This is a genomic window from Streptomyces herbicida (assembly GCF_032656585.1).
GTDB lineage: Bacteria > Actinomycetota > Actinomycetes > Streptomycetales > Streptomycetaceae > Streptomyces > Streptomyces herbicida.
On the sequence record NZ_JAUYWJ010000012.1, the window covers coordinates 115,344 to 172,428 of the forward strand.

49 protein-coding genes, 1 tRNA gene and 3 pseudogenes (2 of these 53 only partly in view) are annotated in these 57,085 nt (G+C 70.3%); 33 read left to right on the plus strand and 20 right to left on the minus strand.

Features of this window, described 5'->3' with window-relative positions; genetic code table 11:
- The 3 genes from Q8A52_RS25070 to Q8A52_RS25080 form a co-directional block, all read left to right on the plus strand.
- Positions 1-563, plus strand: the final stretch of a protein-coding gene (locus Q8A52_RS25070; RefSeq protein WP_316755419.1) for a DUF4357 domain-containing protein. The gene continues 1,255 nt to the left of window position 1, outside the view; the window shows 563 of its 1,818 coding nt (coding positions 1,256-1,818); its start codon lies beyond the left edge, outside the window; the stop codon is at positions 561-563.
- Complete coding sequence (locus tag Q8A52_RS25075) at positions 560-1,762, plus strand: McrC family protein (protein ID WP_316755420.1); 1,203 nt, start codon at positions 560-562, stop codon at positions 1,760-1,762. The genes Q8A52_RS25070 and Q8A52_RS25075 overlap by 4 nt, the downstream gene beginning before the upstream one ends.
- 64 nt (positions 1,763-1,826) lie before the next feature.
- On the plus strand, positions 1,827-3,962 hold the full coding sequence (locus Q8A52_RS25080; protein WP_316755421.1) for a UvrD-helicase domain-containing protein: 2,136 nt from the start codon (positions 1,827-1,829) through the stop codon (positions 3,960-3,962).
- 27 nt (positions 3,963-3,989) lie between these two features.
- Here the strand turns inward: Q8A52_RS25080 and Q8A52_RS25085 are convergent, their stop codons facing one another.
- The 5 genes from Q8A52_RS25085 to Q8A52_RS25105 form a co-directional block, all read right to left on the minus strand.
- Positions 3,990-5,651 carry an HsdM family class I SAM-dependent methyltransferase gene (locus Q8A52_RS25085; protein WP_316755422.1) on the minus strand — a complete coding sequence of 554 codons (1,662 nt, stop codon included), beginning with the start codon at positions 5,649-5,651 and terminating at the stop codon, positions 3,990-3,992.
- A 207-nt stretch (positions 5,652-5,858) separates the two neighbouring features.
- A complete protein-coding gene (locus Q8A52_RS25090) occupies positions 5,859-7,223 on the minus strand; it encodes a GH1 family beta-glucosidase (RefSeq protein WP_316755423.1) in 1,365 nt (454 codons plus the stop codon).
- Between the two features lie 26 nt (positions 7,224-7,249).
- Complete coding sequence (locus Q8A52_RS25095; protein WP_316755750.1) at positions 7,250-8,089, minus strand: carbohydrate ABC transporter permease; 840 nt, start codon at positions 8,087-8,089, stop codon at positions 7,250-7,252.
- A 34-nt stretch (positions 8,090-8,123) separates the two neighbouring features.
- Positions 8,124-9,110 (minus strand): carbohydrate ABC transporter permease, encoded by a 987-nt coding sequence (locus Q8A52_RS25100; protein ID WP_316755425.1) that lies wholly within the window; start codon positions 9,108-9,110, stop codon positions 8,124-8,126.
- An 11-nt stretch (positions 9,111-9,121) separates the two neighbouring features.
- Entirely contained in the window at positions 9,122-10,438 is a 1,317-nt protein-coding gene (locus Q8A52_RS25105; protein ID WP_316755427.1) for an ABC transporter substrate-binding protein, read from the minus strand.
- Positions 10,439-10,651: 213 nt separating this feature from the next.
- Here Q8A52_RS25105 and Q8A52_RS25110 point away from each other — a divergent pair, with 213 nt between their 5' ends.
- Positions 10,652-12,493 carry a coagulation factor 5/8 type domain-containing protein gene (locus Q8A52_RS25110; protein WP_316755429.1) on the plus strand — a complete coding sequence of 614 codons (1,842 nt, stop codon included), beginning with the start codon at positions 10,652-10,654 and terminating at the stop codon, positions 12,491-12,493.
- Between the two features lie 41 nt (positions 12,494-12,534).
- Here the strand turns inward: Q8A52_RS25110 and fusA are convergent, their stop codons facing one another.
- A complete protein-coding gene (gene fusA / locus Q8A52_RS25115; RefSeq protein WP_316755431.1) occupies positions 12,535-14,571 on the minus strand; it encodes an elongation factor G in 2,037 nt (678 codons plus the stop codon).
- Positions 14,572-15,092: 521 nt separating this feature from the next.
- On the opposite strand from fusA, the gene Q8A52_RS25120 reads away from it, so the two are divergent.
- From Q8A52_RS25120 to Q8A52_RS25145, 6 genes are all read left to right on the plus strand, one after another.
- The gene (locus tag Q8A52_RS25120; RefSeq protein WP_316755433.1) at positions 15,093-16,163 is read left to right on the plus strand and encodes a hypothetical protein; all 1,071 of its coding nucleotides are present in this window, start codon (positions 15,093-15,095) and stop codon (positions 16,161-16,163) included.
- A complete protein-coding gene (locus Q8A52_RS25125) occupies positions 16,160-16,486 on the plus strand; it encodes a hypothetical protein (RefSeq protein WP_316755435.1) in 327 nt (108 codons plus the stop codon). Before Q8A52_RS25120 ends, Q8A52_RS25125 begins: the two co-directional genes overlap by 4 nt.
- A 3-nt stretch (positions 16,487-16,489) precedes the next feature.
- Entirely contained in the window at positions 16,490-16,627 is a 138-nt protein-coding gene (locus Q8A52_RS25130) for a hypothetical protein (protein ID WP_316755437.1), read from the plus strand.
- A gap of 259 nt (positions 16,628-16,886) precedes the next feature.
- Positions 16,887-17,975: a hypothetical protein gene (locus Q8A52_RS25135; protein ID WP_316755440.1), complete on the plus strand. Its 1,089-nt coding sequence runs from the start codon at positions 16,887-16,889 to the stop codon at positions 17,973-17,975.
- Between the two features lie 47 nt (positions 17,976-18,022).
- A complete protein-coding gene (locus Q8A52_RS25140; RefSeq protein WP_316755443.1) occupies positions 18,023-18,742 on the plus strand; it encodes a hypothetical protein in 720 nt (239 codons plus the stop codon).
- A 56-nt stretch (positions 18,743-18,798) separates the two neighbouring features.
- On the plus strand, positions 18,799-20,034 hold the full coding sequence (locus Q8A52_RS25145) for an MFS transporter (RefSeq protein WP_316755444.1): 1,236 nt from the start codon (positions 18,799-18,801) through the stop codon (positions 20,032-20,034).
- Positions 20,035-20,217: 183 nt separating this feature from the next.
- Here Q8A52_RS25145 and Q8A52_RS25150 read toward each other — a convergent pair whose 3' ends face one another.
- Positions 20,218-21,138, minus strand: a complete 921-nt coding sequence (locus tag Q8A52_RS25150) for a TauD/TfdA dioxygenase family protein (protein WP_316755446.1) — start codon at positions 21,136-21,138, stop codon at positions 20,218-20,220.
- A gap of 118 nt (positions 21,139-21,256) precedes the next feature.
- On the minus strand, positions 21,257-21,850 hold the full coding sequence (locus Q8A52_RS25155; RefSeq protein WP_316755751.1) for a TetR/AcrR family transcriptional regulator: 594 nt from the start codon (positions 21,848-21,850) through the stop codon (positions 21,257-21,259).
- Positions 21,851-22,124: 274 nt separating this feature from the next.
- Between Q8A52_RS25155 and Q8A52_RS25160 the strand changes: the two genes are divergently transcribed.
- The 3 genes from Q8A52_RS25160 (at position 22,125) to Q8A52_RS25170 (ending at position 25,968) form a co-directional block, all read left to right on the plus strand.
- Entirely contained in the window at positions 22,125-24,269 is a 2,145-nt protein-coding gene (locus Q8A52_RS25160; RefSeq protein WP_316755448.1) for a SpoIIE family protein phosphatase, read from the plus strand.
- A 109-nt stretch (positions 24,270-24,378) separates the two neighbouring features.
- On the plus strand, positions 24,379-24,648 hold the full coding sequence (locus tag Q8A52_RS25165) for a hypothetical protein (protein WP_316755450.1): 270 nt from the start codon (positions 24,379-24,381) through the stop codon (positions 24,646-24,648).
- Between the two features lie 111 nt (positions 24,649-24,759).
- Positions 24,760-25,968 carry a L,D-transpeptidase gene (locus Q8A52_RS25170; protein WP_316755753.1) on the plus strand — a complete coding sequence of 403 codons (1,209 nt, stop codon included), beginning with the start codon at positions 24,760-24,762 and terminating at the stop codon, positions 25,966-25,968.
- A gap of 367 nt (positions 25,969-26,335) precedes the next feature.
- On the opposite strand, the gene Q8A52_RS25180 is transcribed toward Q8A52_RS25170, so the two are convergent.
- The 4 genes from Q8A52_RS25180 to rfbB all read right to left on the minus strand — a co-directional run bounded on the left by Q8A52_RS25180 (position 26,336) and on the right by rfbB (position 31,682).
- Complete coding sequence (locus Q8A52_RS25180) at positions 26,336-27,997, minus strand: 3-deoxy-7-phosphoheptulonate synthase (RefSeq protein WP_316755451.1); 1,662 nt, start codon at positions 27,995-27,997, stop codon at positions 26,336-26,338.
- Positions 27,998-28,157: 160 nt separating this feature from the next.
- Positions 28,158-29,423: a glycosyltransferase family protein gene (locus tag Q8A52_RS25185; protein WP_316755453.1), complete on the minus strand. Its 1,266-nt coding sequence runs from the start codon at positions 29,421-29,423 to the stop codon at positions 28,158-28,160.
- A gap of 357 nt (positions 29,424-29,780) precedes the next feature.
- Positions 29,781-30,650, minus strand: coding sequence for a glucose-1-phosphate thymidylyltransferase RfbA (rfbA, locus tag Q8A52_RS25190; protein WP_316755455.1), 870 nt, complete (start codon positions 30,648-30,650; stop codon positions 29,781-29,783).
- A gap of 54 nt (positions 30,651-30,704) precedes the next feature.
- The gene (gene rfbB, locus Q8A52_RS25195; protein WP_316755457.1) at positions 30,705-31,682 is read right to left on the minus strand and encodes a dTDP-glucose 4,6-dehydratase; all 978 of its coding nucleotides are present in this window, start codon (positions 31,680-31,682) and stop codon (positions 30,705-30,707) included.
- Positions 31,683-32,168: 486 nt separating this feature from the next.
- On the opposite strand from rfbB, the gene Q8A52_RS25200 reads away from it, so the two are divergent.
- The 14 genes and pseudogenes from Q8A52_RS25200 to Q8A52_RS25260 all read left to right on the plus strand — a co-directional run bounded on the left by Q8A52_RS25200 (position 32,169) and on the right by Q8A52_RS25260 (position 44,307).
- Complete coding sequence (locus Q8A52_RS25200; RefSeq protein WP_316755459.1) at positions 32,169-33,047, plus strand: DapH/DapD/GlmU-related protein; 879 nt, start codon at positions 32,169-32,171, stop codon at positions 33,045-33,047.
- A gap of 316 nt (positions 33,048-33,363) precedes the next feature.
- The gene (locus Q8A52_RS25205) at positions 33,364-34,374 is read left to right on the plus strand and encodes a hypothetical protein (protein ID WP_316755460.1); all 1,011 of its coding nucleotides are present in this window, start codon (positions 33,364-33,366) and stop codon (positions 34,372-34,374) included.
- Positions 34,375-34,440: 66 nt separating this feature from the next.
- Positions 34,441-36,642, plus strand: a complete 2,202-nt coding sequence (locus tag Q8A52_RS25210) for a prenyltransferase/squalene oxidase repeat-containing protein (protein ID WP_316755461.1) — start codon at positions 34,441-34,443, stop codon at positions 36,640-36,642.
- Positions 36,639-37,874: an MFS transporter gene (locus tag Q8A52_RS25215; RefSeq protein ID WP_316755463.1), complete on the plus strand. Its 1,236-nt coding sequence runs from the start codon at positions 36,639-36,641 to the stop codon at positions 37,872-37,874. The genes Q8A52_RS25210 and Q8A52_RS25215 overlap by 4 nt, the downstream gene beginning before the upstream one ends.
- A complete protein-coding gene (locus tag Q8A52_RS25220) occupies positions 37,871-38,794 on the plus strand; it encodes an NADP-dependent oxidoreductase (protein WP_316755465.1) in 924 nt (307 codons plus the stop codon). Before Q8A52_RS25215 ends, Q8A52_RS25220 begins: the two co-directional genes overlap by 4 nt.
- 216 nt (positions 38,795-39,010) lie before the next feature.
- Positions 39,011-39,121: pseudogene (locus Q8A52_RS49095) on the plus strand (alpha/beta hydrolase fold domain-containing protein); the annotation flags it as partial.
- A gap of 289 nt (positions 39,122-39,410) precedes the next feature.
- A pseudogene (locus Q8A52_RS25225) lies at positions 39,411-39,551 on the plus strand (alpha/beta hydrolase fold domain-containing protein); the annotation flags it as partial.
- A gap of 255 nt (positions 39,552-39,806) precedes the next feature.
- Positions 39,807-40,154: an ArsR/SmtB family transcription factor gene (locus Q8A52_RS25230; RefSeq protein ID WP_316755467.1), complete on the plus strand. Its 348-nt coding sequence runs from the start codon at positions 39,807-39,809 to the stop codon at positions 40,152-40,154.
- A gap of 210 nt (positions 40,155-40,364) precedes the next feature.
- A complete protein-coding gene (locus Q8A52_RS25235) occupies positions 40,365-41,210 on the plus strand; it encodes an aldo/keto reductase (protein WP_316755469.1) in 846 nt (281 codons plus the stop codon).
- Positions 41,211-41,299: 89 nt separating this feature from the next.
- On the plus strand, positions 41,300-41,758 hold the full coding sequence (locus Q8A52_RS25240) for a hypothetical protein (RefSeq protein WP_316755471.1): 459 nt from the start codon (positions 41,300-41,302) through the stop codon (positions 41,756-41,758).
- A gap of 158 nt (positions 41,759-41,916) precedes the next feature.
- On the plus strand, positions 41,917-42,246 hold the full coding sequence (locus Q8A52_RS25245) for an ImmA/IrrE family metallo-endopeptidase (RefSeq protein WP_316755473.1): 330 nt from the start codon (positions 41,917-41,919) through the stop codon (positions 42,244-42,246).
- A 7-nt stretch (positions 42,247-42,253) separates the two neighbouring features.
- A complete protein-coding gene (locus Q8A52_RS25250) occupies positions 42,254-43,285 on the plus strand; it encodes an MAB_1171c family putative transporter (protein WP_316755475.1) in 1,032 nt (343 codons plus the stop codon).
- Between the two features lie 19 nt (positions 43,286-43,304).
- Positions 43,305-43,715: a MerR family transcriptional regulator gene (locus tag Q8A52_RS25255; protein ID WP_316755477.1), complete on the plus strand. Its 411-nt coding sequence runs from the start codon at positions 43,305-43,307 to the stop codon at positions 43,713-43,715.
- A 199-nt stretch (positions 43,716-43,914) separates the two neighbouring features.
- Entirely contained in the window at positions 43,915-44,307 is a 393-nt protein-coding gene (locus Q8A52_RS25260; RefSeq protein WP_316755479.1) for an integrase core domain-containing protein, read from the plus strand.
- A 527-nt stretch (positions 44,308-44,834) separates the two neighbouring features.
- Here the strand turns inward: Q8A52_RS25260 and Q8A52_RS25265 are convergent.
- Both Q8A52_RS25265 and Q8A52_RS25270 read right to left on the minus strand, forming a co-directional pair.
- A tRNA-Leu gene (locus tag Q8A52_RS25265) sits at positions 44,835-44,919 on the minus strand.
- A 123-nt stretch (positions 44,920-45,042) separates the two neighbouring features.
- Positions 45,043-45,480, minus strand: a complete 438-nt coding sequence (locus tag Q8A52_RS25270) for a MarR family winged helix-turn-helix transcriptional regulator (protein ID WP_316755480.1) — start codon at positions 45,478-45,480, stop codon at positions 45,043-45,045.
- Positions 45,481-45,576: 96 nt separating this feature from the next.
- Between Q8A52_RS25270 and Q8A52_RS25275 the strand changes: the two genes are divergently transcribed.
- Entirely contained in the window at positions 45,577-46,479 is a 903-nt protein-coding gene (locus Q8A52_RS25275; protein ID WP_316755755.1) for an LLM class flavin-dependent oxidoreductase, read from the plus strand.
- Here the strand turns inward: Q8A52_RS25275 and Q8A52_RS25280 are convergent.
- From Q8A52_RS25280 to Q8A52_RS25290, 3 genes are all read right to left on the minus strand, one after another.
- A complete protein-coding gene (locus tag Q8A52_RS25280; RefSeq protein WP_316755482.1) occupies positions 46,469-48,031 on the minus strand; it encodes an aldehyde dehydrogenase family protein in 1,563 nt (520 codons plus the stop codon). The genes Q8A52_RS25275 and Q8A52_RS25280 overlap by 11 nt on opposite strands.
- 358 nt (positions 48,032-48,389) lie before the next feature.
- Positions 48,390-49,094: a GntR family transcriptional regulator gene (locus Q8A52_RS25285; protein WP_316755484.1), complete on the minus strand. Its 705-nt coding sequence runs from the start codon at positions 49,092-49,094 to the stop codon at positions 48,390-48,392.
- A 155-nt stretch (positions 49,095-49,249) separates the two neighbouring features.
- Positions 49,250-50,197, minus strand: a complete 948-nt coding sequence (locus tag Q8A52_RS25290) for a beta-ketoacyl-ACP synthase III (protein WP_316755487.1) — start codon at positions 50,195-50,197, stop codon at positions 49,250-49,252.
- Between the two features lie 185 nt (positions 50,198-50,382).
- Between Q8A52_RS25290 and Q8A52_RS25295 the strand changes: the two are divergent.
- Positions 50,383-50,670: pseudogene (locus tag Q8A52_RS25295) on the plus strand (2Fe-2S iron-sulfur cluster-binding protein); the annotation flags it as partial.
- Between the two features lie 7 nt (positions 50,671-50,677).
- Complete coding sequence (fdhD, locus tag Q8A52_RS25300) at positions 50,678-51,526, plus strand: formate dehydrogenase accessory sulfurtransferase FdhD (RefSeq protein WP_316755489.1); 849 nt, start codon at positions 50,678-50,680, stop codon at positions 51,524-51,526.
- Between the two features lie 110 nt (positions 51,527-51,636).
- Here the strand turns inward: fdhD and Q8A52_RS25305 are convergent, their stop codons facing one another.
- On the minus strand, positions 51,637-52,167 hold the full coding sequence (locus tag Q8A52_RS25305; protein WP_316755491.1) for an isochorismatase family protein: 531 nt from the start codon (positions 52,165-52,167) through the stop codon (positions 51,637-51,639).
- Between the two features lie 19 nt (positions 52,168-52,186).
- Positions 52,187-52,624, minus strand: coding sequence for a MarR family winged helix-turn-helix transcriptional regulator (locus Q8A52_RS25310; protein ID WP_316755493.1), 438 nt, complete (start codon positions 52,622-52,624; stop codon positions 52,187-52,189).
- Between the two features lie 82 nt (positions 52,625-52,706).
- On the opposite strand from Q8A52_RS25310, the gene Q8A52_RS25315 reads away from it, so the two are divergent.
- The 3 genes from Q8A52_RS25315 to Q8A52_RS25325 all read left to right on the plus strand — a co-directional run bounded on the left by Q8A52_RS25315 (position 52,707) and on the right by Q8A52_RS25325 (position 56,909).
- Positions 52,707-53,624 carry a quinone oxidoreductase family protein gene (locus tag Q8A52_RS25315; protein ID WP_316755495.1) on the plus strand — a complete coding sequence of 306 codons (918 nt, stop codon included), beginning with the start codon at positions 52,707-52,709 and terminating at the stop codon, positions 53,622-53,624.
- Between the two features lie 149 nt (positions 53,625-53,773).
- Positions 53,774-55,645: a sialidase family protein gene (locus Q8A52_RS25320; protein ID WP_316755497.1), complete on the plus strand. Its 1,872-nt coding sequence runs from the start codon at positions 53,774-53,776 to the stop codon at positions 55,643-55,645.
- A gap of 10 nt (positions 55,646-55,655) precedes the next feature.
- The gene (locus tag Q8A52_RS25325) at positions 55,656-56,909 is read left to right on the plus strand and encodes a DUF4185 domain-containing protein (RefSeq protein ID WP_316755499.1); all 1,254 of its coding nucleotides are present in this window, start codon (positions 55,656-55,658) and stop codon (positions 56,907-56,909) included.
- Here the strand turns inward: Q8A52_RS25325 and Q8A52_RS25330 are convergent.
- On the minus strand, positions 56,842-57,085 hold the 3' portion of the coding sequence (locus Q8A52_RS25330) for a bile acid:sodium symporter family protein (protein WP_316755757.1). 767 nt of this gene lie beyond the right edge of the window; the window shows 244 of its 1,011 coding nt (coding positions 768-1,011); the start codon falls outside the window, past its right edge — the gene reads right to left on this strand; it ends in the stop codon at positions 56,842-56,844. The genes Q8A52_RS25325 and Q8A52_RS25330 overlap by 68 nt on opposite strands.

A 57,085-nucleotide genomic window follows, 5' to 3' on the forward strand; every position in this document is an offset into this window, starting at 1 on the left:
TGCGCGAACTCGCCGACCTGGCCTCCCGTGAGGGCAACCGCCACATCCCGCACTTCCTGATCATCGACGAGATCAACCGCGCCAACCTGGCGAAGGTGTTCGGCGAGTTGTACTTCCTCCTGGAGTACCGGAACAAGTCGGTCCGGCTCACCTACTCCGGCGACGACTTCGCGCTGCCGCCGAATCTGTTCGTGATCGGCACGATGAACACCGCGGACCGGTCCATCGCCCTCGTGGACGCGGCCATGCGGCGGCGGTTCGCGTTCGTGGAGTTGTCTCCGCGTATCGAGCCAACGAGCGGGCTGCTGCGCCGCTGGCTGGCCAAGGAGGGCAGAGCCGCCGAGCCCGCCGATCTTCTCGACGCGCTCAACTCCCGTATCGACGATGCCGACTTCCGCATCGGGCCCTCGTATCTGATGAAGAAGGGTGTCTATCGGGACGGCGGCCTGGAGCGGACGTGGCGGACCAAGATCCTGCCGCTGCTGGAGGAACACCATTACGGCGAGGGCGTGGACGTCGAGAAGCGGTACGGGCTGGCCGCGCTGCGGGAGTCGCTGGGGTGACTCCGGTCGTCGAGCTCGTCGAGCATGCGCCGGCCGTCAGTGTTGCCCTGCCCGACGCGGTCGGGCGTGCGCTGGCCGCCGGGGACGTCCTGGACGCGGCCCCGGACCCGTACACTCCGGGCCGTTGGTCGTTGCGGGCGGGCAGCAAGGTCGGCGCGGTGGCCGTCGCGGTGCCCGGCGCGGACGAGACGTTGACCGTGCGCGTCACCCCCAAGACGCCCATCGCCCGGCTCTTCTTCCTGCTCGGTTACAGCCTCGACCCGAAGGGCGGCTGGCGGGACGGCGAGGTCGAGGTGGCCGAGGAGCAGGATCTGCTGCCCGCGCTCGCCCACGCCGTGGAGCGGCAGATGGATCGGGCTCTGCGGCAGGGGCTGTTGCAGGGATACCGGGCTGCCGAGGAAACCGCCCTGGTCGTGCGTGGCCGGATCCGGGAGGCCGAGCAGATGCGCCGCCGGTTCGGCGCGGCACTGCCCGTGGAGGTGGCATACGACGAGTTCACCACCGACATCGCCGAGAACCGCATCCTGCGGACGGCCGTCGAACGTCTCCTGCGACTGCCCGGTGTACCGCGCGAGGTGCGTCGCAGGCTGCTTCACCAGCGTGCCCGGCTGATCGACGTCACCGCCGTGGTGCGCGGCCGGCCGCTCCCCGACTGGCGGCCGACGCGTCTCAACGCCCGGTACCACCATGCCCTGCACCTCGCCCGCGCCGTTCTGGAGGACGCGTCGGCGGAGCATGCCCCGGGCGGGCTCCACATCGACGGGTTCCTCTTCGACATGAACAAGCTCTTCGAGGACTTCGTGACCGTCTCCCTGCGCGAGGCCTTCCACGACTCGGCTCACACCTCCCGGTTCCAGGATCCGCACCACCTCGACGAGGCGTCGACGATCCGCATGAAGCCGGACTTCGTGCTGTACGGCCCGGACCGCCGGCCGTGCGCCGTCGTGGACGCGAAGTACAAGGCGGAGAAGCGGGGCGGCTATCCGGACAGCGACCTGTACCAGATGCTGGCGTACTGCACTGCCCTGGGGCTGGCTGAGGGGCACCTGGTGTACGCGAAGGGCAACGCCCCGCACGCGGCCCACCGAGTGCGGCACGCGGGCATCGTGATCCATCAGCACGCCCTGGACCTGGACCAGGAACCGTCCGGCCTGCTCGGGGACATCGCCGCGATCGCCGGACGTATGACAAGCCCATGAACTTCATACACGCCGCGCGTATGATCGACTGCGGGGAGTCCGTTCAGGGTGGGGAGTGCACGTCGTGCCGCAGCTCGCGTTCGCCAACAGCTTCTGGGAGAGCTACGACGTCCTGGAGAAGCCCGTCAGGGCCGGCGTGCGCAAGGCGATGCAGAAGTTCCAGCAGCTCACCGTTCCGGAGCTGCAGATGGACAAGGGCCTGCACCTGGAGTCTGTCGAGAACGCGCGCGACCCGCGCATGCGGACCATCCGGATCAACGACTTCTGGCGCGGCGTCGTCCTCGCCCCGGACGACGGCAGTGACGTCTTCCTGCTCGTCAACGTCGTCCCGCACGACGACGCCTACACCTGGGCGGCCAAGCGGCTATACACGACGAACTCCGCCACACGGGCCCTCGAGGTCCGCAACGTGGTGGCGATCGAGCAGCTGACTCCGGCCCTGGAGAAGGCGGCCGCCTCGGCCGACTCCCTGCTGTTCGCCAAGTACTCGGACACCGTGCTGCGCGAACTCGGCATCGACGAACAGGTGTTGCGGGCGGTTCGGACCATCGTCGACAAGGTGCAGCTGCAGGCCTTCGAGACGCTCCTGCCCGAGGACCAGTGCGAGGTCCTCCAGTACCTCGCCGAGGGCTTCGGCCCGGAAGAGGTCTACCGCGACGTGGTGACCGCCCGCCGTCCCATCGACGCGGGCCCCGACCCGGACGAGAGCCTCGCCATCGCCATCGCCAACACCACGAGCCGCATCACCCTGGTCACCGGCCCGGAGGAGCTCGCCGACATCCTGGAGAAACCGTTCGCGGCCTGGCGGGTGTTCCTCCATCCCTCGCAGCGCCGGGTCGCCTACCGGGTGTCGTACGGCGGTCCGGTCCAGGTGACCGGCGGGCCGGGCACGGGCAAGACGGTCGCCGCGCTGCACCGCGTCAAGCATCTCCTCACTCGCTCGCCGGACACCCGAGTCCTGCTCACCACCTACACCAATGCCCTTGCCGCCGCTCTGCGCGAGAACCTGTCGCTTCTCCTGGACGGTGACGTGGCGTTGCTCGACCGAGTCGACGTGACGACGGTCAACGCCTATGCGCACGGCATCGTGACCCGCCATGACGGCAAGGCCCCCTCCCCCGTGGGCGACCGCGAGGAACGGCAGCTGTGGCAGCGGGTCGTCAAGAAGCTCGGGCTGGCATGGACGGAGCAGTTCCTGGCGCAGGAGTACCGGCATGTCGTCCTCGCCCAGGACCTGCGCACCCTCGACGCCTACCGGGCCGCCTCACGGCGCGGCCGTGGCAGCGCGCTGTCACCGGCGCGGCGGGATCAGTTGTGGCCCGCCGTCGAGCTGTTCGAGTCCCTGCTGCGCGACCAGAAGGCCACCACCCACCTCAAGGTGTGCGCGCGGGCGGCCGACCTGCTGGCAGCCTCGTCGCCGACGCACGATCACGTCGTGGTCGACGAGGCCCAGGACCTGCACCCCGCCCAGTGGCGCGTCCTGCGCGGCGCGGTGGCATCCGGCAGCGACGACCTGTTCATCACCGGCGACCCGCACCAGCGGATCTACGACTCGAAGGTCTCGCTGGGTTCCCTGGGCATCTCGGTGGCCGGACGCACGCATCGTCTGCGCATCAACTACCGCAGCACCGAGGAGATCCTCGCCTGGTCGACGGGCATCCTCAGCCCGGTTTCGGTCGACGACCTGGGCGGCGAGGGCAGCGACACCCTGGCGGGCTACCGCTCGCTGCTGCACGGCCGCAGACCCCGAGTGGAGGGGTACGGCTCCGAGCAGGCCGAGGTCGCGGCGCTCGTCGAGCACGTCCAGGGCTGGATCGCCCAGGGCATCCGCCCGTCGGAGATCGGTGTCTGCGCACGGTTCAACGTGCTGCTCGACAAGGCTCACGACAAGCTGGTCGCGGCGCAGGTCCCGGTGGTCAGGGTCAAGGACAACCCCGGACCGGACGCGGACGGAGTCCGGCTCGCCACCATGCATGCCATGAAGGGACTGGAGTTCCGCTGTGTGGTCGTCCTCGGCGTGACGGCGAGCGCGGTGCCCTTCGCCCGGGAGGTCACGCCTGCCTCGGTGGACGCGCTCCAGCACGACTCGGATCTGCTGCGCGAACGGTGTCTGCTGTTCGTGGCGTGCACCCGGGCGCGGGAGGCGCTGTCGGTGTCCTGGAGCGGTGTGGCAAGTTCGTTCGTGCCGCAGGGGAACTAGACACCGGGAAGTCGTCGAGCGCGCTTGTCAGTCCCCGGGTGCCAGTGCCCCGTTGCCCAGTCCGTCCCGCGCCAGTGCGGATACCTGTGCGCTCAACTCGGCTACGCGCCGGGTCAGTTCCTCGAACTCCTGAAGTGCCCGGAACGCGCCGCCGTACCGCCGCTGGTCCGCGATGTCCATCTGCGGGATGCGCGCGCCCTTGCCGTCCAGCCGGAAGGTGCCGCTGGCACTCGTGGACCGCCGGGTGTTCGCCGAGCTGCGCAGGAACCCCTGGAGGAAGTCGGTGTCGAGCTGGTCGCTGACGGAGACGGGTTCCGGATCGCCGTACTCGACCAGTCCGGCGCGGGCGAGGTCGGCGACACTGACGGACGGCCCCTCCGGCACGCCGGCGCCCGCTCCCGCTGTCAGTACGGGCAGCAACTCGGCCAGCAGCCGCACCTGTCCCGCCAGCTCACTACGCAGGGCCTGGTATTCCGCCGCGTAGTCGCGATGGGACTCGACCACGTGACGCCCCGGGGTGAGGTCCACGGCATCGTCGAGCAGTTCGATCAGAGAGACGTCCGCCACTTGGTCGGCTCGCGGCTGCAGGGAGCCGTCCGGGTCGTTCGCCGCCAGGTCGACCATGCGCACGCTGGTCGCGGCGTCGCCGAGCGACCGCGGGCGGCGCAGCTGCCAGAGATGCACGGGCAACGCGTGGGACGCCGCCACGCCGGCGGGCAGGGCGGTCAACTGGGTCAGGGCGCCGCGCCGTACGAGCTCGGCGCGGATCCGGCGGCCCGCCTTGCGGTAGGCGACGGAGGCGGGCATGACCATGAGGACCCGGCCGCCGGGCGCGGTGTGCGCGTAGGCGTGCTGCAGCCAAGCGAGTTCGCCCTCGGCGCGCGAAGGTGTGCCGAACTCCCAGCGGGAGTCGAGGAGCAGCTCTTCGCGCCCCCAGTCCGTGTCACCGATGGGCGGGTCGCAGACGACGAGATCGGCCCTCAGCTCGGCCCACCGGTCGTCACGCAGCGAGTCTCCCGTGACGACGTCAACTCCGGTTCCTCCGACGAGGTCGGCCCGCAGCTGGGCGAAGCGGGCGCTGCGGGCGTCCGACTCCTGGCCGCAGCGCCGGGGCCCCCGCTCGGGGCCGATGGTGAGGAGCAGGGTCCCGATGCCGCAGGCCGGATCGAAGAGCGTCGCGTCGTCGGCCACCTCACCGGCGAAATGCCGCACGGCACGCACGATGCGCGGTGAGGTGACCTGGTCGGACCCGGCTCGGCGTACGGAGTCGGTGAATCGTTCGGCGAGGGCGGTCACCACATCACCTGCGGAACTGCTCTCGGCCAGGCCACGCACCAGTGCGACGATCTCCGGGGACAGTGCGTCAGGTGCCCCCGGGCCGGGTGCGGCGAGGAGCCCCGCCACGTCGCCGAGACCACCGAGCACATCGTCACCGTAGGCCCCACGCAGCGCCTGCCACAGCTGCACCTCGTCCGAGACGCCGTGCCCCTTGCGCTGCTTGTCCAGCCACACCTGAACCTGGGCCAGGTCGAAGAGCGGACTGTTCACACCCCCGCCGGCGGGTGCGGGGAAGTCGTCGTAGCGCCGTCTCCAGTTCGACACCGCGGCGCGGGTGACCCCTGCAAGCCTGGCGATCTCGGAGCCATTGACGAGTGCCCCGGTGGCCGGCGGGGCGGCATGGTCCGTCATGCGGCAACCGTACACAGCACCCGCTCAAGCTGCAACGAGGGATATCGTTGACAATGTTAACGAACTTTGCCCGTTCTTGGTGAACCAGAAGGCGAGGAGCCCCTCGGGGGTACCACGCCGCCCGTCACCCATTTCACTCACCACGAGCCCTGTCGGTCCCTCGCGGTGGGCGCGCGCTCCCGACTCGCGCCCACCGCGGGACCCGCCTCAGGCGGCCCTGCGTGCGCGGCCGCGATGGCTGCGCACGATCTCCGCGTACCGGTGTCCGGTTCCCTTGATCGTGCGGACCTGCGTGCGGTAGTCGACGTGGACGAGGCCGAAGCGCTTGTCGTAGCCGTACGCCCACTCGAAGTTGTCCAGCAGCGACCAGGCGAAGTAGCCGGCCAGCGGGGCGCCCTTGCGGGCCGCCGAGGCGCAGGCCGCGAGATGGCCCACCAGGTACTCCTGGCGCTCGGGGTCGTCGACGGTGCCGTCGGGGCGCACCAGGTCCGGGTAGGCGGAGCCGTTCTCCGTGACGTAGATCTTCCGGGCTCCGTACTCGTCGGTGAGGCGGAGCAGCAGGGTCTCGATGCCGCTCGCGTCGATCTCCCAGTCCATGCCGGTACGGGGGACGCCCGGGCGGCGCACGGAGCGTACGCGGGGCGCGGGGCCGGTGGGGTCGTCGGCCACGTACGCCGGGAAGTAGTAGTTGAGGCCGAGCCAGTCCAGCGGGGCGGCGACCGCCGCCAAGTCGCCTTCCTGCTCGGGGAGTTCGACGCCGTACACCTCGCGCATGTCGGCCGGGAAGCCGCGGCCGTGGACCGGGTCCAGCCACCAGCGGTTGACGTGGCCGTCGTGGCGGCGGGCTGCGGCCTCGTCCTCGGGGCTGTCGGTGGCGGGAAACACCGTGGAGAGGTTGTTGACGATGCCGATCCCGGCGCCCGGGGCGGCCGCGCGGATCGCCTGAGTGGCGAGGCCGTGGCCGAGGAGGAGGTGGTAGGAGGCGCGGACGGCAGCCGTGAGGTCGGTCAGGCCCGGGGCCATCTTGCCTTCCAGGTGGCCGATCCAGGCCGAGCAGGAGGGCTCGTTGAGGGTCGCCCAGAGCCGCACGCGGTCGCCGAGTCGTTCGGCGACGGTCGAGGCGTACTCGGCGAACGCGAGGGCGGTCGCCCGTTCCGGCCAGCCGCCGCGGTCCTGGAGGGCCTGCGGGAGGTCCCAGTGGTAGAGGGTGACGGAGGGGGTGATGCCGGCCGCCAGCAGACCGTCCACCAACTCGTCGTAGAAGGCGAGGCCCTTGCGATTCACCGGGCCGTCGCCGTCCGGCATCACCCTCGGCCAGGCGATCGACAACCGGTAGGCGTTCGTACCGAGTCGGCGCATGAGGCCGATGTCCTCGCGCCAGCGGTGGTAGTGGTCGCAGGCGACGTCGCCGTGATCGTCGTTGTCGATCTTTCCGGGGGTGTGCGAGAAGGTGTCCCAGATCGAGGGGGAGCGGCCGTCCTCGGCGACGGCTCCCTCGATCTGGTACGCCGCTGTCGCCGTGCCCCACAGGAAGTCGTGCGGGAGTGCGGCGAGGTCGATGCGTTCGGACACGTAAGTCCCTTCGGAACGGGGCGGGTTCACTTGACGGCGCCCGCCGTCAGGCCCGCGACGAGATAGCGCTGCAGCAGCAGGAAGCCCGCGACCACGGGCACGCTCACGACCAGCGACGCGGCCATGATCTGGTTCCAGTAGACGTCGTTGAGCGTGGAGTAGCCCTGGAGGCCGACGGCCAGGGTGCGGGTGGTGTCGTTGGTCATGACGGAGGCGAAGAGGACCTCGCCCCAGGCGGTCATGAAGGCGTAGACGGCGACCGCGACGATGCCGGGGATCGCGGCCGGCACGACGATCCGGAAGAGCGCGCCGAGCGGCCCGCAGCCGTCCACCAGCGCGGCCTCGTCCAGGTCCTTCGGCACCGAGTCGAAGTACCCGATCAGCATCCAGATCGAGAACGGGAGGGAGAAGGTGAGGTATGTCAGGATCAGACCGCCGCGCGAGCCGAACAGGGCGATTCCGGTGGTGTTGCCGATGTTGACGTACAGCAGGAACAGCGGGAGCAGGAAGAGGATGCCCGGGAACATCTGCGTCGACAGCACGGTGACCGTGAAGACGCGCTTGCCGCGGAAGCTGTAGCGGCTGACGGCGTACGCGGCGAACACCGCGATCACCACCGAGCAGACGGTGGCCGCACCCGCCACGATCAGCGAGTTCACGAAGTACTTCGCGAGCGGGACGGTCGACCAGATGTCGATGTACGGGCGGATCGTCAGACCGCTCGGCAGCCAGCGGAACTTGCCCGTGACGTCCGCGAGCGGCTTCAGGGAGCTGGAGATCATCACGTACACCGGCACCAGCACGAAGCCGGTGAGCAGCGTGAGGAAGATCCGGCGGGTCCACAGGAAGGAGCGCGGCGGGGCCATCGGGGATGCCGACGGGACCCGGGAGCCGGCGGGGCTAGACATCGGCCGCCCTCCGTCCGCGTGAGGTGAGCAGCAGATAGCCGCCCGTGACGACGAGCAGGAACAGGAGCAGCAGGACGGACATCGCGGAGCCGGTGCCGAAGTTCCAGGTGACGAAGGATGCCTGGTAGATGTGGACGGAGATGAGGTCCGCGGCCTCGGGGGCGGCCTTGCCGAACAGGACGTACGGCGTGTTGAAGTCGTTGAACGTCCACAGGAACAGGACCAGGATCAGCACCTGGTTGACGGGGCGCAGGGACGGCAGGGTGATGCGGCGGATCTGCTGCCACATTCCGGCGCCGTCCAGCGCGGCCGCTTCGTACAGCTCGCGGGGGATGTTCTGCAGCCCGGCCATCACGATGAGGAAGGCGAACGGCCAGCCCTTCCACACGGACACGGTCAGCAGGGCGTAGAAACTGTTGTCGCCGATCAGCCAGAAGGACGGCTTGCCGGTGAGGTGCAGCTGTTCGTGCAGCACGTGGTTCACCAGGCCGTTGTCGTGCTGGAACATGAACACCCAGGTGATGACGGCCGCGTAGACGGGCAGCGCGTACGGCACCAGGAAGAGCGCCCGGAGCAGGCCGCGGCCGCGGAAGGTGTCCTGCATGCAGAGCGCGGCGGCCGTGCCGATCAGCCAGCACAGGCCGACCGACAGCAGGGTGAAGCCGACGGTGACGAGGAAGGAGTGCAGCAGCGCCTCGCCGACGGGAGCGCTGAAGTCCACCGACATCGAATAGTTGTCGAGGCCGGACCAGGGCGCGCTGCCCCAGTCGCGGATGTAGAACTGCGTGAGCTCCTTGAAGCTCATCACGATGCCGATCACCATCGGCACCAGATGGACCAGGAGTTCGAGCAGCAGGGCGGGCAGGAGAAGCAGGTACGGCAGGGAGACGCGGCGGATCCGCCCGGTGCGGCGCGGGTCGCGCGCCGCACCGGGGGAGCTCGTCCGCACCGACTTCCTGACCTCGGTGGCGGTCGTCATGGTGCCGGTGCTCACTTCGCGGGCATCTGCTGCTGGGCCTTGTTCAGCGCCGCCTTCACCGAGTCGGTGGTCACCGGGCGTCCGGCGGCGGCGTCCGCGAACAGGTCCTTGACGGCCGTACCGACCGTGGTCTCGAACTGCGACTCGGAGGCGACCTGTGGCAGCGCGGCGGCGCTGGTGGCGAGGGTGTCCTTCAGGACGGCGTTGGCCGGGGCGGTGAACGCGGCGTCCGACTGGGCGGCCATGACCGGCGGGATGGAGCTGTAGGCGGTGTTGAGGATCTTCTGTTCCGCGTCGCTGGTCATGAACTTCACGAACTTCGTGGCGCCGTCGAGGTTGTGACTGTTCTTGAAGACGGAGATGTTGATGCCCGCGACCATCGAGTTGACCTGGGTGCCGGTGCCGGGGGTGCCGGACTGCACGGGGACGGGAGCGATGCCGTAGGCGTCCTCGCTCATGCCCTGCGACTTGAGGTTGGCGGACGCCGACTGCCACAGCAGCATCGCCTGCTTGCCCTTGGCGAAGTCGCTGACGGACTGGTTCTGCGCGTACTCGGCGTCGCCGGTCGGGATGACCTTGTCCTTGGCCATCAGGTCGACGTACTGCTTGACCGCGGCGACCACGTTGTCGTTGGTGAAGTCGGGCTTGCCGTCGGCGGCGAAGAACTCGGCGCCGTGCTGCTTGGCGAAGACGAAGACGTGGTGGATGTTCTCCGAGACGTTCGAACCCTCGGCGCCGAGGACCGACTTGCCCTTCGCGGATATCTTCTTGCCGTCGGCGACCAGTTCGGCCCAGGTGGCCGGGGGCTTGGAGATGCCCGCGTCGGCGAAGATCTGCTTGTTGTAGTAGAGCGCGTACGCCATCGAGTACAGCGGTACGGCCGCCGGGTCCTTGCCCTCCGCGCCCGTCGAGCCCAGCGCGGAGTCGACGAAGCGGTCCTTGCCGCCGATCTTGGCGAAGTTCTTCGCGTCCCACGGCAGCAGGGCTCCGGTGGCCTGGAGCGAGGCGCTCCAGGTGTTCCCGATGTTCAGCACGTCGGGGCCCTGGCCGGAGGTGGTCGCGGTCAGGATCCGGTTGAGCAGGTCCGACCAGGGCACGACCTCCAGCTTCACCTTGATGCCCGTCTGCTTCTCGAACTTGTCGAGCTCGGGCTGGAGGACCTTCTTGTCGATCGCGATGCCGGCGCCCTGGTTGGAGGCCCAGTAAGTGAGCGTCTTCGGCGAGTCGTTGGACCCGCCACCGCTCGAGGAACCGCCTCCGCAGGCCGTGGCCGCAAGGGCGAGAGACATGGTGACGGCGCCTACGGCCGCGGCTCGGATGCTGCGCATGGCTCCTGGTGTCCCCTTCCGGGATTGCCATCATGGCTTAATTTAGGACGTGAGTTAAACCTCGGAAGCCTGCTCCGTCAAGGGTTTGGACAGAGCGCGACGAACTCCGGTCACACCCCTTGACGGTCGTGTTCACGCCATGAAGCATTCCCCGGCGAGAGAGCGCTCCCTGAACTCCCCACCGTTCGCTTCCCGAACAAGGAGAGCCGCCCCATGCCTTCCCACTCCCCGGACGCCCCTACTCCGCAGAGCCACTCCGTAGGCCGCAGAACCGTCCTCGGCGCCGCCACCGCAGCGGCCTCCGCCGTGGCGGGCCTGGCCGCACCGGCAACGGCCGCCCCGGCAACGGTCATGCCGACAACGGCCGCCCCCCAGCGGGCCGTCCCCGCCCGGCCCCGCCCGCACGCCCTGCCCGGCGGCGGTGACCTCGGCCCCAACGTCCTCGTCTTCGACCCGTCGACCCCGGACATCCAGGCCAGGCTGGACGAGGTGTTCCGGCAGCAGGAGTCGGCCCAGTTCGGTACCGGACGCTACGCGCTGCTGTTCAAGCCCGGCACCTACCACGGGCTCAACGCGCAGCTCGGCTTCTACACCTCGATCGCGGGCCTCGGCCTGTCCCCCGACGACACGACCATCAATGGGGACGTGACGGTCGACGCGGGCTGGTTCAACGGCAACGCGACGCAGAACTTCTGGCGTTCGGCGGAGAACCTCGCCCTGGTCCCGGCGAACGGCACCAACCGCTGGGCGGTGGCCCAGGCGGCCCCCTTCCGGCGGATGCACGTCCGCGGCGGTCTCAACCTCTCCCCCACCGGCTACGGCTGGGCGAGCGGCGGCTACATCGCCGACAGCCGTGTCGAAGGCCAGGTGGGACCGTACTCGCAGCAGCAGTGGTACACCCGTGACAGCGCGATCGGCAGCTGGCTCAACGGCGTGTGGAACATGGTGTTCTCCGGGGTCGAGGGCGCCCCGGCGCAGAGCTTCCCGAACCCGCCGTACACCACGCTCGACACCACCCCCGTCTCCCGCGAGAAGCCGTTCCTGTACGTCGGCGAGAGCGACTTCCGTGTGTTCCTGCCGGAGAAACGGACGAACGCTCGCGGCGTCACCTGGGGCAACGGCACGCCGAGGGGTACGTCGCTGCCGCTCTCGGAGTTCTACGTCGCCAAGCCGGGCGTCAGCGCCACGACCCTCAACCAGGCGCTGGCGCAGGGACTTCATCTGCTGCTCACCCCGGGCATCTACCATGTGGACCGGCCGGTCCAGGTGAACCGCGCGGGCACCGTCGTCCTGGGCCTGGGGTACGCGACGATCGTGCCCGACAACGGAGTCACGGCCCTGAAGGTCGCCGATGTGGACGGCGTCCGGCTGGCGGGCTTCCTGATCGACGCCGGGCCGGTCAACTCCCGCACGCTGCTGGAAGTCGGGCCCACGGGCGCCTCCCGCGACCACTGCGCCAACCCCACCACCGTGCAGGACGTGTTCGTCCGCATCGGGGGCGCGGGCGCGGGCCGGGCCACCACCAGCCTGGTGATCAACAACCGGCACACCATCGTCGACCACACCTGGGTGTGGCGCGCCGACCACGGCACCGGCATCGGCTGGGACACCAACCGGGCCGACTACGGCGTCGTGGTCAACGGTGACGACGTCCTCGCGACCGGCCTGTTCGTCGAGCACTTCAACAAGTACGACGTGCAGTGGTACGGCCGCCGGGGCCGCACGATCTTCTTCCAGAACGAGAAGGCCTACGACGCCCCGAACCAGGCCGCGATCCAGAACGGGTCCGTCAAGGGCTTCGCCGCCTACAAGGTCGGCGACGCCGTCACCGCGCACGAGGCCTGGGGCCTCGGCAGCTACTGCTACTACAACGTCGACCCCACCATCGTGCAGCACAACGGCTTCGCCGCGCCGGACCGTCCGGGCGTCCGGTTCCACAATGTGCTGGTCGTCTCGCTCGGCGGCAACGGGCAGTACGAGCACGTGATCAACGAGACCGGTGCGCCGACCTCGGGTACCTCCACGGTGCCGTCCACCGCGGTGTCGTACCCGTGAGCCGGGGCGGCCCCGCCCGGTGGGCGGGGCCGCCGTATCGGTCACCGCGCGGGCGCCGCGGCCGGCGCCGGCGCGTAGCCGGTGGGCCGGGCCGTGAAGGTGCCACGGCCCTGGGTCCGGCTGCGCAACCGGGTCGCGTAGCCGAAGAGTTCGGCCAGCGGCACGGTCGCCGTCACCATCGCCGCGCCGCCGCGCGCGGTCGAGCCCGAGACCCGGCCGCGGCGCGCGGCGAGGTCGCCGAGCACTCCGCCGACGGCGTCGTCGGGCATGGTGACCGTGACCTCGACGACCGGCTCCAGGAGGACCATCGCGCAGGCGCGCAGGGCCTCCCGGAGCCCGAGCCGGCCCGCCGTGCGGAAGGCGGTGTCCGAGGAGTCCTTCACATGGGTCGCCCCGTCGGTGAGGGTGACACGCAGCCCGGTCACCGGGTGGCCGCCGAGCGGCCCCTCGGCGAGGGCGTCCCGGCAGCCGGCCTCGACCGCGCGGACATACTCCTGGGGGACCCGTCCGCCGACGACCGTGGAGCGGAACTCGAAGCCCTCGGCCAGCGGTTGGACGTCAAGGACGACATGGGCGAACTGACCCGCCCCACCGTCCTGTTTGACGTGCCGGAAGACCAGCCCGGACACCCCTCGGCCGACCGTCTCGCGATAACTCACCCTCGGACGACCGACGTTGACCTCCACGCCGTGGACGCGGCGCAGTTGCTCCGTCGCGACCTCGAGATGCAGTTCGCCCATGCCGGACAGCACCGTCTGGCCGGTCTCGGGATCCGTCCGCACGACCAGCGAGGGGTCCTCCTCGGCCAGCCGCGCGAGCGCGGAGGCCAGCCGGTCGGCCCCGGCCGGGCTACGGGCCTCGACCGCCATCGAGACCACCGGCTCGGCCACACCGGGTGGTTCCAGCACGAGCGGGGCGCCGGGAGCGCACAGGGTCGAGCCGGCGCGGGCGGACTTCAGCCCGCCCACGGCGACGATGTCCCCGGCGACCGCCCGGTCGACCGGGGCGTGCCGGTCGGCCCGGACCCGCAGGATCCGCCCGATCCGCTCGGTGCGGCGTGCGACCGAGTCCCACACGGCGTCTCCCTTCTCGACCGTTCCCGAATACACCCGCAGATACGTCAGCCGACCCGTCGAGGTGATGTTCACCTTGAACGCCAGGGCCGCGAACGGCGCCGCCGGATCGGCGGTCCGCTCCTCCTGCGCACCGTCGTTCGTACCCCGTACGGCGGGCACGTCGAGCGGCGACGGCAGATAGGCCACTACGGCGTCGAGCAGCGGCTCGATCCCGCGGTTGCGGTAGGCCGAGCCGCAGAGCACCACCACTGCGTCGCCGCTGCGGGTCAGGTCCCGCAGGGCGGGGACGAGGGTCGGCGTGGCGACGGTGGACTCCATGCAGAATTCCTCCATCGCCGCCGGATGCAGCTCGGCCACCGCTTCCTCCAGCAGCCTGCGCCGCCGCCCGGCCTCCTTGCTCAACGCCTCCGGCACCGGCCCCTCCTCGGCCTCGCCACCGCCGTCGGACCACACCAGCGACCGCATACGGATCAGGTCCACCACACCGGTGAAGCCGTCCTCGGTTCCGATCGGCAACTGCACGACGAGCGGCGCCGGGTGGAGCCGTCGCCGGATCGACTCGACGGCCGCGTCCAGGTCGGCGCCCGCGCGGTCAAGCTTGTTGACGAACGCGATCCGCGGTACGCCGTGCCGGTCGGCCTGCCGCCACACCGACTCGCTCTGCGGCTCGACTCCGGCGACGGCGTCGAACACGGCGACCGCTCCGTCGAGCACGCGCAGCGACCGCTCGACCTCGTCGGCGAAGTCGACGTGGCCGGGGGTGTCGATCAGATTGATCCGGTGTCCGTCCCAGGCGCAGCTCACGGCCGCGGCGAAGATGGTGATGCCACGGTCGCGCTCCTGGGGGTCGAAGTCGGTGACGGTCGTGCCGTCGTGGACCTCACCGCGCTTGTGCGTGGTCCCGGTCGCATACAGGATCCGCTCGGTGAGGGTGGTCTTGCCGGCGTCGACATGGGCGAGGATGCCCAGGTTGCGGACGGTGGTCTGAGATGTGGTGCGCACGGCCCGGTGCCTTTCGGGAATTGGGCTGGAAAAGGGCGGCGCGATTTCCGTGCGGACGTGAATACCTGATCCTCCGTCAACAAGCAGGCGTGCCTGCGTGAACGAGGTCAGTCGTGCGTCACGGGTGTCCGGTACCGGCCGCGCAGCGGGCACCGGGCGGACGAGGACACGAGGATCACCTCGTACCGGGCACGGGGAACGGCGACAGCGGTGCGGTCACGCACGGCCCTGCTCCCCTCGCTCGTCCCACTGGTCGTCACGGCACACGGCACACGGCCGATGGCCGGCGGCGTGCGGTGTGCCGTGGTGAGTGTAGGAAGGCCGACGCGACCCGGTCACCCGGTTTTTCGACCGGCCGAACCCTGGTCCCGACGCCAGGAGTCGACCGCCGCTGGAGTGCCGGTGGAAATGGAGTTCGGCCCGCCGGAAGGCCGTTGACATGCTTCGGAATAGCCGCCGAGAATATGGCGAACAAGGGGTGACCAACCCGGAAACAAAGGCGAACGGGATGGGCGGCATTCATGCCTGTGAGCGACGTCGTCTCCTTGGCCACGACCGGTGTCGTCGCCGACGCCGACGCGCTTCTGGCCGACCGGGACGTCCTTTATTCCGGAGCGGCGGGAGCCACCGGACTCGGCGATCCCAAGGACCTGCGAAACCTTCCGGACGGCGATGGAACGGCCGCCTGCCTGAGGCGTTGCGCCATCGACCGGAAACTCGGCGGCGCGGCCCCGGGGAGCCGGGCGTTGCGGGCGTGGCGGACATACGGCTCCACCGCCCTGCGTGTCCATGCGGAACCGGCGCTGCGGATTTATGTCCGGGACTGGATTTCCGATTCCGCGGCAGCCGTGTTCGAAGGGCATTTCGTCTCGGTCATGTCGGAACAGGGAATCGGGGAACACGCCCGGCCGTTCCGGGTCACGGCGGATGACGAAATACGGGTTTCGCGGGCGGTTCTGCTGCTCCGGGATCTCGTCCCGGAAATCGCGGACAGCGTCCTGCCCTTCGTGCACCAGATCGTCGTACTCGACTCGCCCATTCCGAGCCTGTATCTGACGCAGGTGCCCGAGACCGTATTCGTCTCCGCGGACACGCTCCGCGGAGACACGCTCGGTCTCGCCGACGCCCTGCTCCACGAATCGCTGCACGAGAAGATGGCCGTACTGCGCCTGACCCGACGGCTCGTACGGCCCGGTTACACCGACGAACGCAGCGCGCGCGTACTGCTTCCGTGGAGTCTCGACCAGGCGACGCCGAGGTGGTTCACCGCGGGCCGCGTCATCTCCGCGGCGCACGTCTACACCCATCTTGCGGTGCTCCACGCGACCGCGCTGCGCAAAGGGCTGCCTGACGAGACCGGCTGCGGCCCGCAGACTGTGCGACAGCGGCTGGCCACGACCGTGGAACGCGGCGGTTTTCTGCTCGACTCGCTCGAACTCAGCAGCGTGCGACGGGAGTTCGGGCCGGACGGACTGCTGCTGCACCGGGAGCTGACGCGGATGCTGGCCGCGGTCCGCGACGAGGTGCCCGCGAGTCTCACCGGCACGCTCAAGACCTGGCACGCCACACCACAGCGCGAGGTGCACACGTGAACTACAAGCTTGCGAAGGGCATTCAGTACCGACCGCTGAGCATCAAGGGCCGGTTCCTCGCCTTCACCACCACGCCTCCCACGGTGCTGCAGATCGACGCCGGTTCGGTGTTGCTGCTGAAGCTGTTCGAGCGTGGCCTGACCGGCGACGAACTCGTCTCGCGCTACGCGGAGTTGCGGAAGAAGAGCGACGCGGACGCACGGAGGGAACTCGCACGCCGGGCCGACGGCCTGGCCGGAGCGGGCCTTCTCGAAGAGCTTCCCGCCCGACCGTCGGCCCCCACACGGTCGAGACGGGAGATCCCCGCACGGCAGGAGGTGTGACGCATGGGTTGCGAAGACAAGTCCAAGATCGACGTCGAGCAGCTGGCCGAACCGGCCGCGGACGCCGAGGACGACGGCGGCTCGACCAGCCCCGTGATCCCCGAGATACAGGCGCAGGCGCAGTACCCCGCGGTCGGCTGAGCCCGGCACTGCCCGGACACCGCGGGCCGAAGAGCCCCGGCGGTCCGCAGCCGTGCTCGTGGTGGCGCCCGGCCGCGGCGCCACCACGGGCGGCGGCGCCGGGTTCCGCGCACGCGCACGGACGACAGCACCGCAATGCCCGCGCGGACGGCAGCACCGGGATCCCGCACGGACCGGGCGACCGGATTCCCCGCACGCGCAGGGCCACCACCCGGCCCATCCACACCCCCAGGCTTCCTCCACGAGGGAGGGACAGGACATGTCCAAGGCACGGCACCTTCTCGGCACCGGCCCTTTCGGGGCAGCGGCGGGCATCCACGCCGACATGGCGACCTTCTCGGAGATCGCGTCCGAACTGCTGCACGCTCACACGGGGCTCCGTCCCCCGAGCCCTGCGGAGCATGCCGCGCTCATCGAGCACAGCGTCGCACGCTCGACGACGCTCGACTCCTTCCGTGCCCTGCACGGCCGCAAGGACCCCGCCGAGGCCGCCCGCATCCTGCGGCGGGGCGCCCAGCTGTTCGCCTCCGCCGCACCGCAGACCCAGCTCGCGGTGCCCGGCCACGCCTACGCCCTCGCCACCGACTGGTCGGCCGTCGAGGCCGGACGGGCACTCAGAACAGTGATCAGCGAGGACCTGGCCGTGCCGCACAACTACGTGGCCGCGACGCCGCGACACGTCAGGGCCGTCGGAAACGGTCTGCGGCTCATCAAGGCGGCCGTCGGCGAGTTCGGCACCTCGATCGTCTCCTCCGTTCGGGGCGCGGTGCTGATCGAGGACAGCATCGTCGAGTCCGCGTTCATCGTTCCGGCACCGTTCGTGTCCGTGCTCAACACCCAGGTGCTCGCCAGTCCACTCAGGACGGCAGACGCCGTTCTCCACGAGGCCGCGCACCAGAAGTTCTACGACCTGCTGGTCTGCCGACGGCTCGTGAACCCCGACTACGACTACCTGGGCGGCGCGCTGTTCGGCATCCCGTGGAACCCCGTGGCGGGCGAACGCCGCCGGATGGACTGTCTGCGCGTCCTGTCCACGATCCATGTGTACGCGCATCTGCTGGAGCTGCTGCTGAGCGCGTGGGAAGGCTCCCTGGCCGACCGGGACGAATGCGACGGCATACTCACCGAGTACTGGCAGCGGGCGCAGTTCTTCGACGCGGCGGTGCGCAGCGGTGTGGTGCGTTCGGCTCTCGGGCCGGACGCGCGGGCGATGGTCGACTGGCTCGCCACGATCATGGACATCCATCGGGAGACCCTCGCCGCGGCCGGACGGGACGCGGACAGCCCGTACACGGCGGACGCGCTCGCACAGGTCCATCGGTTGGAGACGGAAGGTGCCCTCGTATGACGCCGGCCCTCGTATGACGTCGGACTTCGTATGACGTCGGACTTCGTATGACATCCGCCCCGCAAACAGCGTCCCGGGTCTTCGGCCCGTTCTCGAGGATTCTGGAGAAGTTCCCGGACATTCCCGTTCGGTCCCATTTCTCCGGTCTGGCGTTGGCCCGGCATTTTCCGGTCATTCATCTGACCGGCATCGACAACTCGGGAGCTGTGGCGAAGCGCTTTCCGGAGCGCCGGGCCGGACTGGTGCGATTCGTCAAGAGGAACGTCCTCGACTGCCACATATGGCCGAAAAACGCGCTCGACCTCACACTGTTGGCCAACGCGACGCTCAACTCCTTCACGTCCGCGCCCGATGCGTGGGAAGTCGTCCGCAACCGACGGGACGCCAAACGCCCGGACGGCAGTGTCGCGATCGTCGCATTCCGGGAGGTGTCTCTGGAACGCTTTGTCCAGCTGCGTGAAAGGTGTGACGCCGTTCCGTTCGAGGACCGGCGAGGCGACCGGCAGTTGATCCGGCATGGTGTCGGCTTCGCGGCGAAGTCCCGGAAGTTGCGCCACAACTGCTTCATCGAGGCACCCGAGGGGGATGCGCATGCGTTCCCCGGCGCTCCGGGCATTCCTGAAGAACAGGTGTGGACCTCTCGTGAAGTTCGGGCAATGGCCGAGAATCCGGGACTCGCATACGAGGGTCGGATCAGCGGGGAAGTCGCGGGCGGTGGTGCGCACGGTTGGCCGGTCGGCGCCCTTGTGTATTGCGCGCAGGCCTAATCTGTCCTCGGAGGCAGCTTTGATGTGAACGCGGCAAGCGCATGGATGGGACTCGATTGGACACGCAGAAGTCGCGGAAGACGACGTTCGCCCCGCTGCGCCGGAGCATGCTCGTCCCCGCTCCCGCGCTGGTTCTGATCGCGGGCACTCTCTTCTCACGCGTCGGCGACTCGTTCGCCTCCCTCGGCATGGTGCTGGACGCGGCGGACAAGGACTTCCGCTTCGGCGTGACGGAGGTCTTCCTCGCCGAGCTCGTGCCCACGGTGATCGGCGCGCCCTTCATCGGGTCGCTGGTGGACCGGGTCAGCGCGCGGTCCGTGTGCCTGTGGGCGCTGCTGGCGCAGGCGCTTTCCCTCGGCGGCGCCGCCGCGGTGGACGCCTTCCATCTGCGGGTGGCACTGATCGCCGTGTCGGGTCTGGCCGGAGTGGCGTCGGTGGCCGCGGGTTTCAAGATGCTCCCCGTCATCGCGGGCGAGGAGCAAACGGGCCGGGCGAACAGCCTGCTCACCGCCGGGCTCTCGGTGGCGGGGCTGATCGGTCCCGCGCTGGCGGGCCTGCTGCACTCCGTGTGGGGCACCGCATTCCTGCTCGGCGCCGACGGTGTCTCGTTCCTGGTGCTCGCCTGGTGCACCGCGCTCGCCGTCCCCCCCTCGGTGGACGTGGCCATCGGCCGCAGGCCTGCCACAAAGCTGTCGGACGGGTACCGGGCGCTGCGGCACGCGCCGGTTGTCGGCGCGCTGCTGCCGACGCTGGCGGCGGCGATGGTGGCCACCAGCATCGAAGGGGTCGCCGGCGTCTACTACTTGCGTGACGTGGCGGACGGCAACGACAGCGTCTTCGGTCTCTTCCTGGCGACCTGGGCGCTGGGCAGCATCCCGGGCGCGCTGCTCGCCGGCCGTGCGGGATGGTCGCGACGGCACGCCGCGCTCATCCTGGGCGGGGTGCTCGGCATCTCCGTCGGGCTGGTGCTCGCCGGTCTGCTCCCGATGGCCCCGGTGATCTTCCCGCTGTTCCTGCTCGCGGGCTTCGGCAACGGCGTGTGCAACGTGGGTCTGCGCAACGCCGTGCACACCAATGTCCCCGCCGAGGTGCACGGCAGCGCCTGGGCCTGCTACCAGGCCCTGTCCCGGTGCTGTATCGGCCTCGGCTATGTGCTGGGCACCCCCAACAGCCTCGTCTCCAGCCGCGGTCAGGTGATCGTCTCCGGTGCGATTCCGCTGGCCTTCGTCGTGTGGGAGATGCTGCGCTCGCTCCGCCGCAGACAGCCCGCGGTAGGAGAGGCCTCGGGATGACGCACTGACCCGTTGGCCCTTCCCGTCAGCCGTGGAGCCCCGAGGCGAACAGGGCGGCCAGCTGGGCGACACCCGGTGCGACCGTGAAGCGGGTGGGTCGTTGGAGGGTGCTTCGGCCGGTACGGCTCCCCTCGCGGACGGCGGGCAGACGCCGGCCGGCGCCCGGGGGGCTGGGTGCGGGGCTCAGGCGAGCGGGGCGCCGGCGATCGCGATGCGCTCCATCACGCGCCGCTGCGGGAAGTAGTCGTTGATCGCGTAGTGCTGGGTGGCGATGTTGTCCCAGATCGCGACCGAGTCGGCCTGCCAGCGGAAGCGGACCTGGTACTCGGGCACGCGGGCCTGCAGCACGAGCTCGTCGAGCAGTTCGCGGCTCTCGTGGTCGGACAGACCCACGATCCGCACGGTGAACGGCTCGTTCACGTAGAGCAGTTTGCGGCCCGTGCGCGGGTGGCGGGCGACCACCGGGTGCTCGACCGGCGGCAGCGTGGCGCGCTGCGCCTCGATCTGTTCCGGTGTCATCAGCGCGCCCCAACTGGGCACCCAGTCGTGCACCGCGGTGAGCCCCTCGAGCCGCGCCTTCATCTCCTCGGAGAGGTTGTCGTACGCGGCACCCATGTCCGCCCACATCGTGTCGCCGCCGGCGGGCGGGATCTCCACCGCGCGCAGTACCGAGCCCAGCGCGGGGGCGGCCATGAAGGAGTGGTCGCTGTGCCAGATGTTCTCGCTGCCGACGGCCACTGCGTCCTTGGCCAGGCGCGAGACGCCGACGGTGTCGCCCTTCGGGAAGAAGGGGTTCGGCTCCGGCACACCCCAGATCCCGGCGAGCGCGTGCTGGGCGTCCGGGCCGAAGGCGTGCTGGTCGCGGAAGAAGATCACCTTCCATTCCAGCAGAGCCTGCACGAGCTCCTCGGCGAGCTCCTCGCCGATCGGCCGCGACAGGTCGACGCCGCCGATCTCCGCGCCGATGTGCGGGGTGAGCGGCGAGATCCGCAGTTGCCGGTACGGATACGCCGGCGTCCCGGGCGCGGTGCGCTCCAGCACACGCGGGCCGTAGTGCATCAGCGGCCTGTCGACGGCAGGGCGGGGGGTGGCAGGGGCGGGCATGCGGGCCTCCACGGTCGCACCGGAAAATCGTTACTGGAAGTATCGATATCTGGGTGTGGCTCGGCAAGGGTCGACCGCGGGATTCTTTCGAGCGGTTCCGGAGGGGGTGCCGCGCGGCTCAGACGGTGTGGCAGACCGCGCGGGCCACCATGTCGACGAGGTCGTCCGCGAGGCGTGCGTCGGGCAGCTCGCGCTCCGCCAGCAGGCGATAGATCAGCGGCGCCGCCACCAGCGTGGCCGCGGAGCGCACATCGACATCGGGCCTGACCTCGCCACGCGCGATCCCACGCTCGAGAATGGTGCGGGTCTCCCCCATCATCCGCCCGACGAACTCGGCGTACGCCTGGCGTGCCCCGGGATCGTCCGCGGCCGCCCCGATCATCTCTGCCATGAGCCGGTCCGTACCGGGCTGCCGGTATGCCGCCACCCGTGCGCTGAGCACCTCACGCAGCTCCGTCCGGAAATCGCCCAGGTCCGGTACGGACAGCTCGCCGATGTGCCGCTCGGCAGCCGCGAGGATCATGGCCTGTTTGGTGGGCCAGCGCCGGTAGATGGCCGGCTTGCTCACCCCGGCACGTGCCGCGACGACGTCCATGGTGACGGCCCCGATCCCCTGCTCCGTCACCAGTTCGACGACGGCGGCAAGGACAGCACTCGCCACCCGCTCGTCCCGCGGGCGCCCCGGCCCGCGCTCAGCCTTCCGTACCTGCATGCCGACCACGGATCGAGGATACGAGCCCGGCCGCGCCCGTTCGGCCGAAGGTCCGCAGATCCCTGGGACGGGCGCCGGCCGCCGTCACCGCGCGGAGGCCGTCCCGGCCTGATTACCCTGGGCTGTAAAGGGACGCCGGGCCGACGCCTTCCGGCCTTTGCGGCGATGGCTCCCTTGGTGAACGGGTGAGATTCCCTGGGGCGTTCCGGTTGCCGAAGATGTTCCGGCGTCTTCCTGCCGACGCAGCTGATTGCCGAACGACGGGACCAGTGGGATGGGGATTCCGGGCAAGGCCTCCACGGACGGTCATGGCACGGGTCCGGGCGAGCGGCCGCAGCGGCTCGACGAGGACCGGGCCATCATGGACGCGCTGTTCACCCAGTCCCCGGTAGGCGTGGCCGTGTTCGATACGCAGCTACGCCTCGTGCGGGCGAACCCCGCGCTCGAACGCATCCACGGGATCCCCAACGACCAGGTCCTCGGTCACCGCCTCAGTGAGGTCCTGACCGAGCTGGACACCGCCGGGATAGAGAGCCGGCTCGCCAGGGTTCTGGAGACGGGCCTGCCCGTCGTCGGCGCGGAGTATCACGGCCGTACGCCCGCCGAGCCCGGCAGGGACCGCGTCTGGATGACGTCCTCGTTCGCACTGAACGGCCCGGACGGCCGACGCCTGGGCGTCACCGACGTGGTCATCGACATCACCGAGCGTCACCGGGCCCGTGAGCGTCTGGCCCTGCTCGACGACGCGGACGCCCGCATCGGAACGACACTCGATGTCACGCGCACGGCCCAGGAACTCGCCGACGTGCTCGTCCCGCGGCTGGCCGACCTCGCCACGATCGACCTCTTGGACGGCGTGGCGGCGGGCGAGGAACCCCCGCTCCCGGGCGCCGGGCGGATCGCCCTGCGTCTCACGGCGCGCAAGGCCTCCCATCCGGTGATCGCCGAGGATCTCCGGCAGATTGGAGAGATCCAGGAGTTCCCCGCCGACTCGCCCCACGCCGAGAGCCTCCTCGACGGGCAGCCCCGGCTGCTGCCGGCTGTAGGCCCCGACGTCGACTGGGTCCGCAACTCCCCCGACCCCAGGGGGCGGGCACTGCTGGCGCAAGGGGCCCACTCCCTCATGGTGGTGCCCCTCCGGGCCAGGGACACCATCCTGGGGGTGGCACATCTGTACCGCACGGGAACCCGCCCGGACGCCTTCGAACCCGACGACCTGGTTCTCGTACAGGAGCTGGTCGCCCGCGCCGCCGTCGGTGTGGACAACGCCCGCCGCTACACCGGCGAGCGCGCCGCCGCCGTCACCCTCCAGCAGAGCATGCTGCCGCGCAGCGTGCCGGACCAGAGCGCGGTCCGCATCGCGCACCACTACCGTCCCGCCCGCGCACACGCCGGGGTGAGCGGCTGCTGGTTCGATGTCATCCCGCTGTCCGGCGCCCGTGTGGCCCTCGCCGTCGGCGACATACCCGGCGCCGGCATCGAGGCCGCCGCGTGCATGGGGCAGATCTGCTCCGCCCTGCGCATCCTCGCGCAGCTGGACCTCGCCCCCGACGAGGTGCTGGCCCGGCTCGACGACATGGTGCCGCGCCTGGTCGAACGCGAGCACACCGCGGGATCCGCGCCCATCATGGAGAAGCTCGTCGGTGCGACCTGCCTGTACGCGGTCTACGACCCGGTCTCCCGCCGGTGCGTGATGGCGAGCGCCGGACACCCGCCACCCGTGGTCGTCGATCCGGGGGACCGTCTCCGCTTCGCCGAACTGCCGTCCAACCAGCCCCTGGGCCAGGGCGACCCCGTCTTCGAACCCCATGAAATGGAGCTTGCGGAGGGCAGCACGCTGGCGCTGTACACCCGGAGCCTCCGGCACGTCCTCGAGGCGGACCCCTCACTGGAGAGGCGGCTCTGCGCGATCATGACGCAGTCCCGCCGTTCGGCGGACGAGATCTGCCGGGCCGTTGCCGACGCGATCACGCCCGAACTGGCCCCCCAGGACGACCTGGCGCTGCTGCTCGCCCGTACGCGCTCGCTCGACGCCGCGCAGGTCGCCACATGGGATCTGCCGCCGGATCCCGCCGCTGTCTCCGACGCCCGTTCGCTCGCCGCGCGGCAGGTCCACCAGTGGGGTCTGGAGGACCTGGCCTTCAGCACCGAACTCATCATCAGCGAACTGGTCACCAACGCCATCCGCCACGCGACCCCGCCGATCCGGCTGCGGCTCATCCGCGACCGCATGCTGATCGTCGAGGTCAGCGACGCCAGCAGCACGTCACCGCACATCCGCCGGGCCGCGATCACCGACGAGGGCGGCCGCGGGCTCTTCCTCGTGGCCCGGTGCTCCCGCCACTGGGGCACCCGCTACCACGCCACCGGCAAGACCATCTGGGCGGAACAGTCCCTCACGGACGTCCCCCTCGGCTGAAAGTGCGCGCACCGCCCCGGCGGAACACAACGCGGAGTCCCGGATTCCCTCCTGCGAACGTCAGCAGGAGTGGCCGCCGCGGTGGACGCATGTCACCGATGACGTGCACGTGACCCTCCACGACGGTGGTGGCGAGAACGGCGGCGTGCGCACCGTTGATGAAGGCGTTGCCGCTGCCCTCGACGGCGGCTTTCAGCCGTGCGGGCTGTCGCCTGTGACCGGCACCACGCCCATCGCAGCGTCCCCGCCATGGCCTGCACCGATCGGCGAGAGCGGATCGACTCCGCGTCATCCGGCCGTCGCGCAGAGCCTCGGCGGCGATCTCGCGACGCATGGAGTTCGCCACAATTTACCCCTTTCGGGGCCGATGAATGCATAAATGTGGTTCGTAAAGCTGGTTGCACCCCTCCGGTCACCAGCTCCAGGGATTCAACGAACAGCGGCATGGGAGCAGCGTTTGATCACGGCACGTAAGCGACGCACCGGGCTGATGGCCACGGCCGGCGTACTCGGCGGCGTACTCGCACTCACGGCCCTAGGTGGTACCAGCAACGCCGCCACCGGCGACGACAACCCCGGGAATGACCCCAAAGCGCAGGCGCAGCCAGATCAGACGGGCGCCCAGGACGCTTCCGACGCCCGAATAAAGATCACGCCCGGGGACGGTGCCTACAAGGTCGGGATCAACGGCCCCGTCAACGTCACCGTCAGTAATGGAAAGCTCACCAAGGTGACCATGACCGCCGTCGCGACCGGTGCCGAGATTCCGGGCACCGTGTCCGCGGACGGCACGTCCTGGAAGCCGAACGGCGCGCTGGCGAGGGCCACCAGATATCAGGTCGCCGCGGAGGCCGCGGACGCCAAGGGCCGCTCCGCCACCGGGAACGCCACGATCACCACGTTCTCCCCCGCCAACAACTTCATCGGGCACCTCTCCCCCGAAGACGGCTCGACCGTCGGCGTGGGCATGCCGGTGACGGTCAACTTCGGCAGGGCGATCACCAACAAGGCCGCCGTGGAGTCGGAGATCCAGGTCAGCTCCAGCAGCGGCCAGCGGGTCGTCGGTCACTGGTTCAACGACAACCGCCTGGACTTCCGCCCCGAGAGCCACTGGAAGCCCGGCTCCACCGTCACCGTCAAGCTCAACGCCTACGGCGTCCAGAAGACGGTCACGTTCAAGATCGGCCGGAGCCAGATCAGCACGGTCGACGCCAAGACGAAGCAGATGACCGTCGTACGGGACGGCAAGACGATCAAGACCATCCCGATCTCGTCCGGCAGCCCCGAGCACCCGACGTACAACGGTCAGATGATCATCTCCGAGAAGTTCAGGCATATCCATATGAACGGTGCGAGCGTCGGCCTCATGGAGAAGGACGGCAAGCCCTCGTACGACATCAAGGCCGTACCGCACGCCATGCGCCTGACCGCCTCGGGCACGTTCATCCACGGCAACTACTGGGGTGCCGACTCGATCTTCGGCAAGGCCAACACCAGCCACGGCTGCGTGGGCCTGAAGGACGTCAGGGGCGGCGGCGACGGCAAGCAGCCCGCCGCGTGGTTCTTCGACAACTCGATGATCGGTGACGTCGTGATCGTCAAGAACTCGGAGGACAAGACCATGGTGGCCCCGGACAACGGCCTCGGCGACTGGAACATGCCGTGGAGCGAGTGGGTCTCGGGCAGCGCGACCGACTGACGCCACGTCGCTCCACGCATTTGAACCTGAATCCGTTCCACCAGGCAGCGGCCCGCTGGGAAGACCTCGACCTGGCCGACGGAACCGCCAGCATCCGCCGCACCCTCCAGCGCACCAACTCCGGCGGGCTGACCTCCCTGCCGACCAAGACCCAGAGTTCCGAACGGCGCATCACCCTGCCCACGCCGTGCCCGCGCTCCCTCGAACAGCACCGCAGCCGACAACTCCAGGAACGCGAAGGTCGGAAGCGGGCTGGAAGGACAGGCCCTGGCCGGGATCTGGCGCGACCTGGGCATCCCGTCGGCCTCCCGGAGGAGCTCAACCGTGGCAGCCCCGGCTTGGGGGGAGCTCGTGTGACCCGCTCAGGTCAAGCCAGCAGGCTCAGCGCCGGTTCGACCGCCGACGTCGCGGCCAGCAGGCGCCCGACGAGGTCGGCGAGCCGCACCGCCTGGCCGGGGTTGAGCCGGGGGTCGCAGGCGGTGCGGTACCGGTCGGCCAGGTAGGCGTCATCGATGTCCGCGTCGACGCACTCGGTGACGTCGTCGCCGGACACCTCCAGATGGACGCCACCCGGAAGCATCCCCGTGTCCTGGCAGGCCGCGAAGAACGCGTGCAGCTCCTCTTCGATCGCCCGCATCGTCCGGGTCTTCACACCCCTCGCGCTGGTCGTCCCGTTGCCGTGCATGGGGTCGCTGACGAAGCGGTCGGCGAGTCCCGTGTCCGCCGCGGCGGTGAGCAGCTCCCGGCAGCGCTCGTAGGCATGGGCGCGGCCCATGCGGAAGATGAAGGTCAGCCGTCCGGGCAGGTTGTCCGGGTTGAGCACGGCGTGCAGGGAGATCAGGTCCTGCGGGGTGCAGCCGGGTCCGACCTTGACGGCGATCGGATTGGCGATTCCCGTGGCGAATTCGATGTGCGGACCGGTGAGGGAGCGGGTGCGTTCCCCGATCCACAGCAGGTGCGCGGACAGGTCGTACCGGTTGCCGTCGTCGGGGCAGCGCCGGGTCTGGGGCCGTTCGTAGTCGAGCAGCAGGGCTTCGTGGGAGGTGAACACGCCCGAACCCGCCATGAATGAGAGGGTTTTGCTCGATTCCTGGTAGGTGCGCAACAGGTTGCGAGGGTTGGGTGTGCGCCCTCGTTCGGAGAAGTTCACGGAGTTCACGGCGTCGCCGAAGTAGGAGGGCAGGGCGAGATCACCGCGTCGCTCGATGGGTGAGGAGCGGGGTTTGGCGTACTGGCCGGCGATCCGGCCGACAGTGACGACCCGGGTTCCGGAGGCCGCCGTGATCCGGTCGGACATGGTGCGCAGCAGGTCGACACGGTTCACCACGGAGCGGGGGGTGTTGTCCCGGAAGGTCTCCGCGCAGTCCCCGGCCTGGAGGAGGAAAGCGGGCGTCGCGAGCACGGAGCGCAGGGCACGGCAGTCCGCGGCCGACACGAGCGGGTCGACGTGGCGGAGGACCCTGCGCACGTGTTCCGCCTCGGACGCGTCCGGCCACCGCGGCTGGTGGTGCTCCCCCGAGACGGCCCGTGCGCCGTCCGCCGTCGACCGTTCGTTCACGGACGCGCTCGCCGGCGCCCCGGTCGTGAGGAACCGGGGGTTGAAGACCTCGTGCACGAGCACCGTGACGCGGTTGGAGAACGCGATCTCGTAGGCGCGGCCGGGCGAGCCGGCCGGGAGCATCCCGAAGCGGTCGGTGGTGACCCCGACGGCGAAGATCCGACGCCGCTCGAACAGCCCCAGTTGCCGGGTGTGCAGTCCGAAGGGCGTGTCGCCACTGGGTATGACGTGGTCCCGGTCGCTCCGGCGGAAGGTGATGAGGTTCTCGCTCACCACCGCGCCCGCGCTGTCACGCAGCCGGGAACGGCGGACGCCCAGGTCGGTGTGCGGGACGGCGTCGAAGACCTTGGCGAGATGGCCGGACGGTGGAAGCGAACCGATGTCCACGTCCGGCAGCACCTCCGCGGACAGCGCGGAGCCCACGAGCGACTGCAGCAGTACGGTCGTGGAGCCTTCGTTGTGCAGCATCATGCGGGTCGGTGAGGGCATCGCAGGTGGCGCCGCGAATTCGGGGTACGCAAACAATCGAAACACCCTTATTTCATGGAATGGTCATCGTGATGCATACGGATGGGGACGGCGAAGCGATCGGCCGACGTGCCGACGGGGTTTCTCCTCGGGTGACCCGCGTTCAGGCCGCGTCGGCCGTCTCGGCGTGCGCACGAGCCTCGGCGACCGCCTGCCCGATCAGCTTCGCCGCCACCTCGGCGCCGTTGCTGGTGGGCGCGATCGCCCGCGATGCCTCGGTGGTCGTCCGGGTGAACGTGTCCGACGCGGAGAACGCGTCCTGCAGAATGCCGAGGAGCGTCGCCGCGTCCGGTTCGGTCACCGTGGTGTAGCCGAGCAGCGCGAGGCGGCGCATCGCCTCGAGTTCGTGGTATTCGTCGCGGCCGCTGAGCACGTAGGCGACAGGGGCGTTCATCACCGCCATCTCCGTCACCGAGATCCACCCCGGGGGCGAGAGCACGACCTTGGCGTGCTTGACCAGGGAGTGCCAGTCGGTGACGTAGTTGAGGAACACCACGCCGTCGATGTCCTCGGTGAACTCCTGCCTGCCGATCACCACGAGCCGGGCCTGCGGATGTGCCGCCCTCAGCTTCTCGAAGGCGGTCAGGTAGTTGGCCAGCAGGCGGTCCTTGTTCTCGGTGAACATCGTGGTGCCGCCGAACCCGGCGACGATGTACTGGCTCCCGGCGAGGCCGAATCGTTCGTCGACCTCCTCGCGCGGGGCCGGATCGGCGGCGCACGCGTCGCGCACGATCGGTCCGACGAAGTGGCCGTTGCCCGCCGCGATGGCGCGGAACACGGGAGTGCCGAAGTCGAGTTGATCCACGGTCGGCTTGTCCGTGAGTACCACCCGAGCGCGCCGTGTCACCCAGTCGAACAAGGTGGTGAGCGAGGAGCGGATGGCGTCCACCTCGTCCGTGTCTCCGACGGTGAAGCCGGCTTCCACCAGGCTGTCGTTGTCGAGCTGGCCGAGCGTGAAGTCGTAGCGCTCGGTGATCAGGACATGAGGCACGCCCGAAACCTCGGCTGCCAGGCTGGCGGCCACGTTGTAGTCGCTCACCACGACGTCGGGCCGGACGGCGGCGATGAGTGCCACCGCGTTGAGCATCCTGTCGCCGCTGATGAACGTCCGGTCCAGATAGCCGGTGACGTACGTGGTCCAGTCGAAACTCCGGCCGAGCTGCGAGGTGTTGGCGTGGTCCCGTTCGGCCGGCGCCACGTGCACCTGTACCCCGTGGGCTTCGAACATCGGGGTGAAGACCGCACTCTTGGAGCCGAGATACACGTGCTGCTCGGACTCGGGAAACAGCTCGCGCACCTTCGCGGCGACCGCGAGGGCCCGCATGTTGTGACCCGTGCCGGTTTCGGCCGGGAGGTAGAGAGCCTTCATCTGAAGACGCCTTTCGGGGTTGGGCCGTGGTCGGCGGGGCCGGTCACGGCGGCATCGGATCGAGGCCCCCGGGCACGGCATCGCGGACGCCACGCGCACACGCCGCCGCTTCGTCGCGGCGGGGGGGGACAGGGTCGTCAGGAGGGGAGCCGGGCGGCGGCCCCGATGCCGGGGCCCCGCGCGGAGCAGCGCGGAGGACGCGATCAGGACGGCCCGTGGGGTCGCATCGGGCTTGGGAGCCCCTCTCCCGCCCCGCCCCCGTGTGAAGTGTTTACTGGCGTACTGCCCAGTATGCTGTCATCTCTTGGCAGCGCAAAGGACGCCCCTTCAGGTGCCGGGGCCGGGGGCGCTCGCCGATCAGGCGTTGGCCAGCTCCATCACGTACCGGCCGTAACTGGACGACGGCGAGATCTCCTTGCCGAGCAGGGCCAGTTGCTCCTTGCCGACGTAGCCCATGCGGTAGGCGACCTCTTCCAGACAGGAGATGCGGATGCCCTGGCGCTTCTCCAGCACCTGAACGAACATCGCCGCCTCGAGGAGGCTGTCGTGCGTACCGGTGTCGAACCACGCCGAACCCCGGCCCAGGTTGACAAGCCGGGCGCGCCCCTCGCGGACGTAGGTGAGGTTGAGATCGGTGATCTCCAGCTCGCCGCGCGCCGACGGAGTGAGCCGGACGGCCCGGCTCACCGCGTCGGCGCCGTACATGTACAGCCCCGTGACGGCAAGGTTGGAGGCGGGCGCGACGGGCTTCTCCTCCAGCGTGACAATAGTCCCGTCGTCGTCGACGGTCGCCACGCCGTAGCGCTCCGGGTCGCTGACCGGGTAGCCGAACAGCGTGCACCCGTCGAGCCGTTCGGCCTCCTGGCGGAGCATGTCGGGCAGCCGGTGCCCGTAGAAGATGTTGTCGCCGAGGATGAGACAGATGTCGTGGCCGTCCGTGAACGGTCCGCCCAGGACAAGGGCTTCGGCGATTCCGCGCGGCGCCTGCTGCACGGTGTAGGTGAGCGAGATGCCGAGGCGAGCGCCGTCGCCGAGGAGCGACTGGTAGGTCGCCACGTGGTCGGGGGCGGAGATGATCAAGATCTCCCGGATGCCGGCCTGCATCAGGACGGACAGCGGGTAGTAGATCATGGGCTTGTCGTAGACCGGCAGCAACTGCTTGGAGTGCACGCTGGTGAGGGGGCGCAGCCGGGTTCCGGAGCCGCCGGCGAGGATGATGCCGCGCATGGGACTTCCTTCGGGTTCGTCGGTCGTCTGTCGCAGGGATGGGCGGCGCGCCCGTCAGGCGCCGCTCTCGCTCATCAGGGGCTGCCACCAGGCGGCGCTGTCGCGGTACCAGGCGATCGTCTCGGCGAGCCCGTCCTCGAAGGCAACCTGCGGACGGTAGCCGAGCTCCCGCAGCTTGCCGTCATCCAGTGAGTAGCGGCGGTCGTGGCCCTTGCGATCGGGCACCGGTCGCACGGACGACCAGTCGGCTCCGCAGGCGTCGAGGATCAGACCGGTGAGCTGACGGTTTGTCAATTCCCGTCCTCCGCCGATGTTGTACACCTCTCCGGGCGCTCCCTTGCCCAGGACGAGGTCGATGCCGCGGCAGTGGTCGTCGACGTGGAGCCAGTCACGGACGTTGAGTCCGTCGCCGTACAGCGGCACCGTGCCGCCCCGCAGCAATGTGGTCACGAAGAGGGGTATGACCTTCTCGGGGTACTGGTACGGGCCGTAGTTGTTGCTGCAGCGCGTGATGCCGACGTTCAGGCCGTGGGTGCGGGCGTACGCGAGGACCAGGAGGTCGGCGCCCGCCTTGGCGGCGGCGTACGGGGAGTTGGGAGCCAGGAGCCACTCCTCGGTCCACGAGCCGGACTCGATCGAACCGTACACCTCGTCCGTGGAGACGTGGACGAACCGCGGCACGCCTGCGCACAGGGCTGCCTGCAGCAGGTTCTGGGTGCCGAGCACATTGGTATGGACGAATTCGGCGGAGCTGTGGATGGAGCGGTCGACATGGGTCTCGGCGGCGAAGTTCACCACGGCGTCCACATCGGACAGCAGGTCCGGGACGAGCAGCGGGTCGGCTATGTCTCCCTCGACGAAGCGCAGCGCGGGATGTTCCGCGACCGGGGCGAGGTTGGCCAGGTTGCCCGCGTAGGTCAGTTTGTCGAGCACGGTGACGCGATCGGCGGGAATGTCCGAGCGGCCGTCAAGAAGCCTTCTCACATAATTGCTGCCGATGAAACCGGCGCCACCCGTGACTAATACATGCATGAATTATCTCGCCCTTCGACGGTGTTACTCGCGGTTCTGCGGTATTCCGCACCGTTCCCAGGGATGCAAGACGGAAGGAAACCGGAATGAGATACCCGTTTCCTCGTTGCCCCCGTTCGCTCCAGGCCTCTGACCGAAGCGATCTCCAAGGATCGTAGAACATCGAACATGCCTGCGCAACACTATACTAGCCAACCCGCTAGCGAGGTGATGCGACGCCGGTCACGCACAAGGTAACGAGTTCCCCAAGTTCGCACCTGGGAAGTGGAAGCGGAATATTTCATTTCTCAAGTTGTCACACGGATGAAACATTTTGTTGGAGACCGGTCGACCGGCGGCGGACGTCAAGAATTTCAGCCACCTCTTGCACGGCCGCGGTCCGAAACATTAGTTTCAGGTGACATGGAACATTCCCTCACATCGTTATCCGAGCCGCTGCCCCCGGAGATAAGGGATCCATCGGCGCTTGTCGAGGCGGGCACGGAGGTGGCGACCGGAACGACCGTGGGTCCCGGCGCGTGGATCCGCTTCGGCACCACCGTGCGCGCGTCCGTCGTGGAGGGCGGTGTCTTCATCGGGTTCCGCTGCCGAATCGACAGCGCGCGCATCGTCACGGGCTGCCAGATCGCCTCGATGTCCCGCATCGGCCGGTCGGGGGCCGCTCCCGTCCTGGTGGAGGCCGGGGCCTGGATCGGCGCGCGGGCCGTAGTGGATCCGGAGGTCCGGATAGGCCCGGGGGCCGTGGTCGCGGCCGGCGCCCATGTCACCGCCGACGTCCCCGCGGACACGATCGTCGTGGGGCGCCCGGCGCGCGTCCTGCGCCGGCGCGATGTCGTCGAGGACGGGGCCCCCGACTTCACCTCCGTCCTCGCCCGCGTACGGGCCCGCGCCGACTTCGGCCGCAAGCCCCTGCCTGCCGGGTGGACCTCGGACGGGGGCGGACTGCTCGACGCGGACCTCTCCGGCGACCCCGCCGTCCACCTGGGCGCCGGAGTGGTCGCCATGGGGCGCGCCGACGGCCCATCGCCTCGGGGCGGCCTGCGGATCGGCTCGGACGTGCGGGTCGGGGCCGGGTCGGTGCTGGAGGGCTCCGACGGCATCGACATCGGCCCGGGCACGGAGCTGGGAGCACGCGTTCTCGTGGTCTCCAGCGGCCACGATCTGACGCGGCGTTCCCTGCCCTGGCAGGGCGGCCCCGTCTTCGTCGGCGCCGGCGTCCGGGTCGGCGCCGACGCCACCCTGGTCGGCCCCTGCGCACTGGGCGACGGAGCCGTGGTCGCCCCGGGCGCGGTCGTCGTCGGTGACGTCCCGGCCGGACACACCACTGCCGGGGTCCTGGCGCCCCGCCAGGGGAGCCGTCCATGAGGATTCTCCTGACGCCTCACCCGACCGGTCGGGGCACACGGCGAGCACCCTCGCCCTGGCCCGCGAGCTGCGCCGCCAGGCACCGGAAGCCGAACTCACCGTCCTGTGGGCTTCTCGCGCTCCACGTTCGGCCCCTCTTCGGCGCGGCCGGGGTCACGGTGACCGACGCGACGGGGCCCGGGCACGCGCCACGGACCGGTCTGCGGCGCGAGCTCGACTGGACGACGTACATCGGCGCCTTCGCCGGCCCCACCTTCCTGGACGGCGAACAGGTGCTCGGCCACCTGGCGCACTACCGGGAGCGCCAACCGACCCGGTGGTCGACGTCCAGGACACCCCCGCCGGTATCGCCGCCGGCATCGGCGGCTTGCCCCACGCGTTGGTCACCGACCGCTGTGACGCCCCCCTCCGCCACCTCGACGAGAGCGCCCTGGTGGTGAGCGGTCTCCGGATCGACCGCCGGGACATGCGCCGGGGCAGCGGCTCCCTGCACGCCGCCTTCGACCGGGTCGCGCGTACAGCGGAGGTGACCGTGACCGACCGGCCCCGTGTGCCCGAACCTGACGGGGAGATCTCCATCGCCCGCGCCCAGTGCGGGAACCGGCCGCCCTCACCGGGCCCGTCGTCCCTGACCTGCCGGAGCGCGAGGCCGGGACCGTCCTGCGCGCCCGCCTCGGTCCGGGGACCCGGCCGCCTCGTCGGCTCGATCGAGTGCGGCGCGGCCGTGTCCGTGGAGAGCGGGCAACGGCTCGCCGAGTACTGCGTCCTCGCCCACCGCCGCCTGCGCCGACAGTATCCGGACCCCCGGCTCGTCCTGCTGATTCATGAGGGGGTGGAGGATCCGGACGGCGTGGTCGTGCGCGGATTCCTGCCCGACCGGATGACGCTGCCGCAAGAAGCCGACTTCCTGGTGACGACGCCCGACTGGGCGACGGGGGCGACCGTCGGGCGCGTTCCCACCCTCTTCGTCCTCGGCGGACCCGGCGAGTACCACGAGGCCGAGGAGTTCGACCGGCTCGCCCGACTCGGCCTCCCCGCCTTCACCGCACCGGTGATCGATCAACTCGGCGACCTGGCAGGGTCCTTCATCGGGAACCGTGCCACCGCGACACCTCCTGTCCGGCTCACCGCGGCCTCCGGAATCGGCCCGGGCTGCGCACACCTCGCGACCGCTGCCCGCACCACTCACGCCGGCCGCTCCCGCCTCCTGCCGCCCGCCGCAACGGCACGCACTCCCAGGCGACGGCGGGGGCCGACAGTACCGTCAGGACTCAACTCCCGGGCAGGCCTGTTCCGTTGGTCCCCGGTCCTGCTAGGATCCCCGTAATTCGATGTTTTACGAAAAACGAACAGCGGGAGCGGCGAACAAGCCCATGCAACGAAAAGGAACCTGATGCCCAGTCCTCCCTCCATACGCGCCTTCGTCCGGAAACACCTCCTGGACGACCACGCCCGCGTCCCCGCGGTCCTCGGCCGGGACTCCACCGACGTACTCACCCCCGACCGCACCCTGCGCGACGCCGCCCTCGCCCTCCTGGTGCTGCCCGGGCCGGGCGACGAGGTCCTTGTGGCCCGACTCCTCGCGGCACTCCGGGAGTTCACCGATCCGGAGCAGCCCGGCTTCCGCGAGCTGCTGGACGTCACCGGAGCACCCCACCCGGTCGGCGACGTCCGCACCCCCTCGGCACAGGCACTGGCCGCCTGGGCCCTGCATCGGGCGGGCACCCTGCTGAACGACGCCGCGCTCACCGCCGAGGCCCGGGAGCACCTGCTCCGCCTGACCCGGGCGGCCCTCGCACACAGGTGGCCCGCCCGGCTCGACCGCTCCTGGCACACCGTCCTGGACGGAGCCAGCCCTCTGGAGGAGACCGCGGTCCTGATCCTGGCCGCCGACGCCATGGCCGAGGACGGCTCGGTGTTCCTCGACGAGGCCGCGGACCACCTGGAGCAGTACGTCCACGGCGACGCCGTCTGGGCCTGCCTCACCCCACGCGGCGAACCGGACACCCTCCACGGCCACCGCACCCGGGCGAGCGCCCTGGCCGCCCTCGCCTGGACCGCGCTCCACAAACGCGGCCACGCCGGCGCGGCCGACCGGGCACGGCGGGCGCTGCTGCACGTCCACGCCCACCACGGCCACACCGGTGCCCGCGGCTACTGGGACCGCAGCGACGCCCGCTCCGTGGTCCGCGTCGACCCGATAGCCGCCCTGCACGGCCGCCCCGACTCGCCGTTCCCGTCGAAGCTCGTCGCCGACCATGCCCTGCTCGCCCTGGCCGCCCGCGGCGCCGCCGCACTCGGCACCGCCGACACCGACACCGACGTAAGCCTCAAGGCGCTCGCCGAGGAGGCCACGGCCGAACTGGAGCGGTACGGCGATCCCTTCGCCGGAGGGGTGTTCCACGGGCAGGGCAGCTGGTTCTCCACCCCCGTCGACCCGACCGTCCCGCTCGCCCGGCATGTCATGGTGCCGCCGCGCAGCACCGGCTCGTTCGCCGTCGGTAACACCACCTACGTTCCCTTCCACGGCAAGCACGCCCAGACCCAGTTGCTGGCCCTGGCCGCCCTCGGCGACCGGGTGCCCACGACGCGGAGCGCGCCGGCGCTGATCGAGCGGCCCGAGCCTGAGCCGTTCGACAACGACCTCGGCCACGTCACCACCGCGCCCCTGTCCGAGGACCGGATCGATGTCGCCCACTACCTGCGCTGGCTCCGGTCCACCGCCTCTGGTCTTGGTTACGGTCTCACCCCCTACCGTTCGCCGCTGAGCCTGCGCTCCGACCGCACCGCGCAGACCTTCTCCGTGCTGCACGTGGTCTCCGATCTGATGGCCCTGGGCGAGCCCGTGCCGAACGTGCCGGGCGTGCTCACCGGCGTCTTCGCCACCCAGAACCCGGACGGCGGCTTCGGCGAACAGCCGTCCCTGCCTTCCGAGACGTTCACCACGTACTGTGCGGTCCTGACGGCCGTCGTCCTCGGCGGCGGCGACCACCCCGCCTTCGACCGCGAGGGCTGCGTGGCGTTCCTGCGGTCCTGCCAACGCCCCGAGGGCGGGTTCGGAAACGCGGTCGGCTACCCGTGCGACGCCTGGCACTCCCACCTCGCCACGCTGACCCTGGTCGCCCTCGGCGCCCGCCCCGAGCGGGAGGACGATCTGGTGGCGTACCTGCTCGACTGCCAGAACCCGGAGGGGGGTTACGGCAACCAGCCCGGTTCGCCGTCGGACACGTTCGCCACCTTCCGCGTGGTCGGCGCCCTGATCGCGCTCGGCCTGCGCCCGCCGCACGCGGAGAAGACCGTCTCGTGGCTGCGCGGTCTGCAGACGGAGGCGGGCGGCTTCCGCTACCGGGAAAGCGGCGCGGAGAGCTTCGTGGGGTCGTACCACGCCATCGCGGCGCTCTACATGCTCGGCTCCCTGCCCGCCGACACCGAAGCCTGCAAACAGTGGATCGCGATCCGGCAGAGCGCCGACGGCGGCTTCTCCCGCGTACCCGGCGGCCCTTCGGAGACCACCGACGAAGGGTTCATCGCGATCCAGGCCCTCCACATGCTCGAAGGGAAACTCAACCGCTCCTGGGCGGTGATGATGACATGACCAGTACCTCCCCCCTCTCCTCGATCCCGACCGCCACAGACTCGAAGACCGCCGCGCCCTCGGCGCGAACCGTCTCCCTGCTGGCGTTCGCCACGATGTTCGTCATCGGTACGGACACCTTCCTCGTCGCGCCCCTGCTGCCGACGCTGACCCGCACCTTCGACGTCTCCTCCGACATCTCCGGCTGGATGGTCAGTGCCTACGCCCTCGGCTACGCGCTCTTCGCCCTGATCGCCGGGCCGCTGTCGGACGGGCGCGACCGTCGCCGGGTGCTGCTGACCGGGCTGGTGGGGTTCATCGTGATGACGACCCTGTGCGGATTCGCGCAGGGCTTCTGGACGATGATCCTCTTCCGGTTCCTCGCCGGCGTGAGCGCCGCGTTCGTCTCCCCGCAGATCTGGGCCTCCATCCCCGTCCTGGTCAAGCCCCAGGAGATCGTGCGGACCATGGGCTTCGCCACGGCGGGCCTGTCGATCGCGCAGTTCGCCGGCATCCCGCTCGGCAGCTGGCTCGCCGCCGACTCCTGGCACCTGCCCTTCTGGACCATCGGCGCGGCCTCCGTGCTGCTGTGGTTGCTGCTCGCCCGCTGCTTCCCGTCGGTGCCGGGCCGCCCCGGGGCCCCCACCGGAGCGCGGGCCGTCCTCGGCACCTACCGCACGGTGCTCGGCGCGGGACGGCTGCGCTGGTTCCTCCTCGGCTACCTGGTCTTCCAGACCGGCAACTTCGAGGCCATCTCCTTCTTCGGGTCATGGTTCACCAAGGACTTCGGCCTCAGCGTCGGGTCCGTGGGTACGGCCATGATGGCGGTCGGCGCGGGCAACGTGATCGGATCGCTGTTCGGCAGCAGGCTCGTCCAGCGCCTCGGCCTGTACCGCTCGCTGCTGACGGCCGTACTGGTCATGGCCGTCCTGTACTGCCTGGTCCCGCTGTCCCCGAACCTCCCCACCGCGCTGGTGCTGCTGGCGCTCATCATGATGGTCGGCGGATTCCTCTTCCCCGTCTTCATGAGCATCCTTCAGCAGCAGACCGAGACCGCCCGCGGCACGGTCTCCTCGCTGGCGAACTCCGCCATGTACGTAGGCACCACCGTCGGCGGCGCCGTCGGCGGCGTCCTGCTCGGCAAGGTCGACGGCTTCTGGGGCGTGGCCGCGTTCACCGTCGCCGCGTACCTGGTCTCCCTCGTGGTGTACGCCGCCGCGGGCGCCTTCCGCAAGCAGGAGGCCGGCGCATGAACACGGCCGTGCTCTTCGACCGGTACGGGGCACCGGACGCTCTGTACGCCACCGACGTGCCCATCCCCGCGCCAGGACCCGGCGAGGTCGTGATCCGCTACACCGCGATCGGGGTCAACCCCATCGACTGGAAGATCCTGAACGGTGGTCTACGGGCGCACATCCCCATGGAGCTGCCCGGCGGCTGCCTGGGCGTCGAGGCCGCCGGAGTGGTCGTCGACGTCGGTGCCGGCGTACGCCGGTTCCGAGTCGGCGATCCCGTCATCCGTCACGGACGGCCCGGCACCTACCGAGAGTACGAGGCCGTCCCCGCGTCCCAGGAGGCCGACGAACTCACGCCCCAGTCCGGCCGGTTCTCCGCCGAACAGGCCGCCGTCCTGCCCGTGGCCGCGGGTACCGCCTACTCCGCCCTGCGTCAGGTCGGGCTGCGTGCCGGTGAACGCCTGCTGGTGCACGGCGCGTCCGGCGGAGTGGGCCTCGCCACCGTCCAACTGGCCCTGTTGATGGGCGCCGCCGAGGTGGTCGGCACGGCCTCGGCCCACCACCACGATCTGCTGCGACGGCTCGGGGTCGCCCCGGTCGAGTACGGCGACGGTCTCCTCGAACGGCTGGAGGAATTCGGCCCGTTCAGCGCGTCCGTCGACTGCGCGGGCGGCTCCCAGCCGACGGAGGTCGCGGTACGTATGGTGAGCATCCCGGGGCGCCGGGTCACGGTCGCGGACCTCCAGGCCCACGCTCGGGGTGTCCCCTTCCTGGACCACGTCCCCCTGGAACTGGCGTCCACGCTGGACCTTATCGGTCACAGCCCCTTCGAACTGCCGATCGCCGCCCGTTTTCCGCTGGCGAAGGCCGGCGAGGCGCTCGAACTCGGTATGCGGGGCGGAGTCGGCGGAAAGATCGTGCTCCTCCCGGGACAGTGACCACGCGGACGCGGGCCGGCGCGGCGACCGCCGGCCCGTGTCCGTTCCTCCACCCCCTCGCCACGACCACGGATCGCTCCATGACCTACCGCTATGACGCCGACATCGATGCCCTCGCACTCTTCGACGCCCTCGACCTGACCGACCCGGAAGCGACCCGCCAGGCTGCGCCAATTCAGCGCCGGGCCCGCGGGCAGCGACGAAACTCTGCCGGCGGTGCTCAACTTCCATGGCGGCGGCTTTGTGTTCGGGGTGATATCGAACGACGACCTGACCTGCCTCGACGCCATGCGCCGGATCGACGTCGTGGTCGTCTCCGTCGGCTACCGCCTCGCGACGCCGGCCGGATCGCCGTCCACGGAACCAGCGCCGGCTGCGGACTGGCCGCGGCCATGGCGCTGCCGACCCCGGACCGGCGGCCCCGCCCTCGCCTTCCAGTACGTTGAACTGCCCGAACTGGACGATCGCCTGGACACGCCGGGCATGCTCCGGCTCACCGACACCCCTGGCTGGAACGCTCCGGGCGTGCGGACCAGCCGGCGCCCTTACCTCGGTGAGCGGTCGGACGGGGACGACGTACCGGTGAACGCCGCCGCCCGCGCGAAGGACCTGTCGGGCCTTGCCCCCGGCGTACATCGTCGCAGTGGAGTCCGACGCGTGCCGGGACGAGGCGGCCGCCTACGCGCAGAACCTCCTCACCGTGGAAGTGCCTGTCGAACTGCATGTGTTCACCGGGGCCCACCATCTGGCCTTCTGATCCCGACGGCGCAGGTCGCCCCTCGGCGGACGAGAAGCGCGCCACGGTGCTGGGCCGTGCACTCCACGACTGACCCGGCGGGCAGCGGGGCTCGTGCCGGGCGGAAGGCACGGGCCCCGGACCGCACCGGACCGTCGGCTGTACGCTCCCCGGAGACCCAAAGTTCTATTATCGTAGAACGTTGAATCAGGCAGGCCGGAGACTCGTGTCGGGCAGAGACCGGCGCCGCCTCACACATCAACCAGGAGGTCGCGCATGCGCAGCCAGCTCTACCACCCCGATCGGCGCGAGATCTCCCTGGACAAGGTGCTGCACGCGCTGAGCGACCCGATCCGCCGGGACATCGCGCGCGTCATGCACACGGAGGGCTCCCGCACCTGCGGCCAACTCGACTACCCGATCGCCAAGTCGACGCTCTCGCACCACCTGAAGGTCCTGCGTGAATCCGGCGTCATGCACACCGAGGTCCGGGGAACCACCCGGATCATCACCCTACGGCGTGACGACCTCGACGCCCGCTTCCCCGGCCTGCTCGATGCCGTGCAGGTCACAAGACCCGCACCGGACGAGAAACCGGCCGCTGTTGTGGGGACGCTCACTTGACCTGACACCGGTGTCAAACCGTAACGTCTCGCTCATCCGTCCTGCGACGCGGGAGAAGCCGGCTGGCGCACACGCCACGGCTCAATCCCCCGCGCAAGCGGTTGACCACAGAGGGTGGCGGCGGGCCTGGCCCAGGGCCTGGATCGGGACGGGCTCCCCAGGCTCGACGAGGCCTGCCCCGCCCTCTCGAAACGCGTGAAGGGATCACCGATGACCTCGACCGTACCGCGACGCGTTGCCCACAAGGCCGGCATCGACCTTCCCGTGGTCGGACTCGGCACGTGGCGTACCTTCAGCCATCCGGATCCGGACCGGCTCGCGGGGGTGTTACAGGCCGCCCGCGAGGCCGGCGCCGAACTCGTCGACACCGCTCCGGTCTACTCGGACGCGGAACCCCGTCTCGCGGCGCTGCTCCGCGGCGACCGCACCTTCTTCGTCGCGACCAAGATCTGGGACACCGACCCCGACGCCGTCGAGGCGGTGTTCAGAAGTCAGCTTGCCGCCTACGGGCGCCCCTCGATCGATCTTCTGCAGGTCCACAATCTCAACGGCTGGCGCGGCAACCTGGAGTGGCTCGACCGGCAGAAGACGGCCGGACGCATCCGGTTCACCGGTGTCACCTACCAGTTCGACCACGCCTTCGGCATCGGCGGAAGCCGCGCGGATCTCATCCGAGTGATCGAGGACGACCTGGTCGACTTCGTGCAGATCAATCTGAACGCGGCCGAGACGTCGCTGGCCGAGGACGCCCTCCCGGCGGCCGCCGAGTCCGGGATCGGCGTGGTGGTGATGCGTCCGTTCGGTGAGGGCGAGCTGCTCGCCTCGCCTCCGCCCGCCGAGTGGCTGCGCGAACTCGGCTGCTCCAGCTGGCCCGACGCGCTGCTGCGCTGGGTGCTGACGCATACTCAGGTCACGTCGGTACTCACGGCGACGTCCCGGCCGCAGCACTTCCGCGCCAACGCGGCCGCGGCGCGCTCGGGCCCGCTCGGACCGGACGAGGCGGCCGAAGTCACCAAGTACGCGCGGTCGGTCCTGGGCGCGGGGGTGAGGCGGTGAACCGGGCCCCTCGATCGGCATCCAAGTACACTGCGCAAAGTCGGCATTCACTGTCCACATCGGCGTGTCATGGTGAACGGAGCGGCAAGTTGGACGTTCGGGACGGCGGTGAGAGCTTTACTGGCCGGCTCAACTACCTCTTCTCAGTGGCAGGCGGCCCCGACCACGAGAACAGGTGGCGTAATTTCGGCACCGCCGAAGTCGCGGACACGATCAGCCGGCCCGAAGGCAGGTACGCCGTCAAACTGTCCCGCAGCTACCTCGGCATGCTCCGCTCCGGAAGGTACACGAACCCGTCCATCGCCGTGGTCGTCGCGCTCGTGCGGTTCTTCAACGACCACCTGCCCAAAGGACATCCGGAGATCAGCGTCGACTGGCTCACCTCCGGCTCTTCTGGAACGAAGAACCCCACCACCGACGGCAGAGAAGCCCTCTCACCACTCGCGGACCAACAGGTCCAACACATCGCCATGCGCGCGGGAAAGATGACGCCCGAATTGCGGAATCAGCTCATCGCAATCCTAGACATGATGGACGGAAACAAGTGACGGCCATTCGGTTACCGAATATCCACTCCTGCCGAAAATTCGTCCGCGCGCTGCGACTGGACCCCTACGCGACCGCCTACGAACTGTGTGACCAGATCAGTTCGCTGCGGGCCAGGCCGATACGCGTCGTGGAATCGCGACTGCCGATCCCAGGCCCGATGGGGGTCTGGGTCTGCCGGGCGCACGACGACGTCGTGGTCGTCCAGGAGTTGGCCACCGGCGCCCACCGCGACCACATCGTGCTGCATGAACTCGCCCACATACTGTGCGAGCACGAAGGCGAGACGTTCCCCGAGTACGAACCCGTACTCCCCGCGCTCGACCGAGAACGGGACGGCGGTGCGGTCCTGCGCCTCCGCTCGGCCTACGACTCGGAGGCGGAACGCGAGGCCGAACTGCTCGCCGCCGCGTTCGCCGAGCAGATGACCGACGACCGCTCTGAGCCGGGCATCGCGTGGGACGTGCACCGGTACTTCGCCGGGGGCTGAGCCCGACATGGCCACCACGCTTCAGTACGTCCTGTCCGGCTTCCTGTGCGTCGCCCTGCTGGCGAAGATGGCCGAGGTGCGTCTGAAGCAGAGACGCGACCCGCAGGCGGCGATGCTGATCGTGGCGCTGGGCAGTTTCACCATCGCCGCCCTGGTCGGCATCCCCGTCGCCCGGCAGCACATTCCGTTCGAGAGCGTGCCAGGCGTCGCGTCCATCACGATGGACACCGGCGTGTCCGTGAGCCTGGCGCTCCTCACCGCCTATCTCTGGACTCCACTGGAGCCCTGCAGCACGGTTCCCTGGTGGCGGGGGCGGCTGTTCCTGTCCGCGTGGGCGGTCAGTGTGCTCCTCGCGGCACTCATGGCGGCGACCCCGGCCCGACTGCGCACCAATCCGCTGCAAAACGAGTACACCGGCGACTGGCGGATCGTCGGCATCTACGTGCTGGGGAACCTGTTCTTCCTCCACTGCTCCACAGCCTCGGCGATCGCCTGCGTCCGCATCACCCGGATCGTACGCGGCCACGTCACCATCGCCGTGGCCGTGGGCGCGATCGGAATGGCCGCGTACGCCGTCACCTGTGTCAACCGCCTGGTCCTGGTACTCACCCAACTGCTCGTGGGAAACGGCTGGTTCGCCTGGTACAGCGTGCTCAACTTCCTGTTCACCGAAGCCGCCGTCCTGGCCAGTGTGCTCGGTCTGCACTTCACGGCCCTCTGGCGATTCGCGACGGCATGCCGTCGGTGGTACGACGATCTGCGCGCCTTTCTCCTCCTGGGCCCGGTGTGGCGGCGGCTCACCGCGATGTACCCGGACGTGGTGCTGCCCAGGGAACACGGTCTGGGCGGGCTGTGGGACCGCCTCGACGTCTCATACCGGAAATACCGGCGGGAGATCGAGTGCCAGGACGCGTTGCTGTTGTTGACAGGCGGCAGTCCCCCCGATGAGCGACGAACGGCCGCTCATGATGCCGGACTGAACGACGACCAGGTGCGGCTGCTGCACTCGCTGTCGTCCATGAGCCGCACCACGGTCTGAGGCACGAGAAGGAGTTGCCATGCGCATCGGAGAACTGTCGGAACGGTCGGGAGCGAGCGCGCGCTCCATCCGGTACTACGAGTCCGTGGGCCTGCTGTCGTCCCGGCGCGCGAGCAACGGATACCGCGAGTTCGATGCCGGCGCACCGGAGCAGATCGCCAAGATCAAGCTGCTGCTGCAGGTCGGGCTGGACATGGCCGACATCGTCACGGTCCTCCCTTGCGTGAACGCGCCGTCCATCGCGCACTGCGCCCGGGCCCAGGAGCGCTTCGACGAGCAGATCCAGCGCATCGAGCGCCAGCAGGAGCTGCTGACGCGTGCCAAGTCGCTCCTGCTCGAACTGCGTACGGAAGGTACCGCCGCCGCGTCTCTGCCGCCCGGGGGTTCGATCCGCGCGGTCAGCGCGAACGTGACAGCCGGAATCCGCTGATCACCGACACGACCGCACGGGCCGAACCGAGTCGGTGTGCCTCAGAATGAAGTTTCCATCGCTCTCGGCCTTGCCCGAGTCCTCGGAGCGACGCTTCACCCTGGCAGTGCCAGAGTGGGTCTTCAAAGTTGAGCGGTGCGGAGGTGTCCGCGGGCTCGGCGGGTGGTCGTGGGTCGCCCAGCAGGCCCGGAACCTGGTCATGGATCTGGGCGAAAGAGCCGAACAGGTGCGGTTTCTCATCCGAGACCGCGACGCGAAGTTCACCGGTGTCTTCGATGAGGTGTTCACCTCACTGGGTGCCCGGGTGATCCGGACACCGGTCCGTGCGCCGCGGGCGAACGCGATCGCCGAACGCTGGGTCGGCACCGTCCGGCGCGAATGCACCGACCGGCTCTTGATCTACAAGGAGCAGCACCTGCGCGGGGTGCTCACCGCTTACGAGCACCACTACAACGCCCGTCGCCCGCACCGGGCACGAAACCGGCGACCGCCCCAACCTCTACCGGCGGCTCCGGCCGACCTGAATCACGTCCGGCTCACGCGGCGCCAAGCCGTTGGCGGCCTGATCAACGAGTACCGGAGCGCTGCATAGCCATACGCGAAAAACCGCAGGTCAAACACTAAATCCGGGTTTTCGCATCCCACAGGGTCCACTCCAACGACCCCGCCCACGAAGCGATCATCAGCCCTGATCTTTTCGATGCCGCCCGCACCGTGCGCACACAGCGCGCCCGCAACCAGGGGCGGCAGGAGCGCGCCGACAAGCGGGGCGCACGCCCCTACGCTCTGCGCGGCCGGGTCCGGTGCAGCCCAGCCTGTGCGGGCGCAAGATGCAGCCCGCCACCATCCGCAGCCGCGTCCACTACCGCTGCGAGTTCAAAGAGGAAGAAGCCGCCCTCTATCCCGATCTCACCCACCCGCGCACCGTCTACCTGCGGGAAGACGTCGTGTGCCAGGCCCTGGACCGGTGGATCGCCCGGGCCTTCGCCCCCGACCGGCTCTCCGCCACCATCGAAGCGCACGACGCCCTGGGCATCACTATCAGCCACGAACACGCAACGAGGACCGCGACCGTTAGGTCGAGGCCCTCGTCACCGTATCGTCAAGCGTTGTGCGTTGTGTCCGAGGGGGGACTTGAACCCCCACGCCCGATAAAGGGCACTAGCACCTCAAGCTAGCGCGTCTGCCATTCCGCCACCCGGACCAGGTGTCTGCCGCCTTGCCGGGGCTGTTCCCGGCGGCGACATGGACAACAATACCAAGGTTTCGGAGTGCGTTTCACCTGCATATCCGCCGGTGAGCGAGGTCACCTCGCGTGCCGGGGCGGCTACGTCGACGTGACCAGGATCCGGAGGGCGCGGACGAGTGTCGCGGCCGTCTCCTCGTCGAGCGGAGCGAGGAAGCGCCGCTCCGCGATCCGGCGCGCCTCCTCGGCCCCCCGCAGGCAGTCCCGGCCCGCGGGCGTGAGCTCGACGATGTTGCGGCGGCGGTCCTGCGGGCTGCGCCTCCGCCCCACCAGGCCGCGGTCCTCCAGGGAGTCGATCAGCGACACCATCGTCGTGCGGTCCACGCCGAGCCGTCCGGCCACCTCGACCTGCGACAGCGGCTCGTCGCCGGCGAGCACCACAAGCACCGCCAGTTCATGGCCGTCCACGCCGTACGGCGCAAGGGCCTCAGCCGACGCACGCGTCAGCCCGGCCTGGGCGTGCTTGAGGAGGTAGCCGAGCCGGGATTCCAGCGGGGTCGGCGGCTGATCGCTGTCCATGCGGAGACTGTAGCGAGAACTGATCGTCAGTGCTGCTGATGATTGTGTAAGCTGACGGTTGTGACGAATGTGCGCTTCGGCATCAAGACCACCCCCATGCACGTGCCGTACGAGGACATCCGCCGCGTCTGGCTGGAGGCCGACGCGGTGCCGGAGATAGCGGACGCCTGGCTCTGGGACCATCTGCTGCCCGTGGCGGGGCCGAAGGACGGCCAGATCCACGAGGGCTGGACGCTGCTCAGCGCGCTCGCGGCCCAGACCCGGCGGCTGCGCCTGGGGCTGCTGGTGACCAGCAACCGGATCCGACCGCCGGCCGTGCTCGGCAAGATGGCCTCCACGGTGGACGTGATCTCGGGCGGGCGGCTCGTCCTGGGCCTCGGGGTCGGCGGCACGCACCAGCCACCGGGCGCGGGCGGGATACCGGGCGAGAATCCGGCGATCGCGGAGTACGAGGCGTACGGCCTCTCCCTCGTCCCGCCCGGCGAGGGCATCGCGCGGCTGACGGAGGCCGTCGAGATCCTGAAGCTGATGTGGACGCGGGACGTCTTCGACTACACCGGCCGCCACTACCGGCTGAAGGGCACCCGGAACCAGCCGGGGCCGGTGCAGCGTCCCGGCCCGCCGCTGCTCATCGGCGGCTGGGGCACAAGGCTGCTGCGGCTGGTCGCCGAGCACGCCGGCATCTGGAACGTGCCCGGACCGCCGCACAACACCGTCGACTTCGTCGCCGAGCGCGCCCGGGTGCTGGATGCGCACTGCGCCGAGCTGGGCCGCGATCCGTCGGACATCACACGCTCGGTGCAGGTCCTCGTCTCGTACGACGACCCGGCGGCGACCCGTGAGACGGTCGCCGCGCTCGTCGCTGCCGGGATGAACCACATCGTGCTCAGCCTGCCGCGTCCCTACCCGCAGGGAGTGGCCCGCTGGCTGGCCGACGAGATCATCGCCCGGTGGCGCCCGTCCGCGAGCGGCGCCACCGGGTCCGGACTCACGGCATGAGCTGGTAGTCCGGGAAGTTGCCGGGCAGCCGCTCCCCCTCCGGGCCCTGCGTCACCGCGCGCACCAGGAGCTCGCCGCCGACGAAGGCGCCGCGCCAGGAGGCGCCGAAGCCGCCGAACAGCTCGTCGCGGTCGCCGCGGGAGCGGGGCTTGCCGTGACCGACCTTGAACGCGCGGATCTGCGGGGCCAGCCGGTCGTAGGTGTCCCGGTCGTCGGTGGAGAGGGTGGCGACCAGAGCGCCGTTGGACGCGTTCATCGCGGCGAGCAGCTCCGCCTCCGTGTCGACCAGGACGATGGTGTCGACCGGGCCGAACGGCTCCGCGTGGTGCAGCGGGGAAGCGGGGGGCGGGCCCAGGAGCGTGACCGGCTGGACGTACGCCGAGGTGTCCTGGCCGGGCAGGAAGCGGGCCTCGGACAGGCTGCCGCGGTGCAGCGGGACGGCGCCCCGGTCGATGGCCTCGGCGACCTGGGCCTGCAGCTCGCCGGCCTTGGCCGCGTTGATCACGGGCCCGAAGTCCAGCTCGGGCGGCAGGTCGTCGGGGTGCCCGACGGCCAGCGGGTGGCCGACCTTGATCCTGCGGACCGCGGGGAGGTAGGCCGCCAGGAACTCGTCGAACAGCGTGCGCTGAACGACGAAGCGCGGGTACGCCGTGCAGCGCTGCTTGCCGTAGTCGAAGAGCTTGGGCACGACGGCCGTGAGCGCATCCCAGTCGGAGAAGTTCCAGATGCCCCAGGTGTTGAGCCCTTCCTGTTCCAGCACGTGCCGCTTGCCGAGGTCGGCGACGGCGGTGGCCACCGCGGCGCCGGTGTCGCGGCCGCCGACGAAGGAGACGCAGCCGATCTCGGGCGCGCGGACCAGCGCCTCCGAGAGCTCGCCGCCGCTGCCGCTGACGAGGGTGACCGGGATGCCCTCGCGGGCGATCAGCGCCGAGGCCAGGGTGAGACATGCGACGCCGCCGTCGGTCGGCGTCTTTGCGATGACCGCGTTGCCCGCGAGCGCCTGCACCAGCATGGCGTGCGCGAGCACGCTCATCGGGTAGTTCCAGCTCGCGATGTTGGACACCGGCCCGTCCAGCGGGGCCCGGCCGGCGACCATCGGCTCGATGCCGTCGACGTACCAGCGCACGCCGTCGATCGCCCGGTCGACGTCGGCCTGGGCGAGCCGCCAGGGCTTGCCGATCTCCCAGACGAGCAGCAGCGCGAGCAGCTCGCGGTGCTCGGTCAGCGCGTCGAGGGCGGCCGCGACCCGGGCCCGGCGCTCCGCCAGCGGCACATGCCGCCAGGCGCGGTGCTGGTCCAGTGAGGCCCGTACGGCCTGCTGGGCGGTGACCCGGTCCAGTCGCGGCGCGCCCGCGATCGGGCTGCCGTCGACCGGGGTGGTCGCGGGCAGCGCACGGCCGTCCGGCTGCCAGGCGGCACCGAAGAGATTGAGGACGCGGTCGTCCCGGAAGGCCTCGGGGGCGACGGCCAGGCAGCGTCGCCAGGCGTCGCTCCAGGAGGTGCCGGGCTTCAGCGTGAGGGTGGGGCGGGTGGTGGTGAGCGTGGGTGCCATTCGTCTGCTCCGCTCTCGGGGCGGCGATCGGGGCGGGGTGTGGCAAGGGTCGTCCCCGACGCCTGAGCCCGCTTCGACGCGGACTCGGGCCGGGAGACGCGGACTCGGGCGGGGAGGGGAGAGCCGCGTCCGGGACGAGCTCTTGGCCGTCCGGCACCTGGCCGACGGCCGTGGTCCCGATTCAGTCCCGGGTGATGTCTCACCGGGTTTCCAGGATCTCCAGCACCAGTCGTGCCGTTCCCGTGGGCGTCCCGCCCCTGCGCCCCCACCGCCTCCAGCGCCCGCCGGTCTCCCCGATCAGCACGATCAGCTCGGTGTGGGGGCCGTCCAGGAGGACGGCCGGACGGTCGATGGGGGGTCAGCGGTCTGTCCGGCGGCGGCCCGGCTGGGACCGGGCCCGTTCGTGGTAGGAGCGTCGGGTGTGTTCCGTGTGCTCGCGCATGAGGTCGATGGCTCGTTGTTCGTCGCGGTCGGCGATGGCGGCGATGAGGGCGCGGTGCTCGATCCAGGACTGGCGGCCGCGCTGGCGGGCCACCGGTGTGTAGTACCAGCGGACACGGCGGTCCACCTGACCGGCGAGCTCGGCGAGGACCGCGTTGCCGGCCAGCTCCATGATCTTGGCGTGGAAGCGGGCGTTCAGGGCGACGGCGGCGACCACATCGTCGGCTGCCACGGCCTTCTCGCCTTCGGCGCACAGCTCCTCCAGCGCCCCGGCTTCGGCACCGGCCGCGTTCGCGGCGGCCAGCCGGGCCGCCTCGGACTCCAGGAGCGTACGGACCGTGAGGAGCTGGTCGGCCTCCGCCTCGGTCGGCTCGTGCACGAACGCTCCCTGCGCGGGCCGCAGATCGACCCAGCCCTGCGTGTTGAGCCGCTGCAGCGCCTCCCGCACCGGTTGGCGGGAGACGCCCAGCTGCCCGGCGAGCTCGCTCTCGACGAGGTGCCGGCCGGGCTGCAGCGCGCGGGTGGTGATGAGTTCGAGCAGGGCCTCGTAGACGCGGTCGCGCAGCGGGCCGGGCCGTTCGAGCTTGGGCACCGCGCCCTGCGGCAGTCCGGTCGACGACATTCACGCTCCCCCTCCTGGGCAAGCCCTCAAGCCCAGTATCGATTGTCCTTCGTCTGCAGTCTGCGACGCACAAACGCTACGAGAGGGGGGAGTTGGGTGCGTCAGAGCGCTGACGGGGCGCGCCTGGGGCAGCGGTCAGCCGCCGGAACGGCCCCTCACGGGCACCGTACGACCTGACCGGCGTACGACAGGTTGCCGCCGAAGCCGAACAGCAGCACCGGGTCGCCGCCACAGATCTCGCCCCGCTCGACGAGCTTGGAGAGCGCGAGCGGAATGCTGGCGGCGGAGGTGTTGCCCGAATCGGCGACATCACGCGCGACCACGGCGTTGACGGCGCCGAGTTTCTCCGCGAGGGGCTCGATGATGCGCAGGTTGGCCTGGTGGAGCACGACCGCGGCGAGGTCCTCCGGTGCGATGCCGGCCTTCTCGCAGGCACGGCGGGCGATGGGCGGCAGCCGGGTGGTGGCCCAGCGGTAGACGCTCTGCCCCTCCTGCGCGAACCGCGGCGGCGTGCCCTCGATCCGCACGGCGCGCCCCATCTCGGGCACCGACCCCCACAGCACGGGCCCGATCCCGGGCTCCTCCCCCGGCCCGCACGCCTCGACGACGGCGGCCCCCGCCCCGTCGCCGACGAGAACGCAGGTGGTGCGGTCGCTCCAGTCGGTCACCTCGGACATCTTGTCGGCGCCGATCACGAGGGCGCGGGTCGCGGCCCCCGCGCGGACGGTGTGGTCGGCGGTGGCCAGCGCATGCGTGAACCCCGCACAGACGACGTTGACGTCCATGGCGGCGGGCTGCGGAATGCCGATCCGGGCCGCGACGCGGGCCGCGGTGTTCGGAGAGCGGTCGATCGCGGTGGAGGTGGCGACCAGCACCAAGTCGATGTCGCCGGGCGTCAGCCCCGCCGCCGCGAGCGCCTTTGCGGCGGCCTGCGCGGCGAGCTCGTCCACGGGCTCGGCAGGCCCCGCGATGTGCCGCGTCCGGATGCCCACCCGGCTGCGGATCCATGCGTCACTCGTGTCGACCATGCCCGCCAGGTCCTCATTGGTGAGTACCTTGGCGGGCTGATAGTGGCCGACGGCGGCAATGCGCGCACCGTTCATCTGGGGCTCCCCCTCGTTGCCGTTGGTTGCGGGATCCACCAGTCTTGTCAGTGACTCACGGGTACGGCGGCAGCCGAAGCCACAGGATTCGGGCGCCCTGGTTGTCGGCTTCCATCAGACCTTCGGACGCCCGACCATCCCCCTACAGGCACCAGAACCGTGACGCGCGCCCCCTAGCCGCCACAGCCTGCGGCGACCAGCGGCAGAACGCCTTCGCGATCTCCGTCGCCGGCGGTGGCTTCGACGCCCGTATCGCCGTCGAGCACGACGCGCCGCCGACCGGCTCCGCCAGTGTGTACTGCGGCGACTGCGGCGAGGTGTGCGCGTACTGCGGAGCGGGCTGCCACCTCACCCTGCACGTGCAGGAGAATGAGACCGTGAAGGTCACCTCACCGCACGGCACCGCGGTGACCCACGGCATTCTCTGCATCAAGGGCCGTTTCGGCCACCAGCACGTACAGAACCGGGGCTGATCAGGACATGGGACGAGTCACGGAACGACGCAAGGTGATCCGCATCCGGGACGGCGCCGTCACCACCCGCCCGGACACGCTCGTCGCCGAGGAGCCCTTGGAGATCCGCCTCAACGGCAAGCCCCTCGCGATCACCATGCGCACACCCGGCGACGACTTCGCGCTGGCCGCCGGTTTCCTGGTCAGCGAGGGCGTACTGGCGGCCGCATCCGATCTGCGGAACATCGTCTACTGCGCGGGCGCGACCGTCGACGGCTCGAACACCTACAACGTGGTGGACGTGAGGACCGCCCCGGACGTGGCCGTTCCCGACATCACGCTCGAGCGGAACGTCTACACCACCTCGTCGTGCGGACTGTGCGGCAAGGCGAGCCTCGACGCGGTCCGTACGACGGCGCGCTGGCCGATCTCCGACACGCCCCCGGTCCGCATCGAGCCCACCCTGCTCGCGAGCCTTCCGGACCGGCTGCGGGAGTCCCAGCAGGTGTTCGACCGGACCGGTGGACTGCACGCGGCGGCCCTGTTCACCGAGGGCGGCGAGCTCCTCGACATACGCGAGGACGTGGGCCGGCACAACGCGGTCGACAAGCTGATCGGCCGCGCCCTGCAGAACGGGGACCTGCCCCTGTCCCGCACCGTCCTGCTGGTGTCGGGCCGGGCCTCCTTCGAGCTGGCGCAGAAGGCCGTGATGGCGGGCATCCCGGTGCTGGCCGCGGTCTCGGCCCCGTCCTCCCTGGCTGTGGACCTGGCCACCGAGACCGGCCTGACCCTGGTGGGCTTCCTGCGGGGCAGCTCCATGAACGTGTACGCGGGTGCACACCGGCTTGCCCTGAAGCCTGCGACCGCCCAGGCCTGACCGGCTGGCCGCTGTTTTGCCCGGTCGCCTACGGGGCGCCTTTTGCCGGTGTCGCGAGCCCGATCGTCCTCAGCCCTTCGGGCTTCCGCACGTTCGGGCTCGCCGACTGGTCAGCTGGGCTTGAAACGCATCTCCCTGGACGAAGCCACCACCGAACCCAGGCGTGGGAAGTCCAGGCGTACCGATGCTTCGTGTTCCGGTGTGGTGAACGCTGCCATCGCGGACTCCACGAAGACCAGGTCGTAGCCGAGGTCGTGGGCGGCGCGGGCGGTGGACTCCACGCCCAGGTTGGTGGCGATGCCGCCGAACACCAGTGTGGTGATGCCGCGTTGACGCAGCCCCGCGTCGAGGTCCGTGCCCTGGAAGCCGCCGATGGTCCGCTTGACGATCTCCAGGTCGCCGTCGCGCAGCAGTCCGGCGACCAGTCCGCTGCCGGGCGGCTGCTCGGCGACGCCGGGGCGTTCGACGCGAATGAGCACGACGAGTGCCCCGGCCGAACGGAAGGCGTCCGCCAGTTCCTCGGCGACGACGAGGACTTCGGTGCCTTTGCGGGGCTCCAGGGGCAGCGCGACGATGCGGTCCATCAGATCGACGAGGACGAGTGCGGTGCGCGCCGGATCGAGCGCTAGGGGTGCGGTCATGACGGAACGTTAGCCGCCGTCAGCCGTCCGTACCGGAAATCCGGATCAACAGGCCCATGAACTGGTCACGTTCGGCCGGCGACAGCGGGGCCAGCAGCGTGTCGTTCGCCTCGCGCGCCGCCTTCTCGCAGCGGTTCAGCAGGCGGCCGCCCTCCTCGGTGAGCGACACCGCGTTCTTGCGGCGGTCCCTGGGGTCCGGCTCGCGCACGACGAGGCCGGCGGCCTGCAGATCGTTGAGGACGCCGACCAGATCCTTCGGGTCGAGCCGCACGCCGCGGCCGAGATCGGCCTGGGCGACGGGGGCCAGGTCACGGACGGCGGAGAGCACCACGTGATGCCACATCTTCATGCCCTCGGCGGCCAGGGCGTCGGCCACCAGGGCGCGGCCGCGCGCGGCGGCACGGCCGAGGAGCCAGCTGGGCAGGGAGCGGATCGCGGGCAGGGGTGCTTCGGCCATGGTCGGAGTCTAGCGAAAAGACGTTGGGATCCCCAATGAATACCGGGTACCGTTGGGGCTACCAACGACTTCTGGAGGTGCGATGCGTCGCGTCCGGTACGAGTCCACCGGTGGGCCGCTGTTTGCGGAAGAGGCCGCTGTGCCCGAGCCCGGGCCCGGCGACCTCCTCGTGCGCTGTGCGGCGGTCGGGGTCACCTTGCCCGTCGTCCGCAAGGTCACCGAGGCCGCCGAACCGATCCCGCTGGGCGGCGAGATCGCCGGTGAGGTGGTGGCGGTCGGCGAGGGAGTGACGCGCTTCCGGGTCGGCGACCGGGTGACGGGGCTGTGCTTCGGGCACGGGTACGCCGAGTTCGCCCCCTTGCACGAGGCCATGGCCGGCCCCGTGCCCGACGGCGCTTCGTTCGTCGATGCGGTCGCGCTGGTGCGCAGCGGTCTGGTCGCCCTCGGTGCCCTGGCCGCCGCACGGCCCGCGCCGGGGGAGGCCGTCCTGGTCACGGCCGCGGCGAGCGGGGTCGGGCACCTCGCCGTGCAGCTGGCGCGGCTGCGGGGCGCGGGGCGGGTGGTGGGCGCCGTCTCCGACGGGGCCAAGGCGGACTTCGTGCGGTCTCTCGGCGCCGACGACGTCGTCCTGTACGGCGACGAGAGCTGGGGGCGGCCCGTCGACTTCGTACTGGATGCGGTCGGCGGTGATCTGCTCACCCCGGCGATCGGCGCCCTCGCCCCGGGCGGGCGGCTGGTGGCGTACAGCTCTGGCGGCGGGACGATCCGGGCGCACGACCTGCTGGTGGGCGCCAAGTCGGTCATCGGGTTCCAGACGGCGCTGATCGCCCGCGGGCAGCCCGAGCTGTACGAGCGGTGGCGGCAGGAGCTGTGGCGGCTGTTCGCCGACGGGCTGCTGAAGCCCGCTGTGCACGGGGAGTTCGCGCTGGCGGACGCGGCCCGGGCACACGAGGCCGTCGAGTCACGGAGCAATCTCGGCAAGGTGGTGCTGCGCCCCTGAACCTCGAAGTGGCTGCACGCTCCTTGTGAGGCGCCCGAGGCCCCAACTACCGTCGATGAAGCGCACATTGGACGTCGGATGTCCGAATGTCCCGATGACCGGATGACTCATGTCCCGGTGCCTCCGACGCATGAAGGGCAGGTCGCACCATGCCGTCAAGAGTCCGCGCACGACTGAGAGCCACCCTGGCCGCCGCCTTCACGGCGGCCGCGCTGTCGGTGCTGCCGAATCCGGCGCACGCCCAACCGGCCACCGACACCCCCGACTTCGAGCAGCAGATCCTCTTCAAGGCGTCCCAGGACCCGGGATACGCCTGTTTCCGCATCCCGGCGATGGTGAAGACCACCGACGGCACGCTCCTCGCGTTCGCCGAGGGACGTGTCCTCAACTGCGGTGACGCGGCCGACATCGACATCGTGGTGAAGCGCTCCACCGACGGCGGCCGCACCTGGGGCCCGCTGCAGGTGGTCACCGAAGGCGCGGGCGACACCCATGGCAACCCGGCGCCCATCGTGGACCGCGAGACCGGCCGCATCCTGCTGGCCGAGACGTACAACACGGGCCGTACGGACGCCGCCAGCTGCTCCGTCCCCTGCGATCGCACCCCGCATCTGCAGTACAGCGACGACGACGGACTGACCTGGTCCATGCCGCGCGACCTGAGCCCCGAGATCCTGCCCGCGGACTGGAACTCCTGGTACGCGACCGGCCCCGTGCACGGCCTCCAGCTCACCCGTGGCAAGGACGCCGGCCGACTGGTCTTCGGCGTCAACACCGAGACCTGGGACGGCAGCCGGGTCTCCGCGAATCACGGGGCGCTGATCGTCAGCGACGACGGCGGCGACCACTGGCGGATCGGGGCCACCGACAGCTGGCCCATCGCCGCCGACCGCACCTTCCGGCAGAAGCCGTCCGAACTGACCCTGACCGAGCGCGTCGACGGCTCCCTCCTGGTCAGCGGACGCGAACAGGACGGCACCGACCTCGGCCACCGCACCCAGACCGTCAGCCGCGACGGCGGCGACAGCTTCGCCGCCCCCTTCCGGGACCTCCCCGACCTCTACACTCCGCAGGTTCAGGGCTCGACCCTGCGTCTGGGCAACCGCATCCTGCTGTCCTGCCCCGGCGACCCGGACCGCCGCCGGACCATGATGATCCGCTCCTCCTACGACGACGGCCGGACCTGGGACAGCGTGGACCGCGGCACGGTCGTCACCACGGACTGGTCCGGCTACTCCGACATGGTGCGCGTCGACCACGACACCGTGGGCCTGATGTACGAGGGCGGTGCGGTCGACGCGCGCGACGAGATCCGATTCGCCCGCTTCACCGAGGACTGGCTCCAGCCCCGGCGCGGCCCCGACCCGACCACTGCCGACCGCGCCCGGCACGCCCCGCGGGCGGCCGTCCTCGGCGACGCCGAGGAGACCGACGGAGTGTCGGGCGGCGCCCTGCAGTTCGACGGCGTGGACGACGCCGTACGTCTGCCGTATCACGAAGAACTCCCGCTCGGCACCGAGGACTTCACCGCGTCGCTGTGGTTCAGGTACACGGCCGCCACCGGCGAGCAGCCGATGCTGTGGATGGGCGGCATCGGCTCCACGCAGCCGCAGGTGTGGCTGCGCGGCGAACCGGACAGCAACCGCGTGCGGGCCCTGATGACCGTGCGCGAGGGCGCGTCGACCGTCCGCACGGCGTCACTGTGGACCACCGGCGCGTACAACGACGGCCAGTGGCACCATCTGGCGCTGCGCCGGGGCGGAGGCCGGCTGTCGCTGTTCATCGACGGTGTGCAGTCGTCCGTCGCCGATGTGACGGGCTCGGTGAGCCGCAACTCCCCGTTCGGCGTGCACATCGGCCAGCGCATGGACAGCCGGGCCTTCTTCACCGGGGCCATCGACGACGTCCACGTCTGGGACCGCGCGCTGACCGACGACGAGCTGTCCGACCCGCAGACGCTCCGGTCGGTGAAGGACACCGTGCTGTGGCTGCCCATGGACCATGTGAGCGGCGGCCACTAACGTCCCGGGGGTGCCTGAGGACGCACGAGCACGACGACGGACGGGAACCGGGGTCGGCCTGCTGCTGACCCTGGTCCTCGCCGCCGTGCTGCTCACCGCCCTCCCCCAGGACCGCCATGGGGAGGGCGGAGGCAGGTGCGGGGCCCGTACGGTCGCCTCCTGGACCTACGACGACGCGCTCACCGGCGAATTCGCCCGGTACGGCGACGACCAGGCCCGGGCCGACGACTGGACCGGCGGGGACGGCACCCACTCGGTGCGGCTGCCGGACGGCCGGGTGCTGTGGCTGTTCTCCGACACCTACCTCGGCCAGGTGCACGGTCCGCCCAATCCCTCGGGCGAACCCCACGCCTGGCGCGACGTCTCGGCCCCTATGGTGCACAACTCGGCCGTGGTGATGGACAGGGGCCGCCTCACCGCCACCCTTCCCGCCCCGCTGTTCCCGGACCCCGCTCCGAACCAGTGGCGCTGGCCGGTCGCGGCCCGTGTCGAGCCGCGCACCCCCGGCTCTGCCGAGAGCGTCGTCAGGGTGCTGCTGTGGGTGCGGGCGGCCGGTCAGTACCCGTGGATCTACGGTGTGCCCGGCGCCACCGAGGTCGCCACGCTGTCGCTGCCCGACCTGCGGGTGGAGTCGGTCCTACGGGTCCTCGACCAGCAGCAGGTGCCGGACCCGTCCCGGCGCGTGCTGTTCGGGACCGCGCTCGTCACGCGGGGCGGCTGGACGTATGTCTTCGGCGGTGACGACGGCCAGGCGGCCGACCGCCACCCCTCGTCGGCCTATCTGGCACGGGTGCCGGAGGGCAGGCTGGCCGAGCCGGGGGCCTGGCGGTACTGGGACGGCTCGGCGTGGGCGTCCGCCTCCGCCGCGCGCCCGGTGCTCGGGGACGGGCGTCGCACCGGGGTGGGCAGCGCGTTCTCGGTGGTCCGGGACGAGGGGACCTACGTCCTTTTCACCATGGCGGCGGGCACGGCCGGTCTGACCAGGGTCACCTGGTACTGGTCCTGCTCCCCCACCGGCCCCTGGCACGGACCGGGCCGGGGCTTCGGCGCGCGGCTGCCGCACGACCAGGTGGCCGCGTACAACCCGCAGGTGCACCCGGCGCTCGGCGCCGGGCACGGGGCCGGGGCCGGGGCCGGACGGCTGGTGCTCAGCTATGACGTCAACTGGCTGGAGACCACGACCGCCGCGGCCGGCATCAACGGGAACGTGGACCTGTACCGACCGCGGTTCGTGACCCTGCGTCTGACGCGGACGGGCTCGTGACCTCGGGGTCGTGTGCCCGGCGCTTGGCGATGACCGCGCACACCATCAGCTGCATCTGGTGGAAGAGCATCAGCGGAAGCACGGCCAGGGAGGCGTGCGCACCGAACAGGACGCTCGCCATCGGCAGTCCGGAGGCCAGGGACTTCTTGGACCCGGCGAACTGGATGGCGATCCGG

Bases quoted from the DNA above. Each gene is read 5' to 3' on its own strand.
- Q8A52_RS25085 (WP_316755422.1), bottom strand. From the start codon at position 5,651: ATGACGGACCATGCCGCCCCGCCGGCCACCGGGGCACTCGTCAATGGC.
- Q8A52_RS25095 (WP_316755750.1), bottom strand. From the start codon at position 8,089: ATGGCCCCGCCGCGCTCCTTCCTGTGGACCCGCCGGATCTTCCTCACG.
- Q8A52_RS25100 (WP_316755425.1), bottom strand. From the start codon at position 9,110: ATGACGACCGCCACCGAGGTCAGGAAGTCGGTGCGGACGAGCTCCCCC.
- Q8A52_RS25105 (WP_316755427.1), bottom strand. From the start codon at position 10,438: ATGCGCAGCATCCGAGCCGCGGCCGTAGGCGCCGTCACCATGTCTCTC.
- Q8A52_RS25110 (WP_316755429.1), top strand. From the start codon at position 10,652: ATGCCTTCCCACTCCCCGGACGCCCCTACTCCGCAGAGCCACTCCGTA.
- Q8A52_RS25120 (WP_316755433.1), top strand. From the start codon at position 15,093: ATGCCTGTGAGCGACGTCGTCTCCTTGGCCACGACCGGTGTCGTCGCC.
- Q8A52_RS25130 (WP_316755437.1), top strand. From the start codon at position 16,490: ATGGGTTGCGAAGACAAGTCCAAGATCGACGTCGAGCAGCTGGCCGAA.
- Q8A52_RS25135 (WP_316755440.1), top strand. From the start codon at position 16,887: ATGTCCAAGGCACGGCACCTTCTCGGCACCGGCCCTTTCGGGGCAGCG.
- Q8A52_RS25140 (WP_316755443.1), top strand. From the start codon at position 18,023: ATGACATCCGCCCCGCAAACAGCGTCCCGGGTCTTCGGCCCGTTCTCG.
- Q8A52_RS25150 (WP_316755446.1), bottom strand. From the start codon at position 21,138: ATGCCCGCCCCTGCCACCCCCCGCCCTGCCGTCGACAGGCCGCTGATG.
- Q8A52_RS25155 (WP_316755751.1), bottom strand. From the start codon at position 21,850: ATGCAGGTACGGAAGGCTGAGCGCGGGCCGGGGCGCCCGCGGGACGAG.
- Q8A52_RS25160 (WP_316755448.1), top strand. From the start codon at position 22,125: ATGGGGATTCCGGGCAAGGCCTCCACGGACGGTCATGGCACGGGTCCG.
- Q8A52_RS25170 (WP_316755753.1), top strand. From the start codon at position 24,760: ATGGCCACGGCCGGCGTACTCGGCGGCGTACTCGCACTCACGGCCCTA.
- Q8A52_RS25180 (WP_316755451.1), bottom strand. From the start codon at position 27,997: ATGATGCTGCACAACGAAGGCTCCACGACCGTACTGCTGCAGTCGCTC.
- Q8A52_RS25185 (WP_316755453.1), bottom strand. From the start codon at position 29,423: ATGAAGGCTCTCTACCTCCCGGCCGAAACCGGCACGGGTCACAACATG.
- rfbA (WP_316755455.1), bottom strand. From the start codon at position 30,650: ATGCGCGGCATCATCCTCGCCGGCGGCTCCGGAACCCGGCTGCGCCCC.
- rfbB (WP_316755457.1), bottom strand. From the start codon at position 31,682: ATGCATGTATTAGTCACGGGTGGCGCCGGTTTCATCGGCAGCAATTAT.
- Q8A52_RS25210 (WP_316755461.1), top strand. From the start codon at position 34,441: ATGCCCAGTCCTCCCTCCATACGCGCCTTCGTCCGGAAACACCTCCTG.
- Q8A52_RS25215 (WP_316755463.1), top strand. From the start codon at position 36,639: ATGACCAGTACCTCCCCCCTCTCCTCGATCCCGACCGCCACAGACTCG.
- Q8A52_RS25220 (WP_316755465.1), top strand. From the start codon at position 37,871: ATGAACACGGCCGTGCTCTTCGACCGGTACGGGGCACCGGACGCTCTG.
- Q8A52_RS25230 (WP_316755467.1), top strand. From the start codon at position 39,807: ATGCGCAGCCAGCTCTACCACCCCGATCGGCGCGAGATCTCCCTGGAC.
- Q8A52_RS25235 (WP_316755469.1), top strand. From the start codon at position 40,365: ATGACCTCGACCGTACCGCGACGCGTTGCCCACAAGGCCGGCATCGAC.
- Q8A52_RS25245 (WP_316755473.1), top strand. From the start codon at position 41,917: ATGGGGGTCTGGGTCTGCCGGGCGCACGACGACGTCGTGGTCGTCCAG.
- Q8A52_RS25250 (WP_316755475.1), top strand. From the start codon at position 42,254: ATGGCCACCACGCTTCAGTACGTCCTGTCCGGCTTCCTGTGCGTCGCC.
- Q8A52_RS25255 (WP_316755477.1), top strand. From the start codon at position 43,305: ATGCGCATCGGAGAACTGTCGGAACGGTCGGGAGCGAGCGCGCGCTCC.
- Q8A52_RS25260 (WP_316755479.1), top strand. From the start codon at position 43,915: ATGGATCTGGGCGAAAGAGCCGAACAGGTGCGGTTTCTCATCCGAGAC.
- Q8A52_RS25270 (WP_316755480.1), bottom strand. From the start codon at position 45,480: ATGGACAGCGATCAGCCGCCGACCCCGCTGGAATCCCGGCTCGGCTAC.
- Q8A52_RS25275 (WP_316755755.1), top strand. From the start codon at position 45,577: ATGCACGTGCCGTACGAGGACATCCGCCGCGTCTGGCTGGAGGCCGAC.
- Q8A52_RS25280 (WP_316755482.1), bottom strand. From the start codon at position 48,031: ATGGCACCCACGCTCACCACCACCCGCCCCACCCTCACGCTGAAGCCC.
- Q8A52_RS25285 (WP_316755484.1), bottom strand. From the start codon at position 49,094: ATGTCGTCGACCGGACTGCCGCAGGGCGCGGTGCCCAAGCTCGAACGG.
- Q8A52_RS25290 (WP_316755487.1), bottom strand. From the start codon at position 50,197: ATGAACGGTGCGCGCATTGCCGCCGTCGGCCACTATCAGCCCGCCAAG.
- fdhD (WP_316755489.1), top strand. From the start codon at position 50,678: ATGGGACGAGTCACGGAACGACGCAAGGTGATCCGCATCCGGGACGGC.
- Q8A52_RS25305 (WP_316755491.1), bottom strand. From the start codon at position 52,167: ATGACCGCACCCCTAGCGCTCGATCCGGCGCGCACCGCACTCGTCCTC.
- Q8A52_RS25310 (WP_316755493.1), bottom strand. From the start codon at position 52,624: ATGGCCGAAGCACCCCTGCCCGCGATCCGCTCCCTGCCCAGCTGGCTC.
- Q8A52_RS25315 (WP_316755495.1), top strand. From the start codon at position 52,707: ATGCGTCGCGTCCGGTACGAGTCCACCGGTGGGCCGCTGTTTGCGGAA.
- Q8A52_RS25320 (WP_316755497.1), top strand. From the start codon at position 53,774: ATGCCGTCAAGAGTCCGCGCACGACTGAGAGCCACCCTGGCCGCCGCC.